48 protein-coding genes and 3 pseudogenes (1 of these 51 running past the window's edge) are annotated in these 57,671 nt (G+C 62.4%); 26 read left to right on the top strand and 25 right to left on the bottom strand.

The genetic code is table 11. The features are described 5' to 3' along the window. Positions 1 to 67: 67 nt before the first annotated feature. The 10 genes from N005_RS04245 to N005_RS04290 all read left to right on the top strand — a co-directional run bounded on the left by N005_RS04245 (position 68) and on the right by N005_RS04290 (position 12,917). Positions 68 to 2,287, top strand: coding sequence for a primosomal protein N' (locus N005_RS04245; RefSeq protein ID WP_047699714.1), 2,220 nt, complete (start codon positions 68 to 70; stop codon positions 2,285 to 2,287). 210 nt (positions 2,288 to 2,497) lie between these two features. Then, positions 2,498 to 4,234: an arginine--tRNA ligase gene (gene argS / locus N005_RS04250; RefSeq protein ID WP_047699716.1), complete on the top strand. Its 1,737-nt coding sequence runs from the start codon at positions 2,498 to 2,500 to the stop codon at positions 4,232 to 4,234. Position 4,235: 1 nt separating this feature from the next. Beyond that, the gene (locus tag N005_RS04255; RefSeq protein ID WP_047699718.1) at positions 4,236 to 4,931 is read left to right on the top strand and encodes an SPOR domain-containing protein; all 696 of its coding nucleotides are present in this window, start codon (positions 4,236 to 4,238) and stop codon (positions 4,929 to 4,931) included. 221 nt (positions 4,932 to 5,152) lie between these two features. After that, positions 5,153 to 5,683 (top strand): ATP-dependent protease subunit HslV, encoded by a 531-nt coding sequence (gene hslV, locus N005_RS04260; protein ID WP_047699720.1) that lies wholly within the window; start codon positions 5,153 to 5,155, stop codon positions 5,681 to 5,683. Positions 5,684 to 5,727: 44 nt separating this feature from the next. Further along, a complete protein-coding gene (hslU, locus tag N005_RS04265) occupies positions 5,728 to 7,065 on the top strand; it encodes an ATP-dependent protease ATPase subunit HslU (protein WP_047699722.1) in 1,338 nt (445 codons plus the stop codon). Positions 7,066 to 7,152: 87 nt separating this feature from the next. Beyond that, a complete protein-coding gene (locus N005_RS04270; RefSeq protein WP_047699724.1) occupies positions 7,153 to 7,530 on the top strand; it encodes a gamma-butyrobetaine hydroxylase family protein in 378 nt (125 codons plus the stop codon). A gap of 274 nt (positions 7,531 to 7,804) precedes the next feature. After that, on the top strand, positions 7,805 to 9,484 hold the full coding sequence (phaC, locus tag N005_RS04275) for a class II poly(R)-hydroxyalkanoic acid synthase (RefSeq protein ID WP_047699726.1): 1,680 nt from the start codon (positions 7,805 to 7,807) through the stop codon (positions 9,482 to 9,484). A gap of 103 nt (positions 9,485 to 9,587) precedes the next feature. After that, positions 9,588 to 10,445, top strand: a complete 858-nt coding sequence (gene phaZ, locus N005_RS04280; protein ID WP_047699728.1) for a poly(3-hydroxyalkanoate) depolymerase — start codon at positions 9,588 to 9,590, stop codon at positions 10,443 to 10,445. Between the two features lie 108 nt (positions 10,446 to 10,553). Continuing rightward, positions 10,554 to 12,236 carry a class II poly(R)-hydroxyalkanoic acid synthase gene (gene phaC / locus N005_RS04285; RefSeq protein ID WP_047699730.1) on the top strand — a complete coding sequence of 561 codons (1,683 nt, stop codon included), beginning with the start codon at positions 10,554 to 10,556 and terminating at the stop codon, positions 12,234 to 12,236. Positions 12,237 to 12,296: 60 nt separating this feature from the next. After that, a complete protein-coding gene (locus N005_RS04290) occupies positions 12,297 to 12,917 on the top strand; it encodes a TetR/AcrR family transcriptional regulator (RefSeq protein WP_047699732.1) in 621 nt (206 codons plus the stop codon). Between the two features lie 169 nt (positions 12,918 to 13,086). Here the strand turns inward: N005_RS04290 and N005_RS04295 are convergent, their stop codons facing one another. The 3 genes from N005_RS04295 to N005_RS04305 all read right to left on the bottom strand — a co-directional run bounded on the left by N005_RS04295 (position 13,087) and on the right by N005_RS04305 (position 14,989). Beyond that, complete coding sequence (locus N005_RS04295) at positions 13,087 to 14,037, bottom strand: phasin family protein (protein WP_047699734.1); 951 nt, start codon at positions 14,035 to 14,037, stop codon at positions 13,087 to 13,089. Positions 14,038 to 14,047: 10 nt separating this feature from the next. Further along, entirely contained in the window at positions 14,048 to 14,470 is a 423-nt protein-coding gene (locus tag N005_RS04300) for a phasin family protein (protein ID WP_047699736.1), read from the bottom strand. Positions 14,471 to 14,713: 243 nt separating this feature from the next. After that, positions 14,714 to 14,989 (bottom strand): polyhydroxyalkanoic acid system family protein, encoded by a 276-nt coding sequence (locus tag N005_RS04305; protein WP_047699738.1) that lies wholly within the window; start codon positions 14,987 to 14,989, stop codon positions 14,714 to 14,716. Between the two features lie 140 nt (positions 14,990 to 15,129). On the opposite strand from N005_RS04305, the gene ubiE reads away from it, so the two are divergent. The 12 genes and pseudogenes from ubiE to N005_RS04360 all read left to right on the top strand — a co-directional run bounded on the left by ubiE (position 15,130) and on the right by N005_RS04360 (position 24,076). Continuing rightward, positions 15,130 to 15,900: a bifunctional demethylmenaquinone methyltransferase/2-methoxy-6-polyprenyl-1,4-benzoquinol methylase UbiE gene (ubiE, locus tag N005_RS04310; RefSeq protein WP_024779926.1), complete on the top strand. Its 771-nt coding sequence runs from the start codon at positions 15,130 to 15,132 to the stop codon at positions 15,898 to 15,900. Further along, positions 15,900 to 16,524, top strand: a pseudogene (locus tag N005_RS04315) (ubiquinone biosynthesis accessory factor UbiJ). Before ubiE ends, N005_RS04315 begins: the two are co-directional and overlap by 1 nt. After that, a complete protein-coding gene (gene ubiB / locus N005_RS04320) occupies positions 16,521 to 18,125 on the top strand; it encodes a ubiquinone biosynthesis regulatory protein kinase UbiB (RefSeq protein ID WP_047699742.1) in 1,605 nt (534 codons plus the stop codon). The pseudogene N005_RS04315 and the gene ubiB overlap by 4 nt, the downstream one beginning before the upstream one ends. 81 nt (positions 18,126 to 18,206) lie before the next feature. Further along, positions 18,207 to 18,605, top strand: coding sequence for a phosphoribosyl-AMP cyclohydrolase (gene hisI / locus N005_RS04325; protein ID WP_024779928.1), 399 nt, complete (start codon positions 18,207 to 18,209; stop codon positions 18,603 to 18,605). After that, a complete protein-coding gene (locus tag N005_RS04330; protein ID WP_047699744.1) occupies positions 18,598 to 18,930 on the top strand; it encodes a phosphoribosyl-ATP diphosphatase in 333 nt (110 codons plus the stop codon). The genes hisI and N005_RS04330 overlap by 8 nt, the downstream gene beginning before the upstream one ends. 24 nt (positions 18,931 to 18,954) lie before the next feature. Beyond that, on the top strand, positions 18,955 to 19,227 hold the full coding sequence (locus N005_RS04335) for a twin-arginine translocase TatA/TatE family subunit (protein ID WP_047699745.1): 273 nt from the start codon (positions 18,955 to 18,957) through the stop codon (positions 19,225 to 19,227). Positions 19,228 to 19,237: 10 nt separating this feature from the next. Next, on the top strand, positions 19,238 to 19,654 hold the full coding sequence (gene tatB / locus N005_RS04340; RefSeq protein ID WP_047699747.1) for a Sec-independent protein translocase protein TatB: 417 nt from the start codon (positions 19,238 to 19,240) through the stop codon (positions 19,652 to 19,654). Next, on the top strand, positions 19,651 to 20,445 hold the full coding sequence (gene tatC / locus N005_RS04345; RefSeq protein WP_047699749.1) for a twin-arginine translocase subunit TatC: 795 nt from the start codon (positions 19,651 to 19,653) through the stop codon (positions 20,443 to 20,445). Before tatB ends, tatC begins: the two co-directional genes overlap by 4 nt. Further along, positions 20,442 to 21,149 (top strand): 16S rRNA (uracil(1498)-N(3))-methyltransferase, encoded by a 708-nt coding sequence (locus tag N005_RS04350; RefSeq protein WP_047699750.1) that lies wholly within the window; start codon positions 20,442 to 20,444, stop codon positions 21,147 to 21,149. Before tatC ends, N005_RS04350 begins: the two co-directional genes overlap by 4 nt. 179 nt (positions 21,150 to 21,328) lie before the next feature. After that, positions 21,329 to 22,033: pseudogene (locus N005_RS29920) on the top strand (methyl-accepting chemotaxis protein); the annotation flags it as partial. 12 nt (positions 22,034 to 22,045) lie between these two features. Beyond that, positions 22,046 to 23,155 (top strand): annotated as a pseudogene (locus N005_RS29925) (methyl-accepting chemotaxis protein); the annotation flags it as partial. 558 nt (positions 23,156 to 23,713) lie between these two features. Then, entirely contained in the window at positions 23,714 to 24,076 is a 363-nt protein-coding gene (locus N005_RS04360) for a DUF6124 family protein (RefSeq protein ID WP_047699753.1), read from the top strand. Between the two features lie 184 nt (positions 24,077 to 24,260). On the opposite strand, the gene mdoH is transcribed toward N005_RS04360, so the two are convergent. From mdoH to hutC, 15 genes are all read right to left on the bottom strand, one after another. Continuing rightward, positions 24,261 to 26,831, bottom strand: coding sequence for a glucans biosynthesis glucosyltransferase MdoH (gene mdoH, locus N005_RS04365; RefSeq protein WP_047699755.1), 2,571 nt, complete (start codon positions 26,829 to 26,831; stop codon positions 24,261 to 24,263). Further along, positions 26,824 to 28,566 carry a glucan biosynthesis protein G gene (locus N005_RS04370; protein WP_174245300.1) on the bottom strand — a complete coding sequence of 581 codons (1,743 nt, stop codon included), beginning with the start codon at positions 28,564 to 28,566 and terminating at the stop codon, positions 26,824 to 26,826. Before N005_RS04370 ends, mdoH begins: the two co-directional genes overlap by 8 nt. Positions 28,567 to 28,916: 350 nt before the next feature. After that, a complete protein-coding gene (dtd, locus tag N005_RS04375; protein ID WP_047699757.1) occupies positions 28,917 to 29,354 on the bottom strand; it encodes a D-aminoacyl-tRNA deacylase in 438 nt (145 codons plus the stop codon). Next, a complete protein-coding gene (gene pip / locus N005_RS04380; RefSeq protein ID WP_041024743.1) occupies positions 29,351 to 30,322 on the bottom strand; it encodes a prolyl aminopeptidase in 972 nt (323 codons plus the stop codon). Before pip ends, dtd begins: the two co-directional genes overlap by 4 nt. Before the next feature lie 248 nt (positions 30,323 to 30,570). Beyond that, positions 30,571 to 31,374: an N-formylglutamate deformylase gene (gene hutG / locus N005_RS04385; protein ID WP_047700149.1), complete on the bottom strand. Its 804-nt coding sequence runs from the start codon at positions 31,372 to 31,374 to the stop codon at positions 30,571 to 30,573. An 11-nt stretch (positions 31,375 to 31,385) separates the two neighbouring features. Beyond that, positions 31,386 to 32,588 carry an imidazolonepropionase gene (gene hutI, locus N005_RS04390; RefSeq protein ID WP_047699759.1) on the bottom strand — a complete coding sequence of 401 codons (1,203 nt, stop codon included), beginning with the start codon at positions 32,586 to 32,588 and terminating at the stop codon, positions 31,386 to 31,388. A gap of 130 nt (positions 32,589 to 32,718) precedes the next feature. Next, a complete protein-coding gene (gene hutH / locus N005_RS04395) occupies positions 32,719 to 34,257 on the bottom strand; it encodes a histidine ammonia-lyase (RefSeq protein WP_047699761.1) in 1,539 nt (512 codons plus the stop codon). 112 nt (positions 34,258 to 34,369) lie between these two features. Further along, positions 34,370 to 35,893 carry a histidine ammonia-lyase gene (hutH, locus tag N005_RS04400; protein ID WP_047699763.1) on the bottom strand — a complete coding sequence of 508 codons (1,524 nt, stop codon included), beginning with the start codon at positions 35,891 to 35,893 and terminating at the stop codon, positions 34,370 to 34,372. A gap of 143 nt (positions 35,894 to 36,036) precedes the next feature. After that, positions 36,037 to 36,867, bottom strand: a complete 831-nt coding sequence (locus tag N005_RS04405; RefSeq protein ID WP_052126355.1) for a quaternary amine ABC transporter ATP-binding protein — start codon at positions 36,865 to 36,867, stop codon at positions 36,037 to 36,039. Then, positions 36,864 to 37,715, bottom strand: a complete 852-nt coding sequence (locus N005_RS04410; protein ID WP_047699765.1) for an ABC transporter permease — start codon at positions 37,713 to 37,715, stop codon at positions 36,864 to 36,866. Before N005_RS04410 ends, N005_RS04405 begins: the two co-directional genes overlap by 4 nt. Positions 37,716 to 37,786: 71 nt before the next feature. Next, a complete protein-coding gene (locus tag N005_RS04415) occupies positions 37,787 to 38,755 on the bottom strand; it encodes an ABC transporter substrate-binding protein (protein WP_047699767.1) in 969 nt (322 codons plus the stop codon). A 69-nt stretch (positions 38,756 to 38,824) separates the two neighbouring features. Continuing rightward, entirely contained in the window at positions 38,825 to 40,291 is a 1,467-nt protein-coding gene (locus N005_RS04420) for a purine-cytosine permease family protein (RefSeq protein ID WP_047699770.1), read from the bottom strand. A gap of 151 nt (positions 40,292 to 40,442) precedes the next feature. Then, a complete protein-coding gene (hutU, locus tag N005_RS04425; protein WP_047699772.1) occupies positions 40,443 to 42,131 on the bottom strand; it encodes a urocanate hydratase in 1,689 nt (562 codons plus the stop codon). Positions 42,132 to 42,580: 449 nt separating this feature from the next. Next, positions 42,581 to 43,150 (bottom strand): HutD/Ves family protein, encoded by a 570-nt coding sequence (locus tag N005_RS04430; protein WP_047699774.1) that lies wholly within the window; start codon positions 43,148 to 43,150, stop codon positions 42,581 to 42,583. Further along, entirely contained in the window at positions 43,147 to 43,896 is a 750-nt protein-coding gene (gene hutC, locus N005_RS04435) for a histidine utilization transcriptional repressor HutC (RefSeq protein WP_047699776.1), read from the bottom strand. The genes N005_RS04430 and hutC overlap by 4 nt, the downstream gene beginning before the upstream one ends. 264 nt (positions 43,897 to 44,160) lie before the next feature. Here hutC and N005_RS04440 point away from each other — a divergent pair, with 264 nt between their 5' ends. Then, positions 44,161 to 45,525: a formimidoylglutamate deiminase gene (locus N005_RS04440; RefSeq protein WP_047699777.1), complete on the top strand. Its 1,365-nt coding sequence runs from the start codon at positions 44,161 to 44,163 to the stop codon at positions 45,523 to 45,525. A 113-nt stretch (positions 45,526 to 45,638) separates the two neighbouring features. Here N005_RS04440 and N005_RS04445 read toward each other — a convergent pair whose 3' ends face one another. Then, positions 45,639 to 46,208 carry a lipocalin family protein gene (locus N005_RS04445; RefSeq protein WP_047699779.1) on the bottom strand — a complete coding sequence of 190 codons (570 nt, stop codon included), beginning with the start codon at positions 46,206 to 46,208 and terminating at the stop codon, positions 45,639 to 45,641. A gap of 31 nt (positions 46,209 to 46,239) precedes the next feature. Further along, positions 46,240 to 46,494: an outer membrane protein assembly factor BamE domain-containing protein gene (locus N005_RS04450; RefSeq protein WP_047699781.1), complete on the bottom strand. Its 255-nt coding sequence runs from the start codon at positions 46,492 to 46,494 to the stop codon at positions 46,240 to 46,242. A 284-nt stretch (positions 46,495 to 46,778) separates the two neighbouring features. On the opposite strand from N005_RS04450, the gene N005_RS04455 reads away from it, so the two are divergent. The 3 genes from N005_RS04455 to N005_RS04465 all read left to right on the top strand — a co-directional run bounded on the left by N005_RS04455 (position 46,779) and on the right by N005_RS04465 (position 49,390). Further along, positions 46,779 to 48,671, top strand: coding sequence for a methyl-accepting chemotaxis protein (locus N005_RS04455; RefSeq protein ID WP_197678632.1), 1,893 nt, complete (start codon positions 46,779 to 46,781; stop codon positions 48,669 to 48,671). Positions 48,672 to 48,782: 111 nt separating this feature from the next. Further along, a complete protein-coding gene (locus tag N005_RS04460; RefSeq protein ID WP_047699785.1) occupies positions 48,783 to 49,055 on the top strand; it encodes a type II toxin-antitoxin system Phd/YefM family antitoxin in 273 nt (90 codons plus the stop codon). After that, a complete protein-coding gene (locus N005_RS04465; protein ID WP_047699786.1) occupies positions 49,052 to 49,390 on the top strand; it encodes a type II toxin-antitoxin system RelE/ParE family toxin in 339 nt (112 codons plus the stop codon). Before N005_RS04460 ends, N005_RS04465 begins: the two co-directional genes overlap by 4 nt. Positions 49,391 to 49,394: 4 nt before the next feature. Here N005_RS04465 and N005_RS04470 read toward each other — a convergent pair whose 3' ends face one another. The 5 genes from N005_RS04470 to N005_RS04490 all read right to left on the bottom strand — a co-directional run. After that, positions 49,395 to 49,991, bottom strand: coding sequence for a DUF924 family protein (locus N005_RS04470; protein WP_047699788.1), 597 nt, complete (start codon positions 49,989 to 49,991; stop codon positions 49,395 to 49,397). 3 nt (positions 49,992 to 49,994) lie between these two features. After that, complete coding sequence (locus tag N005_RS04475) at positions 49,995 to 51,005, bottom strand: class 1 fructose-bisphosphatase (RefSeq protein ID WP_024778079.1); 1,011 nt, start codon at positions 51,003 to 51,005, stop codon at positions 49,995 to 49,997. Between the two features lie 213 nt (positions 51,006 to 51,218). After that, positions 51,219 to 52,589: a DUF3999 domain-containing protein gene (locus N005_RS04480; RefSeq protein WP_047699790.1), complete on the bottom strand. Its 1,371-nt coding sequence runs from the start codon at positions 52,587 to 52,589 to the stop codon at positions 51,219 to 51,221. After that, positions 52,586 to 56,221: a DUF2339 domain-containing protein gene (locus tag N005_RS04485; protein WP_047699792.1), complete on the bottom strand. Its 3,636-nt coding sequence runs from the start codon at positions 56,219 to 56,221 to the stop codon at positions 52,586 to 52,588. The genes N005_RS04480 and N005_RS04485 overlap by 4 nt, the downstream gene beginning before the upstream one ends. 207 nt (positions 56,222 to 56,428) lie before the next feature. Then, positions 56,429 to 57,671 carry the 3' portion of a glycogen/starch/alpha-glucan phosphorylase gene (locus N005_RS04490; RefSeq protein ID WP_047699796.1) on the bottom strand. 1,208 nt of this gene lie beyond the right edge of the window, so the window shows 1,243 of its 2,451 coding nt (coding positions 1,209-2,451); its start codon lies off the right edge, out of view — the gene reads right to left on this strand; its stop codon occupies positions 56,429 to 56,431.

Raw genomic sequence — 57,671 nt, forward strand, 5'->3', positions numbered from 1 at the left:
CCATCGCGAGCAGGCTCGCTCCCACATGTGCATGGTCCTTTAACCGCTTGTGTCGAGATATCCCCGCGTGCCCGACGCCATCCTGCGCCTCGCCCTGCCTTCGCCCCTGCGCCGCCTGTTCGACTACCGCGCCCCGGCCGGAGTCCCGCGTGCCCGGCTGCAACCGGGCATGCGCTTGCGGGTGCCCTTCGGTCGGCGGGAGATGATCGGTATCCTGGTGGAAGTCACCGACCACAGCGAGGTCCCGGCCGATAAGCTCAAGCCGGCCCTGGCGTTGCTCGATGCCACGCCGCCGCTGCCGGCCTCGTTGTTCAAGCTCTGCCTGTGGACCGCCCAGTATTACCAGCACAGCCTCGGCGATACCCTGAGTTGGGCATTGCCGGTGTTGCTGCGCCAGGGCGAACCGGCCGAAGCACGCCAGGAGCGGTTCTGGTCGGTGGCGCCGGGGGCTTCGCTGGATGACCCGCGCATCGCCCGCGCCCCGCGTCAACGCGAAGCCCTGGCGACGCTTGCCCAGCATCCCCATGGCGTGGCGCATCAATTGCTGAGCAAGCTGATGCTCAGCAAGGACAGCCTCGACCTGTTGCTGGCCAAGGACCTGGTCCAGGTGGAGGTCCGCCGGCATGCGCCGGACGTCCGTCACGAACACTGGCTGGCCCAGCCGGAACTGCCGCTCAACGCCGAACAGCGGGCCGCCTGCGAAGCGATCCGCGCAGGTTTCGACAGTTATCACGCCTTTCTGCTGGCGGGCGTCACCGGCAGCGGCAAGACCGAAGTCTATCTCCAGCTCATCCGCCAGACCCTGGAAGCGGGCAAGCAGGCCCTGGTGCTGATCCCGGAAATCAACCTCGGCCCGCAGACCCTCGCGCGTTTCGAGCAGCGCTTCAACGCCCGGATCGCCCTGGTGCATTCGGCGGTCAATGATCGCGAGCGCCTGGAAGCCTGGCTCGCCGCCCGGGACGGCGAGGCCGATATCATCATCGGTACCCGCTCGGCCCTGTTCACACCGATGAAGAACCCCGGGCTGATCATCATCGACGAAGAACACGACGGTTCGTATAAACAGCAGGAAGGCTTGCGCTATCACGCCCGCGACCTGGCCCTGGTACGGGCCCGCCAAGAGGACATTCCCATTGTCCTCGGCTCGGCGACGCCCTCCCTGGAGAGCCTGCACAACGCCTACACCGGTCGCTATGGGCTCCTGCGCCTGAACGAACGGGCCGGCGGCGCCAAACAGCCGCGGTTCCTGCGCCTGGACGTGAAGAGCCGGCCACTGGACAGCGGCATTTCCGGGCCGATGCAGCAAGCCATCGGCCAGACATTGGCTGCCGGTCAGCAGGTCCTGGTGTTCCTCAACCGCCGCGGCTTCGCTCCGACCCTGCTGTGCCACGACTGCGGCTGGATGTCCGGCTGCGAACGCTGCGACGCACGGATGACCGTGCATCAACGTTACGGCGAGCTGCGCTGCCACCATTGCGGCCACACCGAGCGGGTGCCGAGGCACTGCCCGCAGTGCGGCAGAGTAGACCTGCGCCCGGTGGGCGCCGGCACCGAACGCGCCGAAGAACGGCTAGGCATTCTCTTTCCCGATTACCCGGTGCTGCGGGTGGATCGCGACAGCACCTCGCGCAAGGACGCGATGAACCAGCTATTCGCCACGATCCAGAAGGGCCAGCCCTGCATCCTGGTGGGCACGCAGATGCTCGCCAAGGGACACCACTTCCCCCGGGTCACGCTGGTGTCGATCCTGGATGCCGACGGCGGGCTGTTCTCCGGTGACTTCCGCGCCAGCGAGCGCATGGCGCAGTTGATCGTCCAGGTCGCCGGCCGCGCCGGACGGGCCGAGGAACCGGGCAAGGTGATTATCCAGACCCACCTGGCGGACCATCCGCTGCTGATACAACTGACCGAGCAAGGCTACTTCGCCTTCGCCGAGCAGGCCTTGAGCGAACGCCGCAGTGCCGGGCTGCCGCCGTTTGCCCATCTGGCGCTGTTGCGGGCCGAGGCCCACAAGCCGGGGCAGGCCGAAGGCTTCCTTGACGACGCCTGCAGCGAGGCCGAGCGCTTGCTGGCCGAGCAGAACCTGACAGGCATCGAGCTGCTGGGCCCGGTACCGGCGCCGATGGAACGGCGGGCGGGGCGTTATCGGGCGCAACTCTTGTTACAAGCCAACGCCCGGGCGCCGCTGCATCGTCTGCTGAGCGCCTGGCTGCTGATACTGGAGCAGATGCCCAGCGGACGAGCGGTACGCTGGTCACTGGATGTGGATCCGGTGGATTTGTACTGAATGGAATATCGCCGCCCGGAGCAGGCTCGCTCCCACAGGAAATCGCATTCCAATGTGGGAGCGAGCCTGCTCGCGATGGCGTCCGAATAGTCACCACCGGCCCCCAACCGACCCGCTACAGTTGGCAAGCCCGTCTTCCCCACGGATAATGCCCAGTTTTTCCACCAGCGCATCGAAGCGCCGCCGCGCCTGCGGTTGAAAGAGAAGACCATGAAAGACACCATTCGCCAGCTCATCCAGCAAGCCATCACCCAACTCGTCGCTGAAGGTGTGTTGCCAGAAGGCCTGTCGCCGGCGATTCAGGTCGAAAACACCCGCGACAAGACCCACGGCGACTTCGCCAGCAACATCGCGATGATGCTGGCCAAACCGGCCGGCATGAAACCACGGGACCTGGCCGAGAAAATCATCGCCGCGCTGCCGGCTGACGAAAACGTCACCAAGGCAGACATCGCCGGCCCCGGGTTCATCAACTTTTTCCAGAACACCCAGGCCCTGGCCGCGCGCCTGGACGCCGCCCTGGCCGACGAACGCCTCGGCGTGCGCAAGGCCGGCCCGTTGCAGCGCACCGTGGTCGACCTGTCCGCGCCGAACCTCGCCAAGGAAATGCACGTCGGCCACCTGCGCTCGACCATCATCGGCGATGGCGTGGCCCGGGTCCTGGAGTTTCTCGGCGACACCGTGATCCGTCAGAACCATGTCGGCGACTGGGGCACCCAGTTCGGCATGCTGATGGCCTACCTGCAGGAAAACCCGATCACCAGCGACGAACTGTCGGACCTGGAGAACTTCTACCGCGCCGCCAAGCAACGCTTCGACGAATCGGCGGAGTTCGCCGACCGCGCCCGCGGCTTGGTGGTCAAGCTGCAGGCCGGCGATGCCGAGTGCATGGCCCTGTGGACCAAGTTCAAGGACATCTCCCTGTCCCACTGCCAGAAAATCTATGAGCTGCTGAACGTCAAGCTGACCATGGCCGACGTGATGGGCGAAAGCGCCTATAACGACGACCTGATCAACGTGGTCAACGACCTTCGGGCCAAAGGCATGCTGGTAGAAAGCAACGGCGCCCAGTGCGTGTTCCTCGACCAGTTCAAGACCGCCGACGGCGAGCCGCTGCCAGTGATCATCGTCAAGGCCGACGGCGGCTACCTCTATGCCACCACCGACCTGGCGGCCGTGCGCTATCGCAATGGCGTGCTGAAGGCGGATCGGGTCCTGTACTTCGTCGACCAGCGCCAGGCCCTGCACTTCCAGCAAGTGTTCGAAGTGGCCCGCCTGGCCGGCTTCGTGCCGCGCCCGATGGAAATGGAGCACATGGGCTTCGGCACCATGAACGGCGCCGATGGCCGCCCGTTCAAGACCCGCGACGGCGGCACCGTGAAACTGATCGACCTGCTGACCGAGGCCCAGGAGCGTGCCTACACCCTGGTCAAGGGCAAGAACCCGGACCTGGCCGAAGAAGAGCTGCGCCAGATCGCCAAGGTGGTGGGCATCGACGCGGTGAAATACGCCGACCTGTCCAAGCATCGCACCAGCGACTACAGCTTCAACTTCGACCTGATGCTCAATTTCGAAGGCAACACCGCGCCGTACCTGCTGTACGCGTACACCCGCGTGGCCGGCGTGTTCCGCAAGCTCGGCAAAAGCTTCGATGAAGTGGAGGGCCGGATTGTGCTGCAGGCCGCCCACGAACAGGAGCTGGCCGCGCGGCTGGCGCAGTTCGGCGAAGTACTGAACAACGTCGCCGAAAAGGGCACGCCCCACACCCTGTGCGCCTACCTGTATGACGTGGCCGGCCTGTTCTCCAGCTTCTATGAAAACTGCCCGATCCTCAGCGCCGACACCCCGGAGCAAATGCAGAGCCGCCTGCGCCTCGCCGCGCTGACCGGACGCACACTCAAGCAAGGCCTGGAACTGCTGGGCCTGGAAACGCTGGAGCGCATGTAAGTTGGCCGCCAAGAAAAAACCTGCACCCAAACGCGGCGCCAGTCGTTACCAGCCCCCGGCCAAGAAGCCGATTCCGGGCTGGTTGTGGATGGCGATCGGCCTGAGCGTCGGCGCCTTCATCGTGTTCCTGATGAAACTGGAGCCCGGCCAGGGCGACGACGTCAAGCGCGTCCGCCAGGAACAGCAGAAGGCCACGCGCATCGCCGAGGCGAACAAGACCCCGCCGAGCCCGACGCAACCGGTGAAGCCGAAATACGACTTCTACACCCTGCTGCCGGAATCGGAAGTCATCGTGCCGCCCGATGCGGTGCCGGAAAAGACCCTGCCGACGCCACAAGTGCCCGCCACGCCGGTCACCCCTGCCGAAGCCGCGAAGATCGACACCGCCCGCGCCCAGGCCGCCCTGGCAGGGATCACGCCGCCACCGGCGCCACCGGTGCAGAAAGCCGCGCCGGTGACGAAGTTCTTCCTGCAGGCCGGTTCGTTCCGCAAGGAAGCCGACGCCGACAAGGTCCGGGCGCAGATCATCCTGCAAGGCCAATCCGTATCGGTGGAGTCCGGAACCGTGAAGGACGAAACCTGGTACCGGGTCATGGTCGGCCCGTTCAGCAACCGCGAGGAGCTGACCAAGGCGCAGAAACAACTGGCCAGCAGCGGCTTTAGCAACCTGTTGTTACAACAACGCCAGAGCCGCTAGTAGCCTACTGATCGTTCCCACGCTCCGCGTGGGAACGCCTCAGGGGACGCTCCGCGTCCAGTGACGCGGAGCGTCACGGGCTGCATGCCCACGCGGAGCGTGGGCACGATCAGTAAGAGACCACCCGTCCTCTCGCCCACGCCGCAGTTGAAAAACCCCACGTCACCCCCATATGAGTTTTCATCCGGGCATTTTCGCCCCGCTGCGTGGAGACTCTTCCCTTGACCACCATCGTTTCAGTCCGCCGTCATGGCAAAGTCGTCATGGGCGGCGACGGCCAGGTTTCACTGGGCAACACCGTGATGAAAGGCAATGCGAAGAAAGTCCGCCGCCTGTATCACGGCGAGGTCATCGCCGGCTTCGCCGGGGCCACTGCCGACGCTTTTACCCTGTTCGAACGTTTCGAAGGCCAGCTGGAAAAACACCAGGGCCATCTGATCCGCGCCGCCGTGGAACTGGCCAAGGAATGGCGCACCGACCGTTCTCTCAGCCGCCTCGAAGCCATGCTCGCGGTCGCCAACAAGGACGCCTCGCTGATCATCACTGGCAACGGTGATGTGGTCGAGCCCGAAGATGGCCTGATCGCCATGGGGTCCGGAGGCGCCTACGCCCAGGCCGCCGCCAGTGCCCTGCTGAAAAAGACCGAGCTGTCGGCCCGTGAAATCGTCGAAACCGCCCTGGGCATCGCCGCCGATATCTGCGTCTTCACCAACCATACCCAAACCATTGAGGAGCAGGATCTCGCGGAATGAGGCCCGTACCCCGGCTCATTCTTGCTTGAGGACCGTCAATTACTATGTCCATGACTCCCCGCGAAATCGTCCACGAACTCAACCGCCACATCATCGGCCAGGACGATGCCAAGCGCGCCGTCGCCATCGCCCTGCGTAACCGCTGGCGGCGGATGCAGCTGCCCGAAGAGCTGCGCGTCGAAGTGACTCCCAAGAACATCCTGATGATCGGCCCGACCGGTGTCGGTAAAACCGAGATCGCCCGTCGCCTGGCGAAACTCGCCAACGCGCCGTTCATCAAGGTCGAGGCCACCAAGTTCACCGAAGTCGGTTATGTCGGCCGTGACGTCGAGTCGATCATCCGCGACCTGGCCGACGCAGCCATCAAGCTGCTGCGCGAACAGGAAATCACCAAGGTCCGCCACCGCGCCGAAGACGCGGCCGAAGAACGCATCCTCGATGCCCTGCTGCCACCGGCGCGCATGGGCTTCAATGCCGACTCCGCCGCGACCCAGGATTCCAACACCCGCCAACTGTTCCGCAAGCGCCTGCGCGAAGGCCAGCTGGACGACAAGGAAATCGAGATCGAGGTGGCCGAAATGGCCGGCGTCGATATTTCCGCGCCGCCGGGCATGGAAGAGATGACCAACCAGTTGCAGAACCTGTTCGCCAACATGGGCAAGGGCAAGAAGAAAAGCCGCAAGCTCAAGGTCAAGGAAGCGCTGAAACTGGTGCGCGATGAAGAAGCCAGCCGCCTGGTCAACGAGGAAGAATTGAAGGCCAAGGCGCTGGAAGCCGTCGAACAGCACGGCATCGTGTTCATCGACGAAATCGACAAGGTTGCCAAGCGCGGCAATGTCGGCGGTGCCGACGTCTCCCGTGAGGGCGTGCAACGGGACCTGCTGCCGCTGATCGAAGGTTGCACGGTCAACACCAAGCTGGGCATGGTCAAGACCGATCACATCCTGTTCATCGCCTCCGGTGCGTTCCACCTGAGCAAGCCCAGTGACCTGGTGCCGGAACTGCAAGGCCGGCTGCCGATCCGTGTGGAGCTCAAGGCACTGTCGCCGGAAGACTTCGAACGCATCCTGAGCGAGCCGCACGCTTCGTTGACCGAACAGTATTGCGCGCTGCTCAAGACCGAAGGCCTGAACATCGAGTTCACACCGGAGGGCATCAAGCGCCTGGCGCAGATCGCCTGGCAGGTCAACGAGAAGACCGAGAACATCGGTGCCCGTCGCCTGCACACGCTGCTTGAGCGGCTGCTCGAGGAAGTGTCGTTCAGCGCCGGCGACCTGGCGAGCAAACACGACGATGCGCCGATCCTCATCGACGCCGAGTACGTCAACGGCCACCTGGGTGAATTGGCGCAGAACGAAGACCTGTCGCGGTATATCCTCTAAAAGCGGCAAGCTTCGAGCTGCAAGCTGCAAGCGGGGGTGATCCGCTTGTAGCTTGTAGCTTGTAGCTTGTAGCTTTAAGCTGCTTTCATGACCAGACTCCCCACCGCCATCAACCTGCACAAAGCCTCGAAGACCCTGACGTTGAAATACGCGCCGGACGAGGAATACCACCTGCCCGCCGAGTTCCTGCGGGTGCATTCGCCTTCCGCCGAGGTCCAGGGCCACGGCAAGCCCATCCTGCAATACGGCAAGCTCAACGTCGGTTTGTCCAAGATCGAACCTGCCGGCCAGTACGCACTGAAATTGACCTTCGACGACGGCCACGACAGCGGACTGTTCACCTGGGAGTACCTGTACCAGTTGGCCGTGCGCCAGGACGAACTGTGGAACGATTATCTTGCCGAGCTCAAGGCCGCAGGAAAAACCCGCGACCCCAGCGAGTCCGTCGTCAAGCTGATGCTCTAGTTCAAGGGCTGGCGCGTTAGGGCGAACTTTCTAGATTCATCTGCTTGAATGTCCGCCCGGCAAGGTCAATGACTGGCCTGCTTGCGAAAAAAATTAAACTCGGGTAACCAATGGAGCTGGCAAGTTCCCTGCAAAGGAACCTGCGAGTTCCCTTGCACATGTTTCCTCATTGGCCACGATGCGGAATTAACGGTCACCCGAGCAGCGTACCTGGTATTGGCTGTGTGGCTTCATGGCACGGTCCCGGTACTCGTCTGACAATGGAGCGTCGTAGATGAGCAACAAGAACAACGATGACCTGAAGTACCAGGCCTCGGAAAATACCCTGGGGTTGAATCCTGTCGTCGGCTTGCGCAGAAAAGACCTGCTGGCCTCTGCTCGCATGGTGCTGACCCAGACCCTCAAGCAACCGCTGCACAGTGCCAGGCATGTGGCCCATTTCGGTGCCGAGCTCAAGAACGTCCTGTTTGGCAGGTCCGCGCTGCAACCTGCCGCCGATGACCGTCGTTTCAACGATCCGGCGTGGAGCCAGAACCCGCTCTACAAACGCTACATGCAGACCTACCTGGCCTGGCGCAAGGAACTGCACGCCTGGATCGACGACAGCAACCTGCCGCCCCAGGACATCAGTCGTGGGCATTTCGTGATCAACCTGATGACCGAGGCCATGTCGCCGACCAACTCGGCGGCCAACCCGGCGGCGGTCAAACGCTTCTTCGAAACCGGCGGCAAGAGCCTGCTGGACGGCCTGTCCCACCTGGCCAAGGACCTGGTGCACAACGGCGGGATGCCGAGCCAGGTGGACATGGGCGCATTCGAAGTCGGCAAGAGCCTGGGCGTGACCGAAGGCGCCGTGGTGTTTCGCAACGACGTGCTGGAGCTGATCCAGTACCGCCCCATCACCGAGCAGGTCCATGAACGGCCGCTGCTGGTGGTCCCGCCGCAGATCAACAAGTTCTACGTATTCGACCTGAGCCCGGACAAGAGCCTGGCGCGCTTCTGCCTGCGCAGCAATGTGCAGACCTTCATCATCAGCTGGCGCAACCCCACCAAGGAACAGCGCGAATGGGGCCTGTCGACCTACATCGAGGCGCTCAAGGAAGCGGTGGACGTGGTCACGGCCATCACCGGCAGCAAGGATGTGAACATGCTGGGCGCCTGCTCGGGTGGCATCACCTGCACCGCGCTGCTGGGCCATTACGCCGCGCTCGGCGAGAAGAAAGTCAATGCCCTGACCCTGTTGGTGAGCGTGCTCGACACCACCCTGGACACCGATGTGGCGCTGTTCGTCGACGAGCAGACCCTCGAAGCCGCCAAGCGTCATTCCTACCAGGCGGGTGTGCTCGAAGGCCGCGACATGGCGAAGGTCTTCGCCTGGATGCGCCCCAACGACCTGATCTGGAACTATTGGGTCAACAACTACCTGCTGGGGAACGAGCCGCCGGTATTCGACATCCTGTTCTGGAACAACGACACCACGAGGCTTCCGGCGGCGTTCCACGGCGACCTCATCGAAATGTTCAAGACCAATCCGCTGACGCGGCCCAATGCACTGGAAGTGTGCGGCACGCCGATCGATCTCAAGCAGGTCACCGCCGACATCTTTGCCCTTGCGGGCACCAACGATCACATCACGCCGTGGAAGTCCTGCTACAAGTCGGCGCAACTGTTCGGCGGCAAAGTGGATTTCGTGCTGTCGAGCAGCGGTCATATCCAGAGCATCCTCAACCCGCCGGGCAACCCCAAGTCGCGCTACATGACCAGTGAGGACATGCCCGCCAAGGCAGAGGACTGGCAGGAAAACTCAACCAAGCACACCGACTCCTGGTGGCTGCACTGGCAGGCCTGGCAGGCCGAGCGCTCGGGCAAGCTGAAGAAAGCGCCTACCGTGCTGGGCAACAAGACCTACTTGGCGGGTGAAGCGGCGCCCGGTACTTATGTGCATGAACGATAGCTGCAAGTTGCAAGCCCCAAGCTGCAAGCGGCCTGATCTGCCGCCTGTAGCTTGTAGCTTGCAGCTCATAACTTGTCGCTCCCTCTCTCTTAGGGCTTGAAGCATGCCGCAACCGTACATCTTCCGTACCGTCGATCTGGATGGCCAGACCTTGCGCACCGCGGTACGCCCAGGCAAGCCTCACTTGACGCCCCTGCTGATCTTCAACGGCATCGGCGCCAACCTGGAGCTGGTATTCCCGTTCATCGAGGCCCTGGACCCGGACCTGGAAGTCATCGCCTTCGATGTGCCCGGTGTCGGTGGTTCATCGACCCCCAGCCGCCCCTATCGCTTTCCCGGCCTGGCAAAGCTTGCCGCGCGCATGCTCGATTACCTCGACTACGGGCAGGTCAGCGTGGTCGGCGTGTCGTGGGGCGGTGCCCTGGCCCAGCAGTTCGCTCACGATTACCCGGAGCGCTGCAAGAAACTGATATTGGCGGCCACGGCAGCAGGAGCGGTAATGGTGCCGGGCAAGCCGAAAGTCCTGTGGATGATGGCCAGCCCCCGGCGCTACGTGCAGCCCTCCCATGTGTTGCGCATCGCGCCGCTGATCTATGGCGGCTCGTTCCGCCGCGACCCGAGCCTGGCGACCAGCCATGCGGCCAGGGTCCGCTCGGCGGGCAAGCTCGGGTATTACTGGCAACTGTTCGCCGGCCTGGGCTGGACCAGTATCCACTGGTTGCACAAGATCCATCAGCCGACCCTGATCCTGGCCGGCGACGACGATCCGCTGATCCCGTTGATCAACATGCGCATGCTGGCCTGGCGCATTCCCAACTCACAGTTGCACATCATCGATGACGGCCACCTCTTCCTGATCACCCGGGCCGAGGCCGTGGCGCCCATCATCATGAAATTCCTGGAAGAGGAACGTCAGCGTGCGGTCATGCATCCGCGCCCTACGCCGCAGGGTAGCGGCTGACCGCTTCACGCGCCTGGCAGGGAGCCGGAACGCGCAACTTCCGAAACAGCGACTATGTTGTCTGGTTCGGTGTGTTTGTTTTTAGCCTGATGATGAAGGAGTTGATTCATGCGCGACAAACCGGCGAAGGGTTCCACACCCGCCCCTGCCAGCTCCATCAGTGTGCAAAGTGCGGTCACCGGCCTGCGCGGCAAGGACCTGTTGTCCACCTTGCGCGACGTTGCCGCCTACGGTTTGCGCAACCCGGTGAACAGTGCCCGCCACGCGCTGAAGTTGGGCGGCCAATTGGGCCGTGTGCTGTTGGGGGAAACCCTGCACCCGACCAATCCCAAGGACAAGCGCTTCGCCGATCCCACCTGGGAGCTCAACCCCTTCTACCGTCGCGGCCTGCAGGCCTACCTGGCCTGGCAGAAACAGGTCAGGAGCTGGATCGACGATTGCGACATGACGCCTGATGATCATGCACGCGCGCACTTCGCCTTCTCCTTGCTCAACGACGCCATGGCGCCCTCGAACACCTTGCTCAACCCGCTGGCGGTCAAGGAGTTCTTCAACTCCGGCGGCACCAGCCTGATCCGCGGCATCAGTCATCTGGTCGACGACCTGCTGCACAACGATGGAATGCCACGGCAGATCACGCCCCATGCCTTCGAGGTCGGCAAGACCCTGGCAATCACCCCCGGTGCGGTGGTGTTTCGCAATGAACTGCTGGAGCTGATCCAATACCGGCCCATGAGCGAAAAGCAATACGCCAGGCCGTTGCTGATCGTGCCGCCGCAGATCAACAAGTTCTACGTTTTCGACCTGACCCCTTCCAACAGCGTCGTCCAGTACGCCCTGAAGAATGGCCTGCAGGTGTTCATCATCAGTTGGCGCAACCCGGACGTGCGCCACCGCGAATGGGGCCTGTCCAGCTACGTGGAGGCCACCGAAGAAGCCATGAACGTCTGCCGGGCGATCACCGGTGCCCGCGAGGTCAACCTGATGGGCGCCTGTGCCGGCGGCACGACCATCGCTGCCCTGCAGGGCCATCTGCAAGCCAAACGCCAACTGCGCCGGGTCGCCAGCGCCACGTACCTGGTGAGCCTGCTGGACTGCGAGATCGACAGCGCGGCCACCCTGTTCCTCGACGAACAGGCCCTCGAAGCCGCCAAGCGCCGCTCCTATCAGAAAGGCATCCTCGACGGCCGAGACATGGCCCGGGTATTCGCCTGGATGCGGCCCAACGACCTGGTGTGGAATTACTTCATCAATAACTACCTGCTGGGCAAGGAGCCGCCGGCCTTCGACATCCTCTACTGGAACAACGACTCCACCCGGCTGCCGGCGGCCTATCACGGCGAACTGCTGGACCTTTTCAAACACAATCCATTGACCCGCCCCGGGGCGCTGGAAGTGTGCGGCACGCCGATCGATCTGCAAAAAGTGACGGTGGACAGTTTCAGCGTGGCCGGCATAAACGACCACATTACCCCGTGGGACGCGGTGTATCGGTCGACGCTGCTGTTGGGCGGTGAGCGACGCTTCGTGCTCTCCAACAGCGGCCATATCCAGAGCATCATCAACCCACCGGGCAACCCCAAGGCCAACTACGTCGAAAACCCGCAACTGAGCGGCGACCCGCGGGCCTGGTACTACGACGGCAAGCACGTCGATGGCAGCTGGTGGCCCCAGTGGCTGGAGTGGATCCAGGCGCGCTCCGGTACCCGACGTGAAACCCGGATGGCCCTGGGCAATGCCAAATACCCACCGCTGGAGGCCGCGCCCGGAACCTATGTACGCGTGCGCTGAATCGCTCACTCCACGGTCGAGCCGTCGGCCGTGGCACGACTCCATCATTAAGAAAACCGGATGAAAACCCGCGACCGCATTCTTGAATGCGCCCTGCATCTGTTCAATGAAAAGGGCGAACCGAACGTCTCCACCCTGGAGATCGCCAACGAAATGGGCATCAGCCCCGGCAATCTCTATTACCACTTCCATGGCAAGGAACCCCTTGTCCTTGGGCTGTTCGAGCACTTCCAGGCAGAACTGTCACCGCTGCTGGATCCCCCCGCCGATGCACAACTGGCACCGGAAGATTACTGGCTGTTCCTGCACCTGATCGTCGAACGCCTGGCCCAGTACCGGTTCCTGTTCCAGGACTTGTCGAACCTGGCCGGGCGCCTGCCGAAACTGGCCAAGGGTATCCGCCAGTTGCTCAATGCCCTGAAGCGGACCCTGGCGTCCCTGCTGGCGCAACTCCAGGCCCAGGGATTCCTGGTCAGCGGTACCCAGGCCCTGGGGCAATTGGTGGAACAGATCACCCTGACGTTGCTGTTCTCGCTGGACTACCAGCGGATTCTTGATCGCGAAGGGGAAGGCCGGCTGGTGGTCTATCAGATCATGATGCTGGTGGCCCCGCATCTGTTGCCCGCGGCCAAGGTGGCGACCGAACGATTGGCGTTGCGGTACCTGGAAGACCACGAATAACCCTGCCCCTGTGGGAGCGAGCCTGCTCGCGAAGGCGTTGGGTCAGCAGCATGGAGGTCACTGATGCACCGCTATCGCGAGCAGGCTCGCTCCCACAAGGGCCCTATGACATTCATGAACAAAAACGCCCGACCTTCGCAGGCCGGGCGTTTTCTTGTGGCCCTGAAAATCAGGACTGACTGGTAGGCGTCGATGGAGCCGGCGCTGGAGTCGGGGTGGCCACCGGGGTCGGCGCCGATACGGAGTTTGCCGTACTCGTCGGGGTAGCCGGATTTGCGACGGCTGCCGATGCCTTGGGTGCAGCTGCTTTTGGCGCTGCCGCTTTCTTCACGGCAGGCTTCTTCGCGGCGGCAGGCTTGGCTGCCGCTTTTGCTGCCGGCTTGGCCGCCGCCTTGACTGCGGGCTTGGCCGCCGGTTTCGCTGCCGGTTTGGCCGCTGCTGGTTTCGCCGCAGCAGGTTTCGCCGCCGCGGTTTTTGCCGCAGGTTTCGCCGCTGCCTTGGCGGCAGGCTTGGCTGCAGCTTTGGCCGCTACCGGCTTGGCCGCAGCCTTGACTGCAGGCTTGGCCGCAGCGGTTTTTGCCACAGGCTTGGCCGTGGCTTTCACCGCAGGTTTGGCAACGGTTTTTGCCGCTGCCTTGACCAATGGCTTGGCTGCTGTTTTGGTGGCCGGCTTGGCCGCTGCAGTCTTGGCTGCCACCGGTGCGACCTTGGCCCCGGTGAGTTTCTCGATCTGCTTGGTCAGGGTGTCGACCTTGCTGTGCAGTGCCTTGACTTCATTACGGCTTGGCACGCCCAGGCGGGAGATCGCGCTGTTCAGGCGCTTGTCGAAAGCTCCCTCCAGTTCGTCCCACTTGCCCAGTGCACGATCCTTCACGCCGCTCATACGCGACTTGGCGGACTCGGCAGAGTCCTTCGCGGCATCGACTTGTTTGCCGACCGCTGTCTTGGTGAGTTTTTCGGCCTTCTCGCCGTCCTTAACCAGGGACTCGAAGAGTTTGCTGCCGTCAGTGTCGATCTTCGAGTACACGCCTAAACCAGCAAGCCAGATTTTGCGGGAATATTTTTCAATCTTCCCGGCCCACGAGCTGCTTTCTTTTTCGGTTGTTTTTTTGCCAGCCATCCCGTTCTCCTTAATGTTTACGCGTCACACGTTCGAGCAGTGCCGTCAGCTCATCGAGCTTGGCAGAGAGTGCCTCAACGTCATGTTTAGACGGAATGCCGATACGATTCAAGGCACTTGCAACACGGGCGTCGAATACCTTCTCGACTTTATCGAGTTGTACTTCGACCCGGGCCTTGAACGTATTGACGTCGGCCCTGGCTTCAATCAGTTCGCTGTTGGCCGCTTCAAGTTTTCCGGCAATGTTCTTTTTACCTTTGGTTTCAACGACTTCACCAGCCCTGACCAACTCCTGGAAGTACTCGCTGCCTTCCTGGCCGACCTTGGTGTAGGCGCCCAGGCCTGCCAGCCAGATCTTGCGCGCGTATGTTTTCACGCCGCCGAGCGTGGAAGATTCAACGTCGGTTTTTTTCTTCAGAATAACTTTGGCCATGGTGCACCCCACTGGAAAACAGGTTGGAGGAACTGCCCGCATGCGGACGGGCTCAGGCACAAAGTAGGGAGAATAATTAGAAACGGCACCCTAACTAGCCACACAAATACTGAAAGCGACAACTTCCCTGTGGGAGCGAGCCTGCTCGCGATGGCGGTGGGTCATCCAATGATGAGTTGACTGTTACGCCGCTATCGCGAGCAGGCTCGCTCCCACAGGAGGAGTACCAGCATGCGTCCGGTGTCAGGCCAACGCCTTGTCCAGCGCCTTTTCGATCTCCGTCTTGATCATCCCGCTCATGGCCGACATCAACAGGCCCAGCTTCACGTCGACGCGGATCAGGTCCTCGCCGACGTCCACCTTGCCCTCTACTCCAGACCCCTTGAACTCCAACGTGTCGCCAACCCACTGCGGCTTCAGGCCATAGCTGTCGGATAATTTCTGCGCCAACTGGTCGGCCTTCGCGCGGGCCGCTTCCTTGCCCAGGTCATGGGTGCGTTCAACACTGATTTTGGCCATTTGCTGACTCCTGTTATATCGGCAATTGCCCGGACTGCGTCAAAACGTCCCGGCGGTGGTTCATCTTACCTTCAGCCTTGCCAAGACAAAGCCCTCCACCGGGATTAGAATGTCCCGCATTCTTTTTTGGTGACAGCGAAATGACTGATCAGCGCAAAGGCAGCGATGCCGAACCCACCACTCACTTCGGCTTCAAGAACGTGCCGGAAAGCCAGAAGGCGGAAAAAGTCGCTGAGGTTTTCCACTCGGTAGCCGCCAAATATGACTTGATGAACGATCTGCTCTCCGGCGGCATGCACCGCCTCTGGAAGCGCTTCGCGATCGAATTGTCGGGCGTGCGCAGCGGCAACCGCGTGCTGGACATCGCCGGCGGTACGGGCGACCTGACGAAGAAATTCTCCCACATCGTCGGACCGACCGGCCATGTGGTGCTCGCCGACATCAACGAGTCCATGCTCAAGGTCGGGCGCGACCGCCTGCTGGACCTGGGTGTCGCCGGCAATGTCGAGTTCGTCCAGGCCGACGCCGAGAAACTGCCGTTCCCGGACAACCATTTCGATTGCGTGACCATCGCCTTCGGCCTGCGCAACGTCACCCACAAGGAAGACGCCCTGCGTTCGATGCTGCGGGTGCTCAAGCCCGGTGGCCGCCTGCTGGTGCTGGAGTTCTCCAAGCCTACCAACGCGCTGATGTCCAAGGCCTACGACGCCTACTCGTTCGCCTTCATGCCGCTGATGGGCAAGCTGATCACCAATGATGCGGAAAGCTATCGCTACCTGGCCGAATCGATCCGCATGCACCCGGACCAGGAGACCCTGAAGTCGATGATGGTCGAGGCCGGTTTCGACCGCGTGACCTACCACAACATGACCTCGGGTATCGTGGCCCTGCACCGCGGAATCAAACCCTGATGTTGTTCGCCGGCCTGCTCGCCAGCGTCGAACTCGGCATCAACCGGGTATTGCGCCTGGACAGCACGGCGCTGGCGCGCCTGGCACATCTGGGCGGCAAGGTGATTGCCGTCGACTGCCGCAGCCCGGCGCTGCAGTTGTTTATCCTGCCCAGCGACGAAGGCCTGATGCTCGCCTCTCATTGGGAAGCCGAGGCGGATTGCACCCTGCGCGCCCCAGCCTCGAGCTTGTTGAACCTGGCCTTGAGCAAGGACAAGACTGCGGTGTTGCACAGCCCCGACGTCGAACTCGAAGGCGACAGCGGCGTGCTGCTGGACCTCGCGGCCATCCTGCAGGATCTGGAGCTGGATTGGGAATACGAGCTGTCTCGCTGGCTCGGCCCGGTGGCCACCCAGTTGATCAGCGGCCATTTGCGCAGTCGTACGCGCTGGTATCGGCAGGGGTTCGCCACCTTGGGGCAGAATCTGAGTGAATATCTGGCCGAAGAATCGCGTACGCTCGTAGGCAAACGCGAAGCCGAAGCCCGTTTTAGTGAACTGGACCGGATCAAACTCGATCTGGAACGTCTCGAGGCGCGTTTCGAGCGCCTTTTCCGATCCCTTGAACCCAAGCGATAACGCATGAAGCTGCTTGCCGTCCGCCGTCTGTTGCGCATCCAGCGCGTCGTGATCCGTTACCGCCTCGATGACCTGCTGTTCGCCCTGCCGTTGCCATGGTTCCTGCTGGCACTGCGCTTTGCGCTGCCGTGGCGCTGGTTCCCCCGGCGAACGCTGGACCTGAGTCGCGGCGCCCGCCTGCGCCTGGCCTTGCAGGACCTGGGGCCGATCTTCATCAAGTTCGGGCAGATCCTCTCGACCCGCCGCGACCTGTTGCCCGAAGACATCGCCGATGAGTTGATGCTGCTGCAAGACCGCGTGCCACCGTTCGACTCCAAACTGTCCGTGGCCTTGATCGAGGAACAACTGGGCAGGAAGATCAACGAAGTCTTCAGCCGTTTCGATGTCGAACCCCTGGCTTCGGCCTCCGTGGCCCAGGTTCACGCCGCGCAGCTCAAAAGCGGCGAAGAAGTGGTGGTCAAGGTCATTCGCCCGGGCCTCAAGCCGGTCATCGCCCAGGACCTGGCGTGGCTGTTCATCCTTGCCCGCGCCGCCGAGCGGCTGTCCGCCGATGCACGCCTGCTGCACCCGGTCGACGTGGTGCTGGATTACGAGAAGACCATCTACGACGAACTCGACCTGCTGCGCGAGGCCGCCAACGCCAGCCAGTTGCGCCGCAACTTCGAAGGCTCGCCGCTGCTGTATGTGCCGCAAGTCTACTGGGACTGGTGCCGCCCCAAAGTCCTGGTGATGGAGCGCATCTACGGCATCCAGGTCACCGACCTGGCAACCCTGGCCGACCAGCGTACCGACATGAAGATGCTCGCCGAGCGCGGCGTGGAAATCTTCTTCACCCAAGTGTTCCGCGACAGCTTCTTCCACGCCGACATGCACCCCGGCAACATCTTCGTCAGCACCGTGCAGCCGTGGAGCCCGCAATACATCGCCATCGACTGTGGCATCGTCGGCAGCCTGACGCCCGAAGACCAGGACTACCTGGCCCGCAACCTGTTCGCGTTCTTCAAGCGCGACTACCGTCGCGTCGCGCAACTGCACATCGATTCGGGCTGGGTACCGGCCGAGACCAAGCTCAACGAATTCGAAGCGGCGATCCGCACCGTGTGCGAGCCGATCTTCGAAAAACCGTTAAAAGATATTTCCTTCGGCCAGGTGCTGATGCGCCTGTTCCAGACCGCGCGTCGCTTCAACATGGAGGTTCAGCCGCAGCTGGTGCTGTTGCAGAAGACCCTGCTGAACATCGAGGGCCTGGGCCGCCAGTTGTACCCGGACCTGGACCTGTGGAACACCGCCCAGCCCTTCCTCGAACGCTGGATGCGCGAGCGCGTCAGCCCCAAGGCCCTGCTGGGCAACGTGCAGAGCCAGTTCGAGCAGATCCCGCACCTGGCCAACATGACCCGCGACCTGCTCGAACGCATGTCCCAGCCTCACGCCCAGGACCCCGCTCCGCCATGGAAGCGCCGCAATGACGATTGGTTGCTGCGCCTGCTCGGCGCCGCGCACCTGGGTGGCGGCGCGGTACTGGCGGCCGGCGGACCGTTGAGCGAACTGGGGCATTGGCCCGCCGCCGTGATGGTGATCGTCGGTTTGTATCTGGTCGTTCGTCGATAGCCAGCACCGGTTCGCACTGGCACACTGTTTCAACGCTGGGCCCACCGACTCGAGGTGCAAGGCCCATGGTCGGAGTCGAAGATGAAAAACTGGCAGGACGAAATCAAATGGGACGCTGACGGCCTGGTGCCGGCCATCGCCCAGGATCACAAGACCGGGCGCGTGTTGATGATGGCTTGGATGAACCGTGAAGCCCTGGCCCTGACAGCCAGCGAGAACCGCGCCATCTATTGGTCACGTTCCCGTGGCAAGCTGTGGCGCAAGGGCGAAGAGTCCGGCCACGTGCAGCATCTGCATGAAATGCGCCTGGACTGCGACGGCGACGTCATCATCCTGATGGTCGAACAGGTCGGAGAAATCGCCTGTCACACCGGCCGTCAAAGCTGCTTCTATCGCGTCTTCGAGAACGGCGACTGGAAAACCGTCGATCCGGTGCTCAAGGACCCGCATGCCATTTATTCAGGACATACCCATGAGTGATACCCTGACCCGCCTGGCCCAGGTGCTGGAAGAGCGTAAAGGCGCAGCGGCCGACAGTTCCTATGTCGCGAGCCTGTACCACAAGGGCCTGAACAAGATTCTGGAGAAAGTCGGCGAGGAGTCGGTCGAGACCATCATCGCCGCCAAGGACGCCGCTGTCAGCGGTGACTGCAGCGACGTGATCTACGAGACCGCCGATCTGTGGTTCCACAGCCTGGTCATGCTGGCCCAACTGGGGCAGCATCCGCAGGCTGTATTGGATGAACTGGACCGTCGCTTCGGTCTGTCCGGGCACGTCGAGAAGGCCTCGCGCCCGTCCGCCTGATCAATTATCGAGAGGAATAGCCACATGGGTATTTTTGACTGGAAACACTGGATCGTCATCCTGGTTGTCGTGGTGCTGGTATTCGGGACCAAGAAGTTGAAAAACCTGGGTACCGATGTCGGCGAATCGATCAAGGGCTTTCGCAAGGCCATGAACGACGACGAGAAACCGGCCGATCCGACGGCAGCTCCTGCCCAGCCTGCGCAACCGGCCCCACCCGTACAGCCGGTGAGTACGCCGCACACCATCGACGCGCAAGCACAGAAAGTCGAAGAGCCGACCCGCAAAGACTCGTGAGCACTGACTAATGTTTGGGATCAGCTTCACTGAACTGCTGCTCGTCGGCCTCGTCGCCCTGCTGGTGCTGGGCCCCGAGCGCCTGCCGGGTGCTGCGCGCACCGCCGGACTCTGGATCGGGCGCCTGAAGCGCAGCTTCAATGCGATCAAACAGGAAGTCGAGCGTGAAATCGGTGCCGACGAGATCCGTCGGCAACTCCACAACGAGCACATCCTGTCCCTGGAGCAGGAGGCGCGGAAAATCCTCGCACCGACCCAGCAGGAGCCGACGCCGGTCCAGCCCGCGGCCGAACAGGCTACGGCGTCCCCGGTACCGATGGACGAACCCGCGGCGGTAACGGCCGAGCCAGTCAAACCAGTAGAGACAGCCCCAACGGCGCCGACACCGGCCCCCAACGATCCCACACAGCCACCGCGAGCATCATGAGCAATATCCCAGAGAACGATCAGCCGATGCCGCTGGTATCGCACCTCACCGAGTTGCGCACCCGCCTGCTGCGTTGCGTGGCGGCGATTTTCATCATCTTCGCCGGGCTGTTCGCCTTCACCCAGCAGATCTACACCTTCGTCTCCACGCCCCTGCGCCAGTATCTGCCGGCGGGCGCGACCATGATCGCCACCGACGTGTCGTCGCCGTTCCTGACCCCGCTGAAGCTGACGATGATGGTCTCGCTGTTCCTGGCGATCCCGGTGATCCTGCACCAGATCTGGGGCTTCATCGCCCCGGGCCTGTACAAGCATGAAAAACGCGTCGCCGTGCCGTTGCTGGTTTCCAGCATCCTGCTGTTCTACACCGGCATGGCCTTCGCCTATTTCCTGGTGTTCCCGCTGATCTTCAAGTTCTTCGCCGCCGCCACCCCGGCCGGCGTGGAGATGATGACCGACATCACCAGCTACCTGGATTTCGTCATGACGCTGTTCTTCGCCTTCGGCGTGGCGTTCGAAATTCCCGTAGCGGTGGTGTTGCTGGTGTGGATCGGCGTGGTCGATGTCGCATACCTGAAGAAGATCCGTCCGTACGTGATCATCGGTTGCTTCGTGGTCGGCATGATCCTCACCCCACCGGACATCTTCTCCCAGACCCTGCTGGCGGTACCGATGTGGTTGCTGTTCGAGATCGGCGTGCTGTTCGGCGGCCTGGTGCGTAAACGTAGCGAAGAGCCGGAAGCTGAAACGGCCGACGATCACAACGACCAGCCGCCTGCGACCCAACCGTGAACCTGCTGCTGCTCGAAGAGGCCGATTTCGTTGGTCCTGACCGGGTCGTCCTGAGCGATCGCCGCCTGACCCATATGCAGGAAGTCCACCGCAGCGCCGTCGGCGACAGCCTGCGGGTCGGGCGCATCGGCGGGCTAATGGGCACGGCCCAGGTACGGCGCCTGGAAGCTCGCGAAGCCGAACTGCAAGTGACCCTCGACCAGCCGCCACCGGCCAAGCTGCCGCTGACGCTGGTACTGGCCCTGCCGCGGCCGAAAATGCTCCGACGGGTGTTCCAGACCATCGCCACCATGGGCGTGCCCCGCGCGGTACTGATCAACAGCTATCGCGTCGAGAAGAGCTTCTGGCAGACACCCTTCCTTGAGCCCGAGGCCATTCGCGAACAACTGATCCTCGGCCTGGAACAGGCCCGGGACAGTGTGCTGCCGGAGATCGTCATCGAAAAACGCTTCAAGCCCTTCGTTGAGGATCGCCTGCCGGCCATCGTCAATGGCACCCTGGGCCTGGTCGGCCACCCTGGCGACCACCCGCCCTGCCCACGTGCATTGACGGAACCGGTCACGCTGGCGATTGGCCCCGAAGGCGGTTGGATTCCCTACGAGATCGACCTGCTGGGCAAGGCCGGCCTGCAGCCGGTGCAGCTTGGCGAACGAATCCTGCGGGTCGAGACCGCCGTTACGGCGTTGCTCGCAAGACTGTTCTGATCCCCTCGCCGCTAACGTCCTACAGATTCCGCCCAAGCTGCCGATATAGCTCCCCATAAAACCAATTGGTCCCTCAAGGGAGTATCAGCATGTTCCGGTGGTTTGCCCAGGCTCTGGGAAACGTAAGCGTCAATCGCAAACTCGGCTTCGGCTTCGGCCTGGTGTTGTTTCTCACCTTGATGATCGCCTTCACCGGTTGGTCCGGCTTGGGCAACGTCATCAGTCGGGGCGACAAGCTGGGATTCATTGCCAGCCTGAACGACTTGAGCAAGGACTTGAGCCTGGCCAGCATCGACTACAACACCACGCGGGGCGAGAAAGGGCCACAACAGGTCAACGAGCTGCTGGGCAAGCTTGAGGCCGGGCTGAAGACGGCTCGCCAGTTGCTCGAACAGCCGGCCGATGTGGCCATGATCGACAAGCAACTGGCCGCCGTGGTCGAGTACAAAAGCGCCTTTGCCGAAATGACCCGCGCCACCGTCAACCGCGAAGATGCTCGCAGCAAACTCGGCGCCAGCGCCGACAACGCCGTGGCCCGAGTGGCCGAGGTGGAAAAGTCACTGTTGCAAGGCGGCGACGTCACCCTGTTCAACAGCGTGGTGACCCTGAGCAGAGCGGTCCAGCAAGCGCGTTACCAGGTTCGGGGCTATACCTACAGCGGCAAGAGCGAAGCTCAGCAGCCGGCCCTCGAGGCTATCGATGCAGTGCTCAAGCTGCTGGCACGCCTGCCGGACCAACTGCCCCAGGAACATGCCGTCAACCTGCAACAGGCCAGCGATTCGTTCAATCTGTACCGCGCGGCGGTCGCGCAGTTCCGTGACTCGCAGATCGAGAACGGTGCCGCCCTCCAGCGTATGACCGAGCAAGGCCAGCTGCTGATCGACTCCAACCAGAAGCTGACCGTGTCCCAGACAGCCAAGCGTGACCACGACGTTGCCCAGGCCAAGACCGTCCTGATCGCTGCCGCCGCGCTGGCATTGTTGTTCGGCGTGATTGCCGCCCTGCTCATCACCCGGCAGATCGTCGTCCCGCTCGGCCAGACCCTGCAGGTCGCCGAACGGGTAGCCTCCGGCGACTTGAGCCACAACCTGACCTCCGACCGTCGCGACGAAATGGGCCAACTGCAACGTGCCATGCAAAGCATGACCGTGAGCCTGCGGCAGTTGATCGGAGGTATCGGCGAAGGCGTCACCCAAATCGCCAGCGCCGCCGAACAGCTTTCAGCCGTAACCGAGCAGACCAGCGCCGGGGTCAGCAGCCAGAAGGTCGAGACCGATCAGGTCGCCACCGCCATGCACGAAATGACCGCCACGGTGCAGGATGTCGCGCGCAACGCCGAGGAAGCTTCCGAGGCCGCCGTTGCCGCCGACCAGCAAGCCCGCGAGGGTGAGCGAGTGGTGGGCGAAGCCATCGCCCAGATCGAGCGGCTGGCCAACGAAGTCGGCAACTCCACCGCCGCCATGGGTGACTTGAAGCGCGAGAGCGACAAGATCGGCAGCGTCCTGGATGTGATCAAGTCTGTCGCCCAGCAAACCAACCTGCTGGCGCTCAACGCCGCCATCGAAGCCGCCCGCGCCGGTGAGGCCGGGCGTGGTTTCGCCGTGGTTGCCGATGAGGTCCGCAGCCTGGCCCAACGCACTCAGAAATCCACCGAAGAGATCGAAGAACTCATCCTCGGGCTGCAAAGCGGAACTGAAAAGGTCGCGAGCATCATGGACAGCAGCCGCGGCCTGACCGACAGCAGCGTCGAACTCACCCGCCGGGCCGGAAGCTCCCTGGAAAACATCACCCGCACGGTCTCGGCCATCCAATCGATGAACCAGCAGATCGCCGCTGCGGCCGAGCAGCAGAGCGCCACCGCCGAAGAGATCAACCGCAGCGTATTGAACGTGCGCGACGTCTCCGAACAGACCTCCGCCGCCAGCGAAGAAACCGCCGCCTCCAGCGCCGAACTGGCACGTCTCGGTGTGCATTTGCAGACGTTGGTGGGGCGGTTCAAGGTCTAGAGAGACATAATCCTTCCCCTGTGGGAGCTGAGCTTGCTCGCGATGAAGTCGACGCGGTCCCTCTGCAAGATCGCGTTATCGTTCATCGCGGGCAAGCCTTGCTCCCACAGACAACACCGTCCCTTGTGGGAGCGAGCCTGCTCGTGATGAAAGCGCCGCGGTTCTTCTGTCAGACCGCGTTATCGTTCATCGCGAGCAGGCTCGCTCCCACAGGGTTGGGTGCTGTTGTGGGAGAGTTGAGCAAGGCTACATCGTCTTGCGCCATTGCCTACAACTGCGCCAGAATCCGCCGGCTTGTGCGCTTGGGGTCTGGGTCCTATCGTTTGCGGGTCGCTGTCGGTTCAGCGATCGGGTTTAGCAGCTCGGACAATCCTAGACGTACAGTTCTCCACATTCGTGTTCAGACTTCAGTGTCTACACGTCTATGTCATGGCGGTTGTGCGTGGGAGACCTCAGGGTCTGCCGGGTTCTAGGGGCCGGTCTGCTAACCCGCGTACAGTCGCCACCTTTTTGTTTAGCAGCGAATTCTGGCGGCTCCATTACCCTAGGAGCGTCACCATGTTCAAGATCACACCCAACCCTCCGGAAACGGCCCCCGCCTCTTCCTACACCGGCCTCGACCCCGAAAAATTCCAGGAAGCCACCGAGCGGACATTGGATTTCTACCTGAAACCGAAACACCCGGAACCCGAGAAAGCGCCGCCCCCTGGCCAGCTCTTCACCATTGTGGACGATATCGACACCGAGTGTCTGTTGGCCAACCTCAGCGAGACCCTGGCTTCGGCCAACGTCATGGCCAGCGACCTGGCGTTCGAGCTGGATGGCCCGCGGCGGCATTTTGCCTTGGGTCTTCAGCAGTTGATCGAGTTGAGTGGTTTGCTGGCGAATCGGGCGCTGGATCGGGTCGACCCCAGGCCATAGCCGGACGATAACCTGTGGCGAGGGAGCTTGCTCCCGCTTGGGCGCGAAGCGGCCATCGGCGGCGCACAGGCTTGCGACTGCTTCGCAGCCGAGCGGGAGCAAGCTCCCTCGCCACAGGGGTGGTGTTCACAGACACCCAACAAAAAGCCCCGCTTCCTTTTGGGAAAGCGGGGCTTTTTGTACATCAGGCTACTTGAATCTGTGCACTCACCGGCTGAAGCGGTAGCAGCGGTGCATGGGGATCGGCCTTGACCGATGCACGCCATGCCGCCAGCCATTCGGGATGGCTTTCGCTCCAGATCTGCTCATGCAGTCGGGACAGAGCCACCGGATCGCTCAGCAGCGCCAGTCGCTCGCCGTTGTTGAGCCCGGCCGGGCCGACCTTCAACGCATGACGAACGCGTTCGACCCGCAGCCATTCGATCGGCTCGGCCTGGCGGTGCCGGGATGTCGCCAACGCATACGCCAGGGCGTTTTGCTGAGGGTCGACCACCGCGCGAATGAAGCCGTCGTTCAACGCATGCCAACGGTTCTCGTGGGTGTACTGGTCGGTCGACACCAGCTCTTGTGGTGGCGCGTATTCCTCAGGGATCAGGAACAGGCTTTCATCACGGGACTTCAAGCCCAGGCCGACACGGCTGGAGATCACCGACACCGGGATCGACAGCATCAGCGAACCGACGATCGGCACCAGCCACCACAGGAAGCTCGGGTTCAACCAGATCACCAGCAGTGCCCAGAAGAAGCCCAGCAGGGTCTGTGGACCGTGACGCTTGACCGCTTCGCTCCAGGGCGTCGAGTCGTCGTCACGTTGCGGCGAGTTCCAGGTGGCGGCCCAGCCCAGGAACGCGGCAAGCACGAAACGGGTGTGGAAAATCATCCGCACCGGCGCCAGCAACATGGAGAACAACATCTCCAGCAGCATCGACACCGTTACCTTGAACTTGCCACCAAACTCCTTCGCACCCTTGGCCCAGATCAGGATGACGCTCAACAGCTTGGGCAGGAACAGCAGCACGATGGTGGTGGAGAACAGGGCGATGGCCTTCTCCGGATGCCATTGCGGCCAGAGCGGATACAGCTGGCGCGGCTCGAGGAAGTATTGCGGCTCCATCAGCGTGTTCACCGCCAGCAGCGCGGTGGACAGCACCAGGAAGAAGAACCACAAGGGTGCCGACAGGTAGGACATCACCCCGGTCAGGAACACCGCGCGGTGCACCGGATGCATGCCCTTGACCAGGAACAGCCGGAAGTTCATCAGGTTGCCGTGGCACCAGCGCCGGTCACGCTTGAGTTCGTCCAGCAGGTTCGGCGGCAACTCTTCGTAGCTGCCCGGCAGGTCATAGGCAATCCACACGCCCCAGCCGGCACGGCGCATCAGCGCGGCCTCGACGAAGTCGTGGGACAGGATCGCACCGGCGAACGCGCCTTTACCGGGCAGCGGCGCCAGGGCGCAGTGCTCGATGAACGGCTTCATGCGGATGATCGCGTTGTGGCCCCAGTAGTGGGATTCCCCCAACTGCCAGAAGTGCAGGCCGGCGGTGAACAACGGACCGTACACCCGGGTAGCGAACTGCTGCATGCGCGCATACAGCGTGTCCATGCCCGAAGCCTTTGGCGCGGTCTGGATGATCCCCGCGTCCGGCGTGGCTTCCATCAGGCGTACCAGGCTGGTCAGGCATTCGCCGCTCATGACGCTGTCGGCGTCGAGCACGACCATGTACTTGTAGTCGCTGCCCCAACGGCGGCAGAAGTCGTCGAGGTTGCCGCTCTTGCGCTTCACGCGACGACGGCGGCGGCGATAGAAGATCTTGCCCAGGCCGCCAGCTTCGCGGCAGACGTCCAGCCAGGCCTGCTGTTCGGCGACGCAGATATCGGTCTCGTTACTGTCGCTGAGCACGAAGAAGTCGAAACGATCCAGATCACCCGTGGCCTTCACCGACTCGAAAGTCGCGCGCAAGCCGGCGAACACCCGGGGTACGTCTTCGTTGCAGATCGGCATCACCAGTGCGGTACGGGCGTCCTTGGGAATCGGCTCGTTGCCGGCGCTGGCGCCGGAAATGCGGTACTTGTCGTGACCGGTGAGCAGTTCCAGGAAGCCCATCAGCGCGGTCCAGAAACCGGCCGAAACCCAGCAGAACAGGATCCCGAACATGATCAGGATGCTGGTTTGCAGGGCATACGGCAGCACTTGCGTGGCGGTCTGCAGCAATGGCTGGTGCAGGACTTCATCCAGGTCCACGAGCGACCAGCCCTGGTACGGCATGATGCCTTTCATGTACCAGCCGGCGACGATGGTCTGGCCGAGCATGAGGATCAGCAGGATATAGCGGCGGATCGAGCCCACGGTTCGCCAGCGCGCATGGGGCAGCACCCGCTCGTCCTTGGGCGGCTTCGGCGGGTTGGTGCGGCCGGTCATCCGGCGCCAGGCGCGCACCAGGATGTTGGTGCGCCAGGGCTCCGGCACGACTTTGGTCCGACGAATCGGCGGCGTGGCTTTCAGCCGCACGCGACCGCTGGAGTCGAGCCCCAGCATCTCTGCATCTTCGAGCTCTTCGGCAGTGCTCAGGACCAGGCGACGACCCACCGAGGCCTGCGCCGCCTCGGTGGGACCGTCGAAGGTCGAAGACGAAAGACGTTCATGCAATTCGCTGAAGGACTTGCAGCCCGCCAACTCGGCGCGCTGCTGGTCGGTCATTGGCAAATGGGCCAGATATTCGCTGAGCGTCTCTGGCGGTACTGGCGTATTACTCATCGGCTGGCAACTGGTAGCTCCAGGTCTCGGTCAGGACTTGTTCAGTCGGTTCCGGTTCCTGCGGGGTTGGGGTCGCCTCAGCAGCGTCGGATGCCTTGACGGCCTTGGCTTCTTCTTTGGCTTGTTCTTTTGCTTTTTCTGCTTCTTTTTCGCCTTGTTGCTTGGCGATCTTGTCGGCCTTGGCCAAGGTGGCGGTCACGGAGTGCGACGCGGCCGGCGCTTCGACAGGCGTCAACGGACGGACCAGCGCCGCGCGCATTTCGGTGGACTGCTTCGCATCCTTGATCTTCAAGCGCAAGGTCAGGCGCCAGCCCTTGGTTTCAGGGTTGTAGCGCACACTGTTTTCGACGACCTCGGCGTTATCGCCGACGCTCACCTGGCTACGCACCTCGGCGTCTTCGGGCAGTGCCTGCAGGGACGGGCCTTCGAAATCCACCAGGTAGGCGACGCTGCCGTCCGGCTGGCGAATCAGGTTGGACTGCTTCACGTCACCGGTGGAACGCAGGGTCTGCTTGACCCAGGCGCTGTCAGGCGAGTGCAGGCTGGCTTCGTCGAGGGTCCAGTGCAGGCGGTAGCCGAAGTCCAGCGGCTGGCCGGGCTCAGGCAGTTTTTCCGGGCTCCAGAAGGCAACGATGTTGTCGTTGGTTTCGTCGGCGGTCGGGATTTCCACCAGATCGACAGAACCCTTGCCCCAGTCGCCTTTCGGTTCGATCCAGGCGCTCGGACGCTTGTCGTAGCGGTCGTCCAGGTCTTCGTAGTGACTGAAGTCACGACCACGTTGCAGCAAGCCGAAACCACGTGGGTTTTCCACCGAGAAATTGCTCACGGCCAGGTGTTTCGGGTTGTTCAGCGGACGCCAGATCCACTCGCCGTTACCGGCATGGATCGACAGGCCGCTGGAATCGTGCAGCTCGCGGCGGTAGTTCAGCACCTTGGACGGCTGGTTCGCGCCGAACAGGAACATGCTGGTCAGCGGGGCGACGCCCAGCTTGTTGACGCGGTCGCGCAGGAACATGCGTGCCTTCACGTCGACGACAGTGTCGGTGCCCGGACGCAGGGTCAGGCGGTAGGCACCGGTGGCCCGAGGCGAATCCAGCAGGGCGAAGATCACCAGGTGCTTGTCGGTCGGTTTCGGGCGTTGGATCCAGAACTCGCGGAACCGCGGAAATTCTTCACCGGATGGCAATGCGGTATCGATCGCCATGCCGCGGGCGGACAAGCCGTAAGTCTGGCCCTTGCCGATGACGCGGAAATAGCTCGCGCCCAGCATGGTCATGATTTCGTCCTGCTTGTCGGCCTTGTTGATCGGGTACAGCACGCGGAAACCCGCGTAGCCCAACTGCTCGGTCGCCTTGGGGTCGAACTGCACGTCGCCGAAGTCGAAGCGCGTCGGGTCGTACTTGATTTCTTCGACGTTGGTCGCGGTGATTTCGTTGATTTTCACCGGCGTATCGAAGTGCATGCCCTGGTGATAGAACGACAGCCGGAACGGCGTCTTCTGGTCGGCCCATTCGGCTTTTTCGGTGCGGAAACGGATTTTTTGATAGTCGCCGAATTTCATGTCGCGAAATTCGTTGGGCAGATTGCTGCGCGGGGCTTCGAATTTTTGCCCGGCCAGTTCTTTAGCCTTCGCCGATACATCATCCAGGCTGAATGCCCACAGTTGGCCCGCACCGAGCAGGCACAGCAGCGCCGAGCCCGCTACCAGAGCGTTTCGAAACCGTTTGGCAGACATTTTTGGTGCATTACAGGGACTAACAATCACGAGCAACCCTCGCCGAAAACAGATCAAAAAACCAACGGCCAGATAAAGTATCCGCTTGGTAACGGCATTGAAAAACCGACCTTGCGGAGCACCCTTGCCAAGTTGGCGAGCATTGTTCCGACTCCGATGGGACAAAATGATTCCCCAAACGGCTCAGGACAAGTCTCTACCTAAGTCAAATGGACCAGCGAACGCCGATCCCCCGTAGCGCGCGATTATCTAGCAGGCCGCGTGACAACGCATCAGGGGCAACGAAGTATTTATCGAGAAAACTCCCTGTTTAACCTCGAAACAGAACCGAAAAGGTGTTTCAAACGCTTTCAGACCTGTAACAGAAAGGTTACCGGGCCATCATTGACCAAATGCACTTGCATGTCGGCGCCGAATCTACCTGATGCCACAGTGCCATGCACCTCTTTCGCTTGACCGACCAGATAGCTGAAGAGTTCCTCTCCCAACGCCGGAGGCGCGGCCGTCGAAAAACTCGGGCGCAAGCCGCTTTTGGTGTCCGCCGCCAAGGTGAATTGTGACACCAGCAACAAACCACCCCCGACGTCCGCCAGGGACAGGTTCATCTTGCCGTCGGCGTCACTGAACACCCTGTAGTTAAGCAGCTTGTGCAGCAGCTTGTCGGCGCTGGCGCGGGTATCCTCGGGTTCGACCGCCACCAGGACCAGCAAACCCTGGTCCACGGCCCCCACGATATCGCCCGCGACCTCGACCCGGGCGCCACGGACCCGCTGCAACAGCCCCTTCATGCTTCTTCGGGCGGCAGGTCGAGCAAGCGCCGGGCCATTTGCCCGGCGGCGCGCACCAGTGCGTCGGTAATACCCGGCTCCGAGGCTGCATGGCCCGCATCGCGGATCACCTGCAGTTCGCTGTTGGGCCAGTTCTGATGCAGTTCCCAGGCGTTATCCAGCGGGCAGATCACGTCATAGCGGCCATGCACGATGACGCCCGGCAAATGGGCGATCTTGCCCATGTCGCGAATCAGCTGGTTGGGTTCGAGGAAAGCGTTGTTGGTGAAGTAATGGCATTCGATCCGAGCGATCGACAGCGCACGCTGCGGCTCGGAGAAGCGGTCGACCACCAGCGGGTTCGGGCGCAGGGTCGCGGTACGCCCCTCCCAGATCGACCAGGCCTTGGCCGCGTGCATCTGGGCGATCTGGTCATTGCCGGTCAGGCGTTTGTGGAAGGCGCTGAGCAGGTCGTCGCGCTCATCCTGGGGAATCGGCGCAATGTAGTCCTGCCAGTAATCGGGGAACAGGCGACTGGCGCCGGCCTGATAGAACCACTCGATCTCCTGCGGGCGGCAGAGAAAAATCCCACGCAGGATCAGGCCATGGACCCGCTCCGGATGGGTCTGGGCATAGGCCAGGGCCAGGGTCGAGCCCCAGGAGCCGCCGAACAGTACCCATTTCTCGATGCCCAGGTGCTTGCGGATGCGCTCCAGGTCTTCGACCAGATCCCAGGTGGTGTTGTTTTCCAGGCTGGCATGGGGCGTGGAACGACCACAGCCGCGCTGATCGAAAGTAACAATGCGATACAGGTTCGGATCGAAGTAGCGACGGCTCTGCGCGTCGCAACCCGCACCCGGACCACCATGAATGAACACCACCGGCAGGCCTTCCGGAGAGCCGCTTTCATCGACATAGAGCGTGTGGGTGTCATCGACAGCCAGATCGTGCCGGGCATGGGGTTTGATCTGCGGGTACAAAGTCTGCATTGGGCGCTCCGTAAGGGGTCGAGTCATCCCTGTAGGGACTCTATTTAATCTGCCGTCCGGCATCATAAACCCGAATTACCTCAATGAGCATGCCCCTGCCCAAACAATACAGAACCCTGTGGCGAGGGGATTCATCCCCGCTGGGTCGCGCAACGGCCCCAACAGCGAGCGAGCCGCGCCGACCATCTGGGACTGCTGCGCAGTCCAGCGGGGATGAATCCCCTCGCCACAAGGGTTTTTCAATGACTTTACTTGCCGTACGTTGTCTGCCCCCAGGCCAGCAGGCCCTCGAGCAGCTCCCGGAGGACAACCCGGGTCGGCTCTGCCAGATCCGCCCGATAGTTGAACGGCTCGAACTCTTCCATGTAGGTGCTCTGGCACAGTTCCAGTTGCACCGCATGGATGTTCTCGGCCGGGTTACCGTAATGCCGGGTGATGTGTCCGCCCTTGAAACGCCCGTTGAGCACATGGGTGAACGCGCCGTGACGGGCGCAGATGGCTTCGAGCTGACTCGCCAGCACCGGGTCGCAGCTGGCGCCGTTGAAGGTGCCGAGGTTGAAGTCCGGCAGCTTGCCGTCGAACAGGTGCGGGATCACCGAACGGATCGAGTGGGCGTCGAACAGCAAGGCGTAGCCGAACTCGGCCTTGAGCCGCGCCAGCTCCTCTTGCAAGGCCTGGTGATAGGGCATCCAGATCTGCTGCAGGTAGGTGGCCCGTTCTTCGGCGGAAGGCTCGAGCCCTTCGCGAAACAGCGGCACGCCATCGAACAGCGTCGCCGGGTACAGGCCGGTGGTGGCGCCGACGTACATCGGTGCGTCGTCGGAGGGCCGGTTCAGGTCGACGACGAACCGTGAGTACTCGGCGGACAGGAGGCTGGCGCCCAGCTCAGCGGCAAAATCGTAGAGCCTGGGGATGTGCCAGTCGGTGTCCGGCAGGCTCCGGGCTTCGCCGATCAACCCGGCCTTCACTGCCGGGGTCAGGCGCAGGCCGGCGTGGGGCATGCTGATCAACAACGGCACGCGCCCCCGGGTGAAATTCAGGACCTTCTCCACAAGCATTCTCCTCAAGCGAGTTCAACGCCGTGACGCACGACGCGTTTTTCCAGTTCACCGCCCAGCCAGTACGCAAGGTCGGCCGGACGATCGATGTGCCAGGCGACAAAATCCGCCACCTTGCCGACCTCCAGCGAGCCATGGGTGCGGGCCATGCCCAGGGCCTGGGCGGCGTGGATCGTTGCGCCGGCCAGGGCTTCTTCCGGGGTCATCCGGAAGCAGGTGCAGGCCATGTTCAACATCAGGCGCACCGACAGCGCCGGCGAGGTGCCGGGGTTGAGGTCGCTGGCCACGGCGATTTTCACGCCGTGCTTGCGCAGGGCATCCATCGGCGGCAGTTGGGTTTCCCGAAGGAAGTAGAACGCCCCCGGCAGCAGTACGGCCACGGTGCCGGATTCAGCCATGGCGATGGCATCGTCCTCGGTCATGAACTCCAGGTGATCCGCCGACAGCGCCTGGTAACGGGCCGCCAGGCTCGAGCCGTGCAAGGAAGACAATTGTTCGGCGTGCAGCTTCACCGGCAAGCCCAGCTGCTGCGCCGTGACGAACACCCGCTCGACCTGCGCCGGGGAAAACGCCAGGTACTCGCAGAAGGCATCCACCGCGTCCACCAGCCCTTCAGCTGCCAGGGCCGGGATCATTTCGGCGCAGATGTGCTCGATGTAGTCGTCGGCGCGGTCGACGTATTCCGGCGGCAACGCGTGGGCAGCCAGGCAGGTGCTGCGCACGCTGACCGGCAGTTCGGCAGCGAGACGACGGGCGACCCGCAGCATCTTGCGTTCGTTGGCCAGGTCCAGGCCGTAGCCGGACTTGATTTCCACCGTGGTCACACCGTCGCGCATCAGGCTTTTCAGGCGTTTGGCGGCGCTGGTGAACAGTTCGTCCTCAGTGGCGGCTCGGGTGGCGCGCACGGTACTGGCGATACCGCCACCCGCTGCAGCGATCTCGGCGTAGCTGACGCCTTGCAGACGCTGTTCGAATTCACCGCTGCGGTTACCGCCGAACACCGCGTGGGTGTGGCAGTCGATCAGGCCCGGAGTGACCCAGGCGCCCTTGAGGTCGTTGACCGCCGCATAGTCGCCAGCCGGCACTTCTGCGCGCGGGCCAATCCAGTGGATGTGTTCGCCCTGGGTGACGATGGCGGCATCTTCGATGATCGAGTAGACGCCCTGGGCCATGGTGGCGGCGTGGCAGTTTTGCCAGAGGGTTTTCATTGACGTCCTCCGTCAGGATCGTTCCCACGCTCTGCGTGGGAATGCAGTCCGGGACGCTCCGCGTCCCTTGTCGAGCGGGACGCAGAGCGTCCCATGAGGCATTCCCACGCAGAGCATGGGAACGATCGGGTCAGTCCTGGAAACTCGGCAACAGGTTCGCCATGACCAGTTCGTTCAGGCAACGGCTCGCCAACAGCTCACTGGCGGCATTGATGTCCGGAGCAAAGAAGCGATCCTTCTCATAGAACGGCACTTCAGCGCGCAGGAGGCCGCGAGCCTGTTCCAGCTTCGGCGAGGTCTTCAAGCCGCCGCGCAGGTCCAAGCCCTGGCACGCCGCCAGCCACTCCACCGCCAGGATGCCACGGGTGTTCTCCGCCATTTCCCACAGGCGCTTGCCGGCAGCCGGGGCCATGGACACGTGGTCTTCCTGGTTGGCGGAGGTCGGCAGGCTGTCCACCGAATGAGGATGGGACAGCGCCTTGTTTTCACTCGCCAGGGCCGCCGCGGTGACCTGGGCGATCATGAAGCCGGAGTTGACCCCGCCGTTACCCACCAGGAACGGTGGCAACTGCGACATGTGCTTGTCCATCATCAGGGAAATGCGACGCTCGCTCAGGGAGCCGATTTCGGCAATCGCCAGGGCCATGTTGTCGGCGGCCATCGCCACGGGTTCGGCGTGGAAGTTGCCACCGGAAATCACATCGCCCTCGGCGGCGAACACCAACGGGTTATCCGAGACGGCGTTGGCCTCGATCACCAGCACTTCGGCCGCCTGGCGGAACTGGGTCAGGCAGGCGCCCATCACTTGCGGCTGGCAACGCAGGGAATACGGATCCTGGACCTTGTCGCAGTTCTGGTGCGAAGCGGACACTTCGCTGCGCTCGCCCAGCAGGTCGCGGTACGCGGCGGCGGCGTCGATCTGGCCTTTCTGGCCACGGGCGGCATGGATACGTGCATCGAACGGCGAACGGGAGCCGAGCACGGCTTCTACCGTGAGGCTGCCCAGCGCCAGGGCACCGGCAAACAGATCTTCGCCTTCGAACAGGCCGCGCAGAGCAAATGCGGTGGACACCTGGGTGCCGTTGAGCAATGCCAGGCCTTCTTTGGCAGCCAGGGTCAGCGGCGCGAGACCGGCGACTTTCAACGCGTCGACGGCCGGCAGCCATTCACCTTTGTAGCGCGCCTTGCCTTCGCCCAGCAACACCAGGGACATGTGGGCCAACGGTGCCAGGTCGCCGGAAGCGCCGACCGAACCCTTGAGTGGAATGTGCGGATAGACCTCGGCGTTCACCAGCGCGATCAGCGCATCGATCACCTGCCGGCGAATGCCGGAAAAGCCCCGGCTCAGGCTGTTGACCTTGAGCACCATGATCAAGCGCACCAGCGCATCGCTGATCGGCTCACCCACGCCGGCGGCATGGGACAGCACCAGGGAGCGCTGCAGGTTTTCCAGGTCTTCGCTGGCGATGCGGGTCGAGGCCAGCAGGCCGAAACCGGTGTTGATGCCGTAGGCAGTGCGGTTCTCGGCGAGGATCTGCTCCACGCAGGCCACGCTGGCTTCGATCTGCGCCGAAGCGCTGGCGTCGAGGCTCAGCGTCACCGGTTGCTGGTAGATGTCACGTAATTGAGCCAGGCTCAGTTGGCCCGGGATCAAGTTCAAAGCGGTCATTTCCTGCTCCTTTTGAGAGTTTTTATTTACCCGCCAGTCGCTCCGGAATGTTCCGTTATCCGTCATCCTCGCTTCATGGGCGATAGATGCCTTGGCACGCTGGCGGTTTTGATCAATTCAAATTTGGTAACGCGTTGTGCAACATATTTGGATCTTTCAGCAGCGCAGCGGCATTGGCGATGTCCGGCGCCAGCCAGCGATCCTGGTCGTAGGCCGGAACGCGCCCGCGCAGCAGTTTCCAGGCGATATCGGTACCAGCACCAAAGCGCTGCGCCTTGAGGAATTCGAAGGCCTGGGCCGCCAGCAGGTATTCGATGGCGAGAATCTGCGTGCAGTTATCCAACGCCCTGTGCAGTTTCAGGGCGGCGTTGGTGCCCATGCTCAGGTGGTCTTCCTGCAAGCCCGAGGTCACGTAATTATCGAGTACCGCCGGTTGCGCCAATTGGCGATTCTCCGCGCATAGCGAGGCGGCGACGTACTGTACGATCATCATCCCCGAGTTCACGCCGGGGTTGGCCACCAGGAAGGCCGGCAGTCCGCTGACATGCGGGTTGATCAACCGGTCGAGACGGCGCTCGGCGATGGAGCCGATTTCCGCCATGGCAATCGCCAGCAGATCCGCCGCCAGGGCCACCGATTGGCCGTGGGGATTGGCCTGGGACATGACCCGGAAGTTATCCGGCGTCCCCAGCAGCAGCGGGTTATCGGTGGCGGCGTTGAGTTCGGTTTCGATCTGCTGCCGGGCATGGGCCAATTGATCGCGCGCGGCGCCGTGCACCTGAGGGATCGAACGGATGCTCAAGGCATCCTGGGTGCGAATGCCCAGGCTCGACGCAATGACTTCGCTGCCGTCGAGCAAGGCGCGCAGGTTGGCCCCGACCTGTTGCATGCCAGCGTGCGGCTTGAGGGCGATGATCTCGGCGTCGAACGCGGCGATCTGCCCACGCTGGGCCTCGAAACTCATGGCACCGATCACGTCCGCCCATTGCACCAGCCGCGTCGCATCCGCCAGGGCCAGGCAACTGAGGCCGGTCATGCATGGCGTACCGTTGACCAGGCACAAGCCATCCTTCGCCCCCAACTGAACCGGTTGCAGGCCTTCTGCGGCCAGGGCCTGTTGCGCCGCAACGATCTGGCCGCGATAGCTGACCTGGCCGACACCCAGCAGCGCAATGCTGATGTGGGCCATGTGGGTCAGGTAACCCACCGAACCCTGGGACGGCACTTGCGGGGTGATGCCGCGATTGAGCAGCGCCAGCAGGGCTTCGACCACCCGGCGATGAATGCCGGACCTGCCCTGGCTGTAATTGAGGATCGCGGCGCAGAGAATCGCCCGGGTCTGTTCATCCGCCAGCGGCGCGCCCACGCCACAGGCATGGCTGAGCAAGGTGTTGCGCGACAGCTGGCGGAGTTGTTCATCCTTGAGCGAAACATTGCACAAGGCGCCCAGGCCGGTATTGACGCCATAGGCGCGCTCGCCGCTTTCGACGATGCGCTGGACGATGGCCTGGGCATTGTCGATCCGCGCCCAGGCCTGGGCCGACAGCTCGAGCGTAGCACCAAAGCGGGCGACGGCGACCACGTCCTGCCAACGCAACGGGGCGTCGGCGATGATGATTTTTTCAGCCTGGGACATTGTTGACCTCATGGGTACATCCTGAACATTGATGCAGCTTTACCGACGCTATCGCGAGCAGGGCTCGCTCCCACATTGAAATGCGTTCCCCTGTGGGAGCGAGCCCTGCTCGCGATGAGGCCAGTCCCATCACCACAAATACCTCAGACCACCGCAGCCCGCCGCTGCACGAACCGATCGACGTACTCATCGGCCGGCGAATGCAGGATCTCCCGGGGCGTGCCGACCTGGATCAGCTTGCCGTCCTTGAGAATCGCGATGCGGTTGCCGATGCGCACGGCTTCGTCGAGGTCGTGGGTGATGAAGACGATGGTCTTGTGCAGGGTCTTCTGCAGTTCCAACAGCTGGTCCTGCATCTCGGCGCGGATCAGCGGGTCGAGGGCGCTGAAGGCCTCGTCCATCAGGATGATGTCGGTGTCCGCCGCCAAGGCACGGGCCAGGCCCACACGCTGGCGCATGCCACCGGAGAGCTGGTGCGGGTATTTGTTTTCGTAACCCTTCAGGCCGACGGTGTTGATCCAGTGCTGCGCGCGCTCGGCGCACACCTGTTTGCTCTCGCCGCGGACCTTCAAACCGTAGGCGACGTTGTCCAGCACGCTCTTGTGGGGCAGCAGGCCGAAGCTCTGGAACACCATGCTGATCTTGTGCCGACGGAATTCACGCAAGGCGTCCATGTCCAGTTGCAGGATATCTTCGCCGTCCACCAGGATCGCGCCGCTGGTGGGATCGATCAGGCGGTTGAAGTGCCGCACCAGGGTGGATTTGCCCGAGCCGGACAGACCCATGATCACGAAGATCTCGCCGGTACCGATGCTCAGCGACAGGTCGTTCACCCCGACCACGCAACCGGTCTCGGCCAGCACCTGGTCCTTGGTCTTGTTCTGGCGGATCAGGTCCAGGGCGTCCTTGGACCGATTGCCGAAAATCTTGAAGACGTTCTTGACTTCGATTTTGCTGACAGTTGCGTTGTTCATTTGCTCACCTCATGCCGAGGACGACCATAGGCCTGGGTAATGCGGTCGATGACCACGGCGAGAATCACGATCGCCAGCCCGGCTTCCAGGCCGCGTCCGACGTTGAGGGTCTGGATGCCCACCAGCACATCCTCGCCCAAGCCACGGGCACCGATCATCGAGGCGATGACCACCATCGACAGGGCCATCATGGTGGTCTGGTTGATCCCGGCCATGATGCTCGGCAGGGCCAGGGGCAGTTGCACGCCGAACAGCTGTTGCCAGCGGTTCGCACCGAAAGCGTTGATGGCCTCCATCACTTCGCCATCCACCTGGCGGATGCCCAGGTCGGTCAGGCGAATCAGCGGCGGCGCGGCGTAGATCACCGTGGCGAAGATCGCCGGGACCTTGCCCAGGCCGAACAGCATCAACACCGGAATCAGGTACACGAAGCTCGGCATGGTCTGCATGATGTCCAGCAACGGCATCAGCACCGAACGCAGGCGATTGCTGCGGGCCGAGAGGACGCCCAGCGGGATGCCGATCAACACCGAGATCAGCGTCGCCACCAGCATCAGCGCGAGGGTCTGCATCAGTTTGTCCCACAGGCCCACCGCGCCCACCAGGAACAGCAGGCCGACGATCACCGCCGTGGCCACGACCTTGCGGGTCGCGTGCCAGGCCACGCCACCGACGATGGCCAGCATCAACCACCAGGGCGCCATGCGCAGCAGGCCTTCGAGATTGACGATGGCCCACAGCAGGGTGTCGGAGATGTGCCGGAACACATCGCCATAGTTCGTCACCAGGGCGTCGACCCAACCGTTGACCCAGTCGGCGATGGAAAAGGTAAAGCTTTCGGGAAACATAAGGGACTCTCGATCAGGGGGATGCGGTGAATGTCCCGGCCAGCCCTGGGGTTGGCCGGGAAGTATTCGACCTACAGGGCCGCGTCGATTTTCTTGGCAGCGTCTGCGCTCACCCAGGCGTGCCAGACTTCAGGATGTTCCTTCAGGAAGATCTTCGCCAGTTTCGGCGACTCGATCCGCTCTTTGGCCATGCGTCCGAGGTTCTGGTTCAGGATATCGATAGGCAGGTTGACCTTTTCCAGCACCGCCACCAGTTCCGGGGCCTCGTCGTGGAAGGTCTTGGACAGACCGACCTTGATGCTCACGCTTTTATCCACGCCCGGTTTTTCTTCCAGCTTGACCAGGTCCACCTGGCCCATCAGCGGGGTGGGCGACCAATAGTAGAACAGGATCGGTTCGCCACGCTTGTAGCTCGACAGCACTGCCGCATCCAGCGCCGGTCCGGTGCCTGGACGGAAGTTGGTGTAGGTTTTTTCCAGGCCATAGCTTTTCAGCATCTCGCTGTTGTCCAGCTCACAGGTCCATCCGGCCGGGCAGTTGTAGAAACGGCCCTTGGACGGCTCTTCCGGATCCTTGAAGACAGCGGCGTACTGCCCCAGGTCGGCAATGTTCTTCAGGCCCGGGGCCTTGGCTTCCAGCTTGCGCTTGGCGTCGCCTTCAATCACGTAGCGCGGCACGTACCAGCCTTCGATGGCGCCCACCACCGGAGCGCCGACGCCGACCACTTTGCCGGCCTTCTCGGCCTTGTTCCAGACCTCGCTGCGGCCGACCCACTCTTCGGCAAACACTTGGATGTCGTTGCTGCTCAGGGCGTTTTCCATGGTGATGGAGTTGCCCGGCAGGTTGTCGGTCTTGCAGTCGTAGCCTTTTTCCAACACCACTTGCAGGACGTCGGTCAGCAGCATGGCGCTTTCCCAGTTCAGGCCGGCGAATTTCACCGGTTTGCCCGACTCGCACCAACCCGCCGCCTGGGTGGCGCCGGCGCTGGCCAGCAGGCCCATGGAAAGCAACGTGGTCAGCAGGGTCTTGTTCGATTTCATTGTGTGACGCTCCTAATCAGTGAATTGGCTTACGGCAGTCAAGAGGCATCCAGCCCTGTCAACGTCCCATCAGACCGCTTGGATGCGGCCCGCCCTGCTCGGTTGTGCGTCAACCGCGTCCTGCTCGAGCGGCAGGATCAATTGATCGGGTACAGCGCTGTGCCACTTCTTCGCCGCGACGTAATACAACGCCGCCGGCACCACCAGGCCGATGATCCACGAGATATCCACATCCCCCATCGCTGCCACCAGCGGCCCGGTATAGAACTTGGTGGAGATGAACGGCAATTGGACCAGTACACCCAGCGTATAAACGCTGATGCCCAGGATGTTCCAACGACCGTAGCGACCGTTCGGGTCCACCAGTGCCGGCACGTCGTAGCGCTCGCGAGTGATGCAGTAGTAGTCCACCAGGTTGATCGCGCTCCACGGCGTAAAGAACGCCAGCAAGAACAGGATGAAAGACTTGAACGCACCGAGGAACGAGTGCTGGCCAAGCAGGGCGATCAGGGTCGCCGCGCCGACGATGACCAGCACGAACAGCAGACGCTGCAAGCGCGTAACGTTCAGTTGGCCACGGAAACCGCTGATGATGGTGGCAATGCACATGAAGCTGCCGTAGGAATTCAGCGTGGAAATGGTGACCTTGCCAAACGCGATGCTGAAGTACAGCAACGCAGCGGTGGCGCCGGTACCTCCCAGGCCAACGATGTAGGCCACTTCGTGCCCCGCGAACTGGCCGTTGGCCGAGGCTGCGGCGAATACACCGAGGATCATCGCCACCTGTGCGCCGATAACCGAACCGGCACCCGCGGCAAAGAAGGTTTTTACCGAAGACGTCTTGCTCGGCAGGTAGCGCGAATAGTCAGCCACGTAGGGGCCGAAGGCGATCTGCCAGGATGCCGCCAGCGACACCGCGAGCAGGAAGCTGCTCCAGCTGAAATGACGGATTTGCAGGAGTGCGCCCACGTCCGTCTGGCTTATCAGGCGAGTGAACAGGTAAACAAAGGCAATCACACCAATGATGCTGGCGACACGGCCAATGAAGTGGATCACCCGATAGCCGAGCACCGTGACCAGCACGATGACACTGGCGAAAACGAGGATGCCAACGCTGTCACTGACGCCAAACAACTGGCCTAGCGCCTGGCCGGAAAGCACGGTTCCCGTCGCGGTGAAACCCAGGTACATCAGGCACACCAGCACGATCGGAATGGCCGCGCCATAAACCCCGAACTGCACCCGGCTGGAGATCATCTGCGGCAGGCCAAGCTTGGGGCCTTGCGCGGCATGCAGCGCCATGACGCCACCACCGAGCAACTGGCCGATCAGCAAACCGATCAACGACCAGAACACATCGCCGCCCAGCACCACCGCCAACGCACCGGTGACAATGGCAGTGATCTGCAGGTTGGCCCCCATCCAGAGGGTGAACTGGCTCAACAACCGGCCATGCCTCTCCGCTTCCGGGATGTAGTCGATCGAACGTTTCTCGATCAACGGCTTGCTGCTTGCGCGTGTGCTGCTGGTGGCCATGGTTCAACCTCTGTGGATTGTTCAGGTATTGACTCTGTGCTGCTTTTTTGTGGGAGCGAGCCTGCTCGCGATAGCGATCTGTCGGCCGATGCATGTGTCGAATGTGCCGACGTCATCGCGAGCAGGCTCGCTCCCACAAAGGGACCTGCATTTACTTGCCGGTAATCATCGGCAGGTTCAGGCCCTGTTCCTTGGCGCAATCGATCGCGATCTGGTAACCGGCATCGGCATGACGCATCACCCCGGTGCCCGGATCGTTGTGCAGTACGCGGGCGATACGCTCGGCTGCCTCATCGGTACCGTCGCAGACAATCACCATGCCCGAGTGCTGGGAGAAGCCCATGCCGACGCCGCCACCGTGGTGCAGCGACACCCAGGTCGCGCCGCTGGCGGTGTTGAGCAAGGCGTTGAGCAACGGCCAGTCGGACACGGCGTCGGAGCCGTCCTGCATGGATTCGGTTTCACGGTTGGGGCTGGCCACGGAACCGGAGTCCAGGTGGTCGCGACCGATCACGATCGGCGCCGACAACTCGCCGCTGCGTACCATTTCGTTGAACGCCAGGCCCAGCTTGGCGCGTTGGCCCAGGCCGACCCAGCAGATACGCGCCGGCAGGCCCTGGAAGCTGATGCGCTCGCGGGCCATGTCCAACCAGTTATGCAGGTGGGCGTCGTCGGGGATCAGTTCCTTGACCTTGGCGTCAGTCTTGTAGATGTCCTGCGGGTCACCCGACAGCGCGGCCCAGCGGAACGGACCGATGCCGCGGCAGAACAGCGGACGGATATACGCCGGCACGAAGCCAGGGAAGTCGAAGGCATTCTCGACGCCTTCTTCCTGGGCCATCTGACGGATGTTGTTGCCGTAGTCGAAGGTCGGCACGCCCATTTTCTGGAAGGCCAGCATGGCTTTCACGTGCACCGCCATCGATTGCTTGGCGGCTTTCACCACGGCGGCGGGTTCGGTCTTGGCGCGGGCACGGTACTCGTCCCAGGTCCAGCCGGCCGGCAGGTAACCGTTGAGGGGGTCGTGGGCGCTGGTCTGGTCGGTGACCATGTCCGGACGCACACCGCGACGGACCATTTCCGGCAGGATTTCAGCGGCGTTCCCACACAGTGCGATGGAGATTGCCTTGCCTTCGGCGGTGTATTTCTCGATGCGGGCCAGGGCGTCATCCAGGTCGGTAGCCTGTTCATCGACGTAACGGGTCTTGAGACGGAAATCGATACTGACCTGCTGGCATTCGATGTTCAGCGAGCAGGCGCCGGCCAGTGTGGCGGCCAATGGTTGTGCGCCACCCATGCCGCCCAGGCCGGCGGTCAGGACCCAGCGGCCCTTGAGGTTGGAGTCGTAATGCTGGCGACCGGCTTCGACGAACGTTTCATAAGTACCCTGCACGATGCCCTGGCTGCCGATGTAGATCCAGCTGCCGGCGGTCATCTGGCCGTACATGGCCAGGCCCTTGGCGTCGAGCTCGTTGAAGTGTTCCCAGCTGGCCCAGTGCGGTACCAGGTTGGAGTTGGCGATCAGCACGCGGGGAGCGTTCGTGTGGGTCTTGAACACGCCCACCGGCTTGCCGGATTGCACCAGCAGGGTTTCGTCGTCATTCAGGTTGGTGAGGCTTTCGACGATCTTGTCGTAGCACTCCCAGTTGCGCGCCGCGCGGCCGATGCCACCGTAGACCACCAGCTCCTTGGGATTCTCGGCCACTTGCGGGTCGAGGTTGTTCATCAGCATGCGCAGCGGCGCTTCAGTCAGCCAGCTCTTGGCGGTCAGCGTATTGCCGCGAGGGGCGCGAATTTCAACGTCACGGTATTTTTCGGGTTTGCGGGTAGCGTCGGTCACAGCAAAAACTCCTCAGCGATCAATCCAGACCAGCCCGGGCAATGGGCAGCGATTTCTACGAACGTTGCGTTGAATATCGGGACTCATACGCATACGTCTTTACTTGTATGTACAAGCATATGCAATCAAGCGGCCAACTTGTGGGAGGCCCGTTCAGGAATCTTTTTGGAAATGGCTGGAAAGCACGGAATTGAAGGGCTGGCGAAGGGGACTAAATTTTCGGAGGGGGATTTACAGAGATGAGGATGAGGGGGACAGAAGCGTGGCGTTGCGCCACGCTGGGGCATTCGGTAACAAATTGGTGCGCAAAGCGGGAACAACCTCCAGGCTTTTTGTGGCGAGGGAGCTTGCTCCCGCTGGGGTGGCGAAGCCGCCCCAAAGCTTGGGAGCGCTTCGCACTCCAGCGGGAGCAAGCTCCCTCGCCACAACAGGAATGAGCCCGAACCGAATCAGCGGGCAGTCAGTTCGATCACGCAGCACTGGCCGTCCGTGGAAATCTCCAACAGTCCGGGGTTACCGCTCAGTTGCAAACAGTCGTAGAGGCCCAACTCCGAGGCGGACTCGCCGATCTTGACGTTCAGCGCCGCATCCGCGCTGAACACCAGCACCGTCCCCGCCTCGCTGAAGAACCGCTGCTCGCCCGCCAGCCACTGTAACCGCGCCCGGTAACACTGGGGCGAGTAGATCAGGTTGAAGTCTCGAATCGGGCCGCCCAGCAACGTGCAATGAACGTGGCTCTCACCGCTGAACGCAAACGGGTCCAGGGGATGCAACGGCCGCGTGGCCTGACCATCGACGGTCAGGCTCATGCCATCGCCCTGCAACACGCTGATGACCCGTTCGTAACCGGCAAAGGTGGAAAAACCGCCCGACTCGCCGATATCGGCAATCGACAGCCGCCAACCGAAACCCTCCAGGCCGGTGCCGGCGTCGCGGGTGATTTCCTCGGTGCTGCCACCACCGTTTTTCCATGGCATGCGCGGGTAATCCGCCGCACGCAGAACCTTCAAGTCGCTCACTTGTGAAACCGCCCTTCCAGACTGTGACGGGAACCGGGGTGAATCAGCCGCGCGGCGGTGACCGGCTGACGCCCGGACCAGGTCCGACGACGGATCAACAGGCACGGCTCGCCTCTTTCAATCTGTAGCAGCTTGCATTCGCTCGGCTCGGCCAGGATCGCTTCAACCACGTGCTCACCCTCAGTCAGCGGCGCGACCTGGTTCAAATAGGCGTAGGGCGTTTGCAGGGTGAAGTCCTGCTTGAGGTACTCGGGCGCCACCAGCGCGTTGACGAAGCGGTCCTCGATCTGCACCGGAATGTCGTTTTCAAAATGCACGATCAGCGAGTGGAACACCTTCTGGCCTTCACGCATGTCCAGGGCCAGGGCCCGCTCGGAGCCGGCGGCCTCTTCTTCGAGGGTGATGACCTTGCAGGTGTGGCGATGGCCGCGGGAGGCGATCTCGTCGGCGATGTTGTGTACTTCGAACAGCGCGGACTGGCTCTTGGGCTCGGCGACGAACGTGCCGACGCCCTGCATGCGCACCAACAGGCCGTCGGCGGTCATTTCCCGCAGGGCACGGTTGATGGTCATGCGGCTGAAGCCCAGTTGGCTGACCAGTTCGCTTTCCGACGGCACGCGGTAATGCGGCGGCCAGTTTCCACTGTCGATCTGCTGAGTGATCATCTGTTTGACGCGGGCGTACAAGGGTGCCGGACTGTCACCCAGGTTTGCGGCCAGCGGCGGTTTGGCAGGCGGAGTCGGCACGGCGGTTCCCTGTTCTGCTTATAAAGATTACGAATGTCCTGTATCACAAATACTGTTCCTTTTTGAAGGCGTCTCTTGCCGTCATCCTGCGTTGCCGCTCCTCGCCATAGCCTGCTATGACTCGTCGCGGCGCCTTGCCTGACGACAAGAGCCACACATCAAAAAAGAACGTATTTATGAAACAGGACATTAGCTTGCCGGAGTTTACCGGGCAGGCAAACGTCTGTATATGTATATACAAATTACGCACGATGAGGTTGAACCATGTCCGCCTTCTTTGCCGAACGCGCGCTGCTGCCTAGTGGATGGGCCAATGATGTACGTCTTGAAGTCGACGCCCAAGGCGTCCTGACCCATATCCAGGCCGGCTCCCACGCAGACGGCGCCGAACGGCTGGACGGTCCGCTCTTACCGGGCATGCCGAACCTGCACTCCCATGCGTTCCAACGGGCCATGGCCGGGCTTGCCGAAGTGGCGGGAAATCCCAACGACAGCTTCTGGACCTGGCGCGACCTGATGTACCGCCTGGTCGGAAAAATCAGCCCCGATCAACTCGGCACCATCGCCCGACAGCTGTACATCGAAATGCTCAAGGCCGGTTATACCTCGGTCGCCGAATTCCATTACGTTCACCACGACACCGACGGCACGCCTTACGCCGATCCGGCGGAGCTGGCGTTGCGCATCAGTCACGCCGCCAACAGCGCCGGCATCGGCCTGACCCTGCTGCCGGTGCTCTACAGTCATTCCGGTTTTGGTGGCCAGGCGCCCAACGACGGGCAGCGGCGCTTCATCAACAGCACCGAAAGCTACTTGAAGCTTCAGTCCCGCTTGCAACCGATCCTGGCCGGGCAGCCGCTACAGGCCCTGGGGCTGTGTTTCCATTCCCTGCGCGCCGTGACACCCGGACAGATCCAAGAGGTATTGGCCGCCAGCGACGCCCACTGCCCGGTGCATATCCACATTGCCGAGCAGCAGAAGGAAGTCGACGACTGCCTGAGCTGGAGCGGTGCCCGTCCGCTGCAATGGTTGTACGAAAACACCGAAGTGGACCAACGCTGGTGCCTGGTCCACGCCACCCACGCCAACGCCCAGGAGGTCAGCCTCATGGCCAGGAGCCGGGCGATTGCCGGCCTGTGCCTGACCACCGAAGCCAACCTGGGCGACGGTATTTTCCCGGCCGTGGACTACCTCGCCCAAGGCGGGCGCCTGGGGATCGGCTCCGACAGCCATGTGTCATTGAGCGTGGTGGAAGAACTGCGTTGGCTGGAGTACGGCCAGCGCCTGCGGGATCAACGACGTAACCGTCTGTACCGGGCCGATCAGCCGATGGTCGGCCGCACGTTGTTCGATGCGGCGCTGGAAGGTGGCGCCCAGGCGCTGGGGCAACCCATCGGCGGCCTCGAAGTCGGCAAGCGTGCCGACTGGCTGATACTCGATGGCAACGACCCTTACCTGGCCACGGCCCAGGGCGACGGCATTCTCAATCGCTGGTTGTTTGCCGGTGGGGATCGTCAGGTGCGGGATGTCATGGTAGGCGGGAAATGGGTGGTGCGTGACGGGCATCACGCCGCAGAAGAGGACAGCGCCCGGGCGTTTACCCAGGTATTGCGCGAACTTCTAGACTGATCGCTGTGGGAGCGAGCCTGCTCGCGATGAGGCCTCTACATTCAACAGAGATGTTGACTGAAGGACCGTCATCGCGAGCAGGCTCGCTCCCGCAGGGGTTGTTTCCTGGCGAGTCAATCCGAGGTCTTGGCCATCTGCCGGTCCGACGCACGCCAGATCAACCGAGTCGTGTCATAGCCCTGCTGGCGTGCCTTGCTCAGCAGTTCTTCGCGCACCACACTGTTGACCGTCGGCGTACGGGACAACAGCCACATGTAGCGCCGACTCGGGTCGCCAACGATGGCGGTCTTGTAGTCATCGCTGACGTACAACACCCAATATTGTCCCTTCGACACACCCGGCAGGATCCGCGAGGCCCAGGTGTCGAACTCGACCCAGAGCTTGTCGGTCTTGCCCGGTACCTGGGGCGTGGCGGTGCCCTTGGCTTCTTCCCACTTCCAGTCAGAGGTCAGGCAGCGATTGAACACACCCATGTTGCCGTCAGGCTTGAGGGTGTAATGGGCTTCCGATTGCGCACAGTTGCGCTGGAAATACATTGGCAGGCGGGCCAACTCGTACCAGGTCCCTTGGTAACGCTTGAGATTGACGCTGTTGACGGTCTTGGGCGCCAACGGGTCTTCGCCAGAAGTGGCACAGCCGGCCAATACCAGGCCGGCTAAAAGCACTAACAATAACCGCATCATTATTTTTCTCCCGTGGGCACGTGGCCCCGGTTTACTTCAGGCCTTGGCCGGAAAACATCAACACCTTCTCACCGGCATACTGCACGCTGATAAAGCTTTTCTGGTCGCCCCAAGTGCAACTGGACATGCCGAGCGCGCCCGAACAGTCGGTCGGTTTTCCCAGCAACGTTTCGACTTCGGCCTTGGACATGCCGGCTGACAGCTTCGAATAGTTTTCCTGGTTGACCTTGCTGCATGCGGTCAACAAGACACACAAAGACAACATCGCGATAGATCGCAGGGACATCGTGAAACTCCTGGAGCGGAAAGGAGGTGGCAGGGTGCCAACCTGAAGCTTAGAAGTGAAAACCCCTATCTGGTTCCCCGGGGAACCCGGTATTTATTGGGGTAAAAGTGGGTAGTTCGTCGGTAAATCAAGCAGTTTGTGACAGCGTCGTGCATTTCGTCGGGTTTGCCGCTCTGGCGCCTGAACTCTGGCGGTTGCGGGCCGATAAAAAGAACAGCGCGAAACCCTGCCTTATGGCAAATTGACGCCCCTTCCTGACCAGCTCCTATGCGGTAGCGCTCTTAATGACCAGAAACATGAAATTCAGCCACAAAATCCTGCTGGCCGCAGCCCTTGTGGTAGCCGTTGCGTTCGCCTGTTTCATCCTGTTCAACGACTACCGTCAGCGTCAAAGCCTGCACAACAGCACCGAAACGTCCATGCAGGAACTCGGCAACCTGACCAGCCGTAACATTCAGACGTGGGTCGAAGGGCGTATCCAGTTGCTGCAATCCCTGGCCCAGCAGATCGCCATCGACGGCAACAGCGCTGCCAGCCTCAAGCGGGCCATCGACCTGCCCGCCTATACCGGCAACTTCCAGCTCAGCTACTTCGGTGGCGTCGACGGCGTGATGTTCTCGGTGCCGGCCGGTAATCGCGCGCCCGACTACGACCCTCGCGCCCGTGGCTGGTACAAGGCCGCCAACAGCGCACAGCAAACCATTGTCACCGAACCCTACATTGCCGCCTCGTCGGGCAAACTGGTGATCACCGTCGCGACCCCGGTACAACGTCAGAACCAGATGATCGGCGTGGCGGGTGCGGACATCGACCTGTCGAGCGTCAGCGCCATCATCAACTCGCTGAACTTCGGCGGCCACGGCCATGCATTCATCGTCAGCGCCGATGGCAAGATCCTGATCCATCCCGACAGTAAACGTATCCTCAAGACCCTGGCCGAGGCCTACCCCAACGGTGCCCCTCAAGTCAGCCCGGGCATGAAGGAAGTCGAACTCGACGGCAAGACCCAGTTCATCTCCTTCACCCGGGTCAATGGCGTGCCAGGCGCAGACTGGTACGTGGCACTGGTGCTCGACAAGGACACCGCGCTGGCCATGCTCAGCGAGTTCCGTACCTCGGCGCTGATCGCCATGATCATTGCCGTGGTCTTCATCATCGCCCTGCTGGGCATGTTGATCCGCGTGCTGATGCAACCGTTGCTGACCATGGGCCGTGCGATGCACGACATCGCCGAAGGTGAAGGCGACCTGACCCGCCGCCTGACCATCCACGGCCAGGATGAATTCGGCGCCCTGGGTACCTCCTTCAACCGTTTCGTCGAGCGCATCCACACCTCGATCCGTGAAGTGGCCTCGGCCACCGGCCAGGTCAACGAAGTGGCGCTACGCGTGGTCAGCGCCTCCAACTCATCGATGTTCAATTCCGACCAGCAAGCCTCGCGCACCAGCAGCGTAGCGGCGGCCATCAACCAGCTCGGCGCCGCTGCCCAGGAAATCGCCCAGAACGCCGCCCTCGCTTCGCAACACTCCAGCGAAGCCCGAAACCTGGCCGAAGACGGTCAGCAGGTGGTGGATAAGACCATCGCTGCCATGCAGCAGCTGTCGGCCAAGATCAGCGATTCGTGCGGCAACATCGAAACCCTGAACAGCAACACGGTGAACATCGGCCAGATCCTCGAAGTCATCACCAGCATTTCCCAGCAGACCAACCTGCTCGCCCTCAACGCAGCCATCGAAGCAGCCCGCGCGGGTGAAGCCGGGCGCGGATTTGCCGTGGTAGCCGATGAAGTGCGCAACCTGGCCCACCGCACCCAGGATTCGGCGCAGCAAGTGCAGAAAATGATCGAAGAGTTGCAAGTCGGCGCACGGGAAGCGGTGCTGACCATGACCGACAGCCAGCGCCAGAGCGAAAGCAGCGTCGGCATCGCCAACCAGGCCGGCGAGCGCCTGGGCAGCGTGACCCAGCGCATCGGCGAAATCGACGGCATGAACCAGTCCGTGGCCACCGCCACCGAAGAACAGACCGCCGTGGTGGAGTCGATCAACGTCGACATCAGCGAGATCAACACGCTGAACCAGGAAGGTGTGGAAAACCTGCAAGCCACGTTGCGGGCCTGTACCGACCTCGAACAGCAGGCGGCGCGGTTGAAGCAGTTGGTGGGCAGCTTCCGGATCTAGTGCTCTTGCGGGCCGACGGTGGCGGTGTAAAGCGCACCGATCAGTTCAGCCTGACGTGAGACTGAATTAAGACTAAACTCAGTCTCACTCAACCCGTCGAGACTCATGCCCATGAAGCTGTCATCCCAAATCAAACCCATCAGTTACTTGAAGAGCAACACCGCCGAAATCGTCAAGACCATCACCGAAAGCAGGGAGCCGCTGATCATTACCCAGAATGGAGAAGCCAAACTGGTGGTCATGGATGTGAAAAGCTTTGAAGAGCAAGAAGATACGATGGCTCTGTTAAAGCTGCTGGCTATGGGGAACCAGGAAATTGAAAAAGGTCAGTTTCGTGAGGCCGAAGAGGTCTTCGCAGACCTGGACAGGACCGACCTTCAATGAGTTTAAAGGTTGTCATTCTTCAATCAGCTGAAATGGATCTTAAAGAGCTTCGCCTTTATCTGATCGAACGGTTTTCTTTCCAAACGTGGCAAAACACCTATGCCAGCCTGAAAACAGCGATTCGCCATCTGACAACACAGCCTTATGCTGGATCAATTCCGCAAGAAATCGAAAGGCTGAATCTCGGTCAGTATCGGCAAATTCTTTCAGGTATGAATCGGATTATTTATGAGGTGAGAAGCCAAACAATCTATATCCACATCATCGCCGATAGCCGCAAGAATCTCCCTGCTTTGCTTATGAAACGATTGCTTCGAAGCAATAACAATCCGTAGGTCGCTAAAATCGCGATCCAGGCCCCTTCAAGAACTCCACTTCCTCAGCCGTAGACTCCCGCCCCAACACCCCATTGCGATGGGGAAATCGTCCAAACCGGGCAATGATTTTCTGATGCCGTTCGGCATAGTCCAGGTTGCTTTCGAACACCGCCCGATCCGCTTCCGGCTGCTCTCGCACCAGGTCGATAAAACGAGACACGGCCTCGTTCTGCACGGCGAGGTTTTCGCAGTGTTCGAGCACCAGATAGATGAATACGCGCTGGATGGGTTTGAGCTGCCGGTCGAAACCCGCCGCCAGCCCCTGGGCCACCAACGCTTGGGCGCGAAGATCGCCGGAGAAAGCCTTGGGTGTGTCGCGAAAGATCATCCGCGGGAACTGGTCGAGCAATATCACCAGGGCCAGCCAACCTTCCGGGTGTTGCGCCCAGTCGGTCAATCCACCGGCCAGAGCCTGATCGACCTGATCGCCAAAACGCTCGCGCGCCTGGCGATCATGGTGTTTGCCGAACCACAGCTTGTTCTTTTCAGCCGCTATTTCGTCCGGTGTCTCGGCTGAACCAAACCACCAATCGAGCAACGGCTGCCAAGGCTCGGCCATGATTTATTCCTTGTGGTAGGCCGTGGCGCGGGCCACTTCTTCCTTCGAACCGAGGAACACCGCCACGCGCTGGTGCAGGCCTTCAGGCTTGATGTCGAGGATGCGCTGGTGACCATCGGTGGAAGCGCCGCCGGCCTGTTCCACCAGGAACGACATCGGGTTGGCTTCGTACATCAGGCGCAGTTTGCCCGGCTTGGTCGGCTCGCGGCTGTCGCGTGGGTACATGAACAGGCCGCCGCGGTTCAGGATGCGGTGGACGTCGGCAACCATCGCGGCCACCCAGCGCATGTTGTAGTTCTTTTTCAACGGGCCTTCTTCACCGGCCAGCAATTCGCCGACGTAGCGCTGTACCGGGGCTTCCCAGTGGCGCTGGTTGGACATGTTGATGGCGAATTCCTGGGTGGTTTCAGGAATGGTGATGTTCTCGTGGGTCAGCACGAAGCTGCCCATTTCACGGTCCAGGGTGAAACCCTTGACGCCGTCGCCCAGGGTCAGCACCAACATGGTCTGCGGACCGTAGATGGCATAGCCGGCGGCCACTTGTTGGGTGCCTGGCTGCAGGAAGGCCTTTTCGTTCAGGGCTTCGTTCTGGCTCAGGTACTCGTTCGGGCAACGCAATACCGAGAAGATGGTGCCGACCGGGGCGTTGATGTCGATGTTCGACGAACCGTCCAGGGGGTCGAATACCAGCAGGTAGGCACCCTTGGGGTATTTGCCCGGGATCTGGTAGGCATTGTCCATTTCCTCGGACGCCATGCCGGCCAGGTGACCGCCCCACTCGTTGGCTTCGAGCAGGATCTCGTTGGAGATCACGTCGAGTTTCTTCTGCACTTCGCCTTGCACGTTTTCGGTGCCCATGCTGCCCAGGACACCACCCAGCGCGCCTTTGGATACGGCGTGGCTGATTTCCTTACAGGCACGCGCCACCACTTCGATCAAAAAGCGCAGATCGGCAGGGGTATTGTTGCTGCGGGTCTGCTCAATCAAATAGCGACTCAAGGTAACGCGAGACATGGACGGCTCCGAAGAATAGGGGGCGGAAAAACCAGCGCAGTTTAGCGCGTGTCGGGACTTAATTCCTCCTATGAGACGGGGAATGGCGGATTGAGTTCACAGAGTGGCGTCATCGCGAACAGGCTCGCTCCCACACTTGATCGGATTCTGTCAGGGGAAACGCAATCCAATGGGGGAGCGAGCCTGCTCGCGATGGGCGCGAAGCACCCGCCTTCAGGATTTGACCGGCGGCTTGCGCAGCAGACTGAACGCCATCGAGCCGAGGAACAACACGCTGAGCACCAGCACCGCCCACAGGCCGATTTTCTTCCAGTTGGTCCCGACGACGGCCGGCGCGGTTTCGGCCGCCGGCGTTGAAGTCGTAGGCCCATTCACCGTCGCCGCCCCCAGGGTCGCCAGGCGCGAAGGACGGTAATCGGGCACCAGCGTCGTCAGTGGCAGGCTGGCCGCCTTCACCGTCGCGCTACCCAGCGCCAGGCTGTAGGGCCCTTCGCCACGCGCGAGAAACACCACTTGGGTCGGGCGCACGGCAAAGCGCAGGGCCGGCGCTTCGGTACCAAGGCCACCGCCGCGCTCGTCCACCGTCAGCTTCAATTGCTGGACGGTCTGGCCGGACAACTGCAGTTGGTTCTGCACCACGTCCTGGCCATTCTGGGTCAACCGGTACAACAAGCCACTGCCCATCGGTTGCCACGGATGACTGCTCTCACGACGCCCGGCCAGGGTCACCGGTGCCAGGCTGTTGGCCTGGCTCAGCTCGACCTGCACTTCCTCGATATTCAGGCCCATGGGCAATTGCCAGGTGTATTCGCCGGCCTTCGCGGTGCTGCCGGCCAACGGCTGCGACCAGGCCAGCGGCAACGGCAGGCTTTCGCGGCTGGCGCTCTGCAACTGGGCTGAAGTCAGCACCGGCGCGGAAGACGGCGAATCCCACAACAACCGCAGGTAACGCGCCGACTGCCCCGGCAGGTTCACTTCATGCTGCTCGACCCGCTCATCGGCGAAGGTCAGGCGTGCCACCTGGCCTTCGCCCCAGGCCTGCCAGTTCTGCAGGTCGTCGCTGGCCTCGATGGTAAACCGCTGGAAGCCGTCGCGTTCGCTGGTCCAGTCGAGGATCAACTGCTGCAAGGGCGCCTTGATCGCGCTGGCATCCAGCAGCCAGCCGCGCAACTCTTCTTCCCCCGCCTCGAGCCGACTGGCCGGCTGGACTTCCACCAGCGTGCCGTTGGCGTTCGACTGCACCCGTACGCTGGGCGCGCGCTCGTTGTCATCGGCCGCGTTGTACAACGGGAACCATTTCACGTCGGTGACGGTGCGCTGTTCCCGGCTCTGCGCTGTCTCGCGGACCAGCGCATAGGCCTGGGGCTGCCCGGCCGCGTTGAAGACCCGCAGGTCGCTCAGGTCGGTCTGCCGCGCCTGCAGCTGGACCTCCAGTGGCAATGGCAGGCGATACCACGGTCCTTCGCCACTCAAGGTCAACGGCACCTGGTGGGCGAAGTCCGCCGGTTTTTCCTGGGCCGTAGCCGACAATGCCACCCACAACCCGACCACTCCCAGGCCGATCCGACTCAACTTGCGACTCAAGATGACACTCCCTCACTGACAGGCATCGGCGGCTCGGTCTCCGCAACCGTTTCCGGACGTTTGGGCGGCAGCGGTGCGAAGTAGCCCACCACCAGCAGCAATACACCCACGCCGATAAACGACACGATCCGCGCCAGGCCACCGCGGTTACTCAATTCGACAAAGAACAGCTTGGCCACCACCACGGCAATCAGCGCGGCACCGACCAGCCATACCTCGCGGCGATGCCGCAGGTGTCCGCCGATCATCAGGCCCAGGGCGATCAGGGTCCAGACCAGGGACAACCCGGCCTGCACGAACATGGATTCGAGCAGCGCATCGAGCTCGAACGGCACGTCCAGCCAATGGTGCGCGCTGCGCATCACCAGGGCGGTGAAGAATGCGAACAGCGAGACCCCGGCGACCAACTGGGCGACGTGTTCGGCATGGGCCCAACGGATCGCCAACTGCGCCAGCGCGCTGCGCGCCCATACGTAGACACCGAACAAGGCAAACAGCAAGCCCAGTTCCAACGGGTTGAGCAGCGGCACATACGGCAGCGGCTCGGCGACACCATTGCTGAAGGTGTTGGCCAGCCAGAACCACCCCAGCATCAACACGGCCAGGGGCGCCGCCGCGTAGACGCGGTACTCCCGCGGCTGGGCCGACACCGGCCACGGCCAGGCCCGCGGTGCGGCCATCAGCACCAGGTACAGGCTCGGCAGGATCGCCCAACCCAGCCAACGCCAGGCGTTGTATTGCTCGGACAACAGCAGCAGGCCATAACGCAGCTCCAGCGCCAGCACGCCGATCAACAACCAGCAACCCAGCACATGGGCGGTACTGCGGACCGGGTCCGGGAGCATCGAAGCCAAGCGCTTGAGCGACAGGAAATGCACACCGAACAGGATCAGCCAGGCCAGCCAGCCGAAATCCGCCGCCGGGTGGTAACGGCTGTGCCAGGTCGCGACCAGCACACCGCCCGCCGCAGGAATCAACAAAGTGCACAGCAAGCCGAGCGCTGGCCACCGCAAACGCAGCGCCAGAATCGTCCACGCCGCGACACTGAGCGCCGCGACAATCAGCAACAAGCTGCCCTGCAGATGGACCGGTGCGAAGCGCAGCACTTCGCTGACCCAGGTCAGTGCCCACCAACCGGCGCCCCAGATCAACAGCAGCTCGGACAAACGTTGCAAGCCCAGGGCCTCGAATACCGCCGCCGGATGGCCTCGCTGCAGTCGCCACGCCCCCACCAGTGCCGCCAGTCCCAGCACCATCGGCGTCCAGAAACCACTGTGGGCCAATGGCCGCAGCCCCTCGCCGTCGAGCGGTCCCAGCAAGGCCGGTCCCGCCACCAGGAATGCCGCACCGCCCAGCAGTTGCAGGAGCAGGCCGAACACGAAGCTCATGCGTTGTTTCAGGTACAGGCTCAGCCAGATGATCAACAGGCCACTGGCGGCCCATACGCCGCTGGCCGTTTGCCAGGGCAGGACGAACAGCACAGCGAGGTTGATCAAGGCCAGCCCCGCCAGCAACACCACCGACAAACCACGCAGCAACCGAACGTCGTTGCGCACCATTTCGTCGCGAGCGGCCAGTAACATGCCGCCGACCAAGGCCAGGCCGATCAACGAGGCACTGAGCAAGCCGCTCCAGCCGGCGGCGAACACCGCAGCCGAATCCCCTTCAGCGCCGCGCAAGCGCATCAGGAACAGCGCGCCCCCCAGCAGCTGCACGCCGAACGCCGTGAACAGGAAGGCGCGCGATTGCAGGCGCAGGCCGACGAACAGCGTCGCCAGCCCGGCCAACGCCCAGGCGATAGCCGTGCCGTGGGTGAAGAAAAACAGCGGCGCCAGCAGATAGAGCGAGCCCAGACCCAGCACAGCCAGCACCGGCAACACCTGGCGCTCCCAACTCGCGGTGTGCTCGGGCGGTGCCTTGCGCAGTTGATAGAAGCTGAACAGCAAGGCGACGCCAAGCATCAACGCCCCCAATGGTGCGCCCTCGAGCAGGCTGCTCTGGCCGATCTGCAACTCGCCGAAGAAAGCCCGCGCCGCGCCCAGCTGCAGCAACAAGGCAAACGCACGCGCCAATGGTCGCTGCTGACGCAGGCCCAGCCAGAAAATCCCCGCGCCTTCCACCGCCCATGCCGCCGTGGTCCAACGGGCATCGAGGCCCAGGGGAATCGCCAGGCTGGTAAAAATCACCCCCAGCGCCAGGCAGGTTTCGGCCAGCAACAGGGCACGGCCCTTCATCAACACACGGGCCAGCCCCATGTAGATCATGCCCAGGGCCAGGGCACTGAATGCCGCGGCCAGGTCCAGGAACATCACCAGCGTGAGCTGCAAGCCGAAGCCCACCAGCGGCGGGCCGAACAGCATCGTGCCGTCCACATAATCGCCCTTGCGCGCCGACCAGCGCAGCAGTGCTTCACGGCTGTCATCCTCGGGGCCGTCGCTCAGCTCCAGCAGTTTGCGCCGAGTGAACAACAAGCCAATCGCCAGGTACATGAGGAAGAAGACAATCAGGAACGGCTCGGTGCTGAAGAACAGTTCCGGGGAATACGAACGCAGGCCCCAGGCGATGCCGATACCGAAGGTGCCAACAAAACCGATCAGGTTAAGCAGGCGCCAGGCCTTGAACCAGGCAATCGCGAGGATGCCGGTATTGAGCAGGATGAAATAGCTGAACAGCGCGACATGGTTACCGCTGCCGGTGGAGGTCAGGATCGGCGCGGCAAAGCCGCCCAGGGCCGCGGCAGCCGCCAGCCCCAGAGCATTCTGGGTCACCGCCAGGATCGCCGAGAACACCGTGACCGCCACCAGCAACCCCAACGCGGCCTTCGAATCGAGCAGCGGGTGCAGGCGCATGGCAGCGAACACCGTCAGGTACAACACGGCAATGCCGGTGCCCTGGAGCATCAGCGCATAACTGTTGTTGCGCCGGCGCAGCCACCAGCCCAGGCCCAGCAGGCCCAACGCACTGGCCGCGACACCGGCGTAACGCAGTTCGATCGGCACCACCATGCCTTCGGTGGCATAGCGCAATAGAAACGCCAGGCCGAGGAACAGCAACAGCACACCGACCCGCAATACGGTATTGCCACCGAACAGCCAGTTGCGCGCAGCGGCCACGGCACGCTCGATGAAGCCGGGGCCGCGAGGGGCAGGCGGTGTGACCATCGGCTCCAGCGGCTCGGCTGCACGGGCCTCGCGCCGGGAGGAGGCGGGTGCGGGGGTCCAGATATCGTCGGGTAGCGGTTGGCTGGCTTGCGTGGCCATCGCGGGGGCCGGCGCCAGGTCAGGCGGTAGCTCCCAGACCAACTCCGGCTCGGGCTCTGGTTCTGCCTCGCTCCGGGCTTCGGGCTGCGGGGCCTGGGCCACGACGATCACGGGTACGGGTGCGGACACCGGCGCGCTCGGCGCCGACACCGTACCGCGCTCAAGCACGGCAAGACGTGCCTCCAGCGTCAGCAGGTTTTGCTGGGTCGCTTCGAGCAGACTCTGCTGTTTATCGGCCTGGGCCCCGAGACGGCGCAGTCGCAAGACCAGAGCGATGCCGAGCCCCGACAATGCGCCTATCAGCGCATCGGCGAATGACTCGTCCACCACCCAGCCGATTGCCAGGCCCAACAGCGTCAAAATCCATTGCATGGTTGATATCCCTGAGCGGCCCATTGCGGGCATGACCGGGGTGCTGCGGTGTCTGGCTCAGTCTAGTGGAACCCCCACAGAACCCACTCCCACATGGGTCATAAGGGCTTCCACTCTGAATCCGGCCACACAGCCCGGCGAAACTGGCGCTCAGTATATCGACGAAGCCCACTTGCCGTTGGGCTTCGCTCACATTTCTTACAGATGCTATTCCAGCGCTTTCCAGATGTCGGTGGCATATTCGCGGATGGTCCGGTCAGAGGAGAACCAGCCCATGCGTGCCGTGTTGAGCACTGCCGACCGCCACCACTGCTTGGAATCGTGCCACCGCTCTTCGACCTTGGCCTGGGCATTCCAGTAGGCGTCGAAATCGGCGCAGACCAGGAAGCGGTCATAGTCCACCAGCGAATCCACCAGGCCGGTATAGCGCATCGGATCGTCCGGGGAGAACACCCCGCCACGAATCGCCTGCAACACATCGCTGAGGCGATGGGACGCGGCGATGTCCGGTGCGGCGCTGAATTCACCGTTGCGCTTGCGCGCTTCCACCTGCTCGGCCGTCAGGCCGAAGATGAACATGTGCTCACCCCCCACCCGCTCATGCATTTCCACGTTGGCGCCGTCCATGGTGCCGATGGTCAATGCGCCGTTGAGGCCGAACTTCATGTTGCTGGTGCCCGACGCTTCGAAACCGGCCGTGGAGATCTGCTCCGACAAGTCCGCCGCCGGGATAATGCTTTCGGCCAGGCTGACGTTGTAGTTGGGCAGGAACACCACTTTGAGCAGGCCGCGCACGGTCGGGTCGTTGTTCACCACCCGGGCGATATCGTTGGTGAGCTTGATGATCAGCTTGGCCTGGTGATAACTGGCGGCGGCCTTGCCGGCGAAGATTTTCACCCGCGGCACCCAGTCCACTTCCGGCTCGGCACGAATCGCCTGGTACAGCGCCACGGTGTGCATCAGGTTGAGCAGCTGGCGCTTGTACTCGTGGATCCGCTTGACCTGCACGTCGAACATCGCCGCCGGGTTCACGGCAATGCCCAAGCGTTCATGGATCAGGTAGGCCAGGGCTTTCTTGCTGTGCAGCCGCTGTTCGGCGAACAGTTTGCGGAAGGCCTGCTTGTCGGCGAACGGCTCCAGCTCGATCAGGCGTTCCTCAGGGTTGTCGAGTACGCTCGGGCCCAGGGCATCGACCATCATCGAGGTCAGTTCCGAGTTGGCCTGGAACAACCAGCGGCGGAAGGTGACGCCGTTGGTCTTGTTGTTGATCCGCTCCGGGTAGAGCTTGTGCAGTTCCGAGAACACCGTGCTGCGCATCAGTTGCGTGTGCAACCCGGACACCCCGTTGACGCTGTGGGAGCCGAGGAACGCCAGGTTGCCCATGCGCACCCGTCGGCCGTTGTCTTCTTCGATCAGCGACACCGAGCGCAGCACGTCGAAATCGTGCACC

Origin of the sequence: Pseudomonas mediterranea CFBP 5447 (assembly GCF_000774145.1) — a bacterium.
Lineage (GTDB): Bacteria > Pseudomonadota > Gammaproteobacteria > Pseudomonadales > Pseudomonadaceae > Aquipseudomonas > Aquipseudomonas mediterranea.

Excerpts from the sequence above, each read along its gene's own strand:
- N005_RS04335 (WP_047699745.1), top strand. The coding sequence starts at position 18,955 with ATGGGTATTTTTGACTGGAAACACTGGATCGTCATCCTGGTTGTCGTG.
- N005_RS04270 (WP_047699724.1), top strand. The coding sequence starts at position 7,153 with ATGACCAGACTCCCCACCGCCATCAACCTGCACAAAGCCTCGAAGACC.
- hslU (WP_047699722.1), top strand. The coding sequence starts at position 5,728 with ATGTCCATGACTCCCCGCGAAATCGTCCACGAACTCAACCGCCACATC.
- N005_RS04415 (WP_047699767.1), bottom strand. The coding sequence starts at position 38,755 with ATGAAATCGAACAAGACCCTGCTGACCACGTTGCTTTCCATGGGCCTG.
- tatB (WP_047699747.1), top strand. The coding sequence starts at position 19,238 with ATGTTTGGGATCAGCTTCACTGAACTGCTGCTCGTCGGCCTCGTCGCC.
- N005_RS04475 (WP_024778079.1), bottom strand. The coding sequence starts at position 51,005 with ATGTCTCGCGTTACCTTGAGTCGCTATTTGATTGAGCAGACCCGCAGC.
- N005_RS04370 (WP_174245300.1), bottom strand. The coding sequence starts at position 28,566 with ATGTCTGCCAAACGGTTTCGAAACGCTCTGGTAGCGGGCTCGGCGCTG.
- pip (WP_041024743.1), bottom strand. The coding sequence starts at position 30,322 with ATGCAGACTTTGTACCCGCAGATCAAACCCCATGCCCGGCACGATCTG.
- N005_RS04410 (WP_047699765.1), bottom strand. The coding sequence starts at position 37,715 with ATGTTTCCCGAAAGCTTTACCTTTTCCATCGCCGACTGGGTCAACGGT.
- phaC (WP_047699726.1), top strand. The coding sequence starts at position 7,805 with ATGAGCAACAAGAACAACGATGACCTGAAGTACCAGGCCTCGGAAAAT.
- phaC (WP_047699730.1), top strand. The coding sequence starts at position 10,554 with ATGCGCGACAAACCGGCGAAGGGTTCCACACCCGCCCCTGCCAGCTCC.
- hutH (WP_047699761.1), bottom strand. The coding sequence starts at position 34,257 with ATGACCGCTTTGAACTTGATCCCGGGCCAACTGAGCCTGGCTCAATTA.
- phaZ (WP_047699728.1), top strand. The coding sequence starts at position 9,588 with ATGCCGCAACCGTACATCTTCCGTACCGTCGATCTGGATGGCCAGACC.
- N005_RS04405 (WP_052126355.1), bottom strand. The coding sequence starts at position 36,867 with ATGAACAACGCAACTGTCAGCAAAATCGAAGTCAAGAACGTCTTCAAG.
- N005_RS04290 (WP_047699732.1), top strand. The coding sequence starts at position 12,297 with ATGAAAACCCGCGACCGCATTCTTGAATGCGCCCTGCATCTGTTCAAT.
- hutH (WP_047699763.1), bottom strand. The coding sequence starts at position 35,893 with ATGTCCCAGGCTGAAAAAATCATCATCGCCGACGCCCCGTTGCGTTGG.
- N005_RS04450 (WP_047699781.1), bottom strand. The coding sequence starts at position 46,494 with ATGTCCCTGCGATCTATCGCGATGTTGTCTTTGTGTGTCTTGTTGACC.
- N005_RS04300 (WP_047699736.1), bottom strand. The coding sequence starts at position 14,470 with ATGGCCAAAGTTATTCTGAAGAAAAAAACCGACGTTGAATCTTCCACG.
- N005_RS04360 (WP_047699753.1), top strand. The coding sequence starts at position 23,714 with ATGTTCAAGATCACACCCAACCCTCCGGAAACGGCCCCCGCCTCTTCC.
- N005_RS04440 (WP_047699777.1), top strand. The coding sequence starts at position 44,161 with ATGTCCGCCTTCTTTGCCGAACGCGCGCTGCTGCCTAGTGGATGGGCC.
- tatC (WP_047699749.1), top strand. The coding sequence starts at position 19,651 with ATGAGCAATATCCCAGAGAACGATCAGCCGATGCCGCTGGTATCGCAC.
- hisI (WP_024779928.1), top strand. The coding sequence starts at position 18,207 with ATGAAAAACTGGCAGGACGAAATCAAATGGGACGCTGACGGCCTGGTG.
- mdoH (WP_047699755.1), bottom strand. The coding sequence starts at position 26,831 with ATGAGTAATACGCCAGTACCGCCAGAGACGCTCAGCGAATATCTGGCC.
- argS (WP_047699716.1), top strand. The coding sequence starts at position 2,498 with ATGAAAGACACCATTCGCCAGCTCATCCAGCAAGCCATCACCCAACTC.
- N005_RS04420 (WP_047699770.1), bottom strand. The coding sequence starts at position 40,291 with ATGGCCACCAGCAGCACACGCGCAAGCAGCAAGCCGTTGATCGAGAAA.
- ubiE (WP_024779926.1), top strand. The coding sequence starts at position 15,130 with ATGACTGATCAGCGCAAAGGCAGCGATGCCGAACCCACCACTCACTTC.
- hutI (WP_047699759.1), bottom strand. The coding sequence starts at position 32,588 with ATGAAAACCCTCTGGCAAAACTGCCACGCCGCCACCATGGCCCAGGGC.
- N005_RS04455 (WP_197678632.1), top strand. The coding sequence starts at position 46,779 with ATGACCAGAAACATGAAATTCAGCCACAAAATCCTGCTGGCCGCAGCC.
- N005_RS04485 (WP_047699792.1), bottom strand. The coding sequence starts at position 56,221 with ATGCAATGGATTTTGACGCTGTTGGGCCTGGCAATCGGCTGGGTGGTG.
- N005_RS04305 (WP_047699738.1), bottom strand. The coding sequence starts at position 14,989 with ATGGCCAAAATCAGTGTTGAACGCACCCATGACCTGGGCAAGGAAGCG.
- ubiB (WP_047699742.1), top strand. The coding sequence starts at position 16,521 with ATGAAGCTGCTTGCCGTCCGCCGTCTGTTGCGCATCCAGCGCGTCGTG.
- N005_RS04460 (WP_047699785.1), top strand. The coding sequence starts at position 48,783 with ATGAAGCTGTCATCCCAAATCAAACCCATCAGTTACTTGAAGAGCAAC.
- N005_RS04330 (WP_047699744.1), top strand. The coding sequence starts at position 18,598 with ATGAGTGATACCCTGACCCGCCTGGCCCAGGTGCTGGAAGAGCGTAAA.
- N005_RS04470 (WP_047699788.1), bottom strand. The coding sequence starts at position 49,991 with ATGGCCGAGCCTTGGCAGCCGTTGCTCGATTGGTGGTTTGGTTCAGCC.
- N005_RS04295 (WP_047699734.1), bottom strand. The coding sequence starts at position 14,037 with ATGGCTGGCAAAAAAACAACCGAAAAAGAAAGCAGCTCGTGGGCCGGG.
- dtd (WP_047699757.1), bottom strand. The coding sequence starts at position 29,354 with ATGAAGGGGCTGTTGCAGCGGGTCCGTGGCGCCCGGGTCGAGGTCGCG.
- N005_RS04465 (WP_047699786.1), top strand. The coding sequence starts at position 49,052 with ATGAGTTTAAAGGTTGTCATTCTTCAATCAGCTGAAATGGATCTTAAA.
- N005_RS04445 (WP_047699779.1), bottom strand. The coding sequence starts at position 46,208 with ATGATGCGGTTATTGTTAGTGCTTTTAGCCGGCCTGGTATTGGCCGGC.